The 55,492-nt window shown below is 68.3% G+C and carries 59 protein-coding genes and 1 pseudogene (1 of these 60 cut by a window edge); 21 read left to right on the forward strand and 39 right to left on the reverse strand.

The window, feature by feature from the left end; genetic code table 11:
- A pseudogene (locus NBRGI_RS30055) lies at positions 1-115 on the reverse strand (urease accessory protein UreF); the annotation flags it as partial.
- A gap of 164 nt (positions 116-279) precedes the next feature.
- Here NBRGI_RS30055 and NBRGI_RS30065 point away from each other — a divergent pair.
- Positions 280-1,149 carry an SDR family NAD(P)-dependent oxidoreductase gene (locus NBRGI_RS30065; RefSeq protein ID WP_370627867.1) on the forward strand — a complete coding sequence of 290 codons (870 nt, stop codon included), beginning with the start codon at positions 280-282 and terminating at the stop codon, positions 1,147-1,149.
- Between the two features lie 4 nt (positions 1,150-1,153).
- Here the strand turns inward: NBRGI_RS30065 and NBRGI_RS30070 are convergent, their stop codons facing one another.
- Positions 1,154-2,653, reverse strand: coding sequence for an MFS transporter (locus NBRGI_RS30070; protein ID WP_029900569.1), 1,500 nt, complete (start codon positions 2,651-2,653; stop codon positions 1,154-1,156).
- A 92-nt stretch (positions 2,654-2,745) separates the two neighbouring features.
- On the opposite strand from NBRGI_RS30070, the gene NBRGI_RS30075 reads away from it, so the two are divergent.
- The 3 genes from NBRGI_RS30075 (at position 2,746) to NBRGI_RS30085 (ending at position 5,134) form a co-directional block, all read left to right on the forward strand.
- Positions 2,746-3,426: a TetR/AcrR family transcriptional regulator gene (locus NBRGI_RS30075; RefSeq protein WP_029900570.1), complete on the forward strand. Its 681-nt coding sequence runs from the start codon at positions 2,746-2,748 to the stop codon at positions 3,424-3,426.
- Positions 3,427-3,516: 90 nt separating this feature from the next.
- A complete protein-coding gene (locus NBRGI_RS30080) occupies positions 3,517-4,512 on the forward strand; it encodes a zinc-binding dehydrogenase (protein ID WP_029900571.1) in 996 nt (331 codons plus the stop codon).
- Between the two features lie 49 nt (positions 4,513-4,561).
- A complete protein-coding gene (locus NBRGI_RS30085; RefSeq protein ID WP_029900572.1) occupies positions 4,562-5,134 on the forward strand; it encodes a 3'-5' exonuclease in 573 nt (190 codons plus the stop codon).
- A 48-nt stretch (positions 5,135-5,182) separates the two neighbouring features.
- On the opposite strand, the gene NBRGI_RS30090 is transcribed toward NBRGI_RS30085, so the two are convergent.
- The 6 genes from NBRGI_RS30090 to NBRGI_RS30115 all read right to left on the reverse strand — a co-directional run bounded on the left by NBRGI_RS30090 (position 5,183) and on the right by NBRGI_RS30115 (position 12,937).
- Complete coding sequence (locus NBRGI_RS30090) at positions 5,183-5,860, reverse strand: O-methyltransferase (protein ID WP_029900573.1); 678 nt, start codon at positions 5,858-5,860, stop codon at positions 5,183-5,185.
- A gap of 364 nt (positions 5,861-6,224) precedes the next feature.
- On the reverse strand, positions 6,225-7,925 hold the full coding sequence (locus NBRGI_RS30095; protein WP_029900574.1) for a hypothetical protein: 1,701 nt from the start codon (positions 7,923-7,925) through the stop codon (positions 6,225-6,227).
- Between the two features lie 58 nt (positions 7,926-7,983).
- On the reverse strand, positions 7,984-9,891 hold the full coding sequence (locus NBRGI_RS30100; protein ID WP_029900575.1) for a hypothetical protein: 1,908 nt from the start codon (positions 9,889-9,891) through the stop codon (positions 7,984-7,986).
- Positions 9,888-11,183: an ABC transporter substrate-binding protein gene (locus tag NBRGI_RS48270; RefSeq protein WP_029900576.1), complete on the reverse strand. Its 1,296-nt coding sequence runs from the start codon at positions 11,181-11,183 to the stop codon at positions 9,888-9,890. Before NBRGI_RS48270 ends, NBRGI_RS30100 begins: the two co-directional genes overlap by 4 nt.
- A 36-nt stretch (positions 11,184-11,219) precedes the next feature.
- Positions 11,220-12,506, reverse strand: coding sequence for an SPFH domain-containing protein (locus tag NBRGI_RS30110; RefSeq protein ID WP_029900577.1), 1,287 nt, complete (start codon positions 12,504-12,506; stop codon positions 11,220-11,222).
- On the reverse strand, positions 12,506-12,937 hold the full coding sequence (locus NBRGI_RS30115) for an NfeD family protein (protein WP_029900578.1): 432 nt from the start codon (positions 12,935-12,937) through the stop codon (positions 12,506-12,508). The genes NBRGI_RS30110 and NBRGI_RS30115 overlap by 1 nt, the downstream gene beginning before the upstream one ends.
- A gap of 143 nt (positions 12,938-13,080) precedes the next feature.
- Between NBRGI_RS30115 and NBRGI_RS30120 the strand changes: the two genes are divergently transcribed.
- The 3 genes from NBRGI_RS30120 (at position 13,081) to NBRGI_RS30130 (ending at position 15,666) form a co-directional block, all read left to right on the forward strand.
- Entirely contained in the window at positions 13,081-13,908 is an 828-nt protein-coding gene (locus NBRGI_RS30120; RefSeq protein ID WP_029900579.1) for a DUF3097 domain-containing protein, read from the forward strand.
- 90 nt (positions 13,909-13,998) lie between these two features.
- Positions 13,999-14,811, forward strand: a complete 813-nt coding sequence (locus tag NBRGI_RS30125; protein WP_029900580.1) for a hypothetical protein — start codon at positions 13,999-14,001, stop codon at positions 14,809-14,811.
- Between the two features lie 114 nt (positions 14,812-14,925).
- A complete protein-coding gene (locus NBRGI_RS30130; RefSeq protein ID WP_029900581.1) occupies positions 14,926-15,666 on the forward strand; it encodes a S1 family peptidase in 741 nt (246 codons plus the stop codon).
- 84 nt (positions 15,667-15,750) lie between these two features.
- On the opposite strand, the gene NBRGI_RS48805 is transcribed toward NBRGI_RS30130, so the two are convergent.
- From NBRGI_RS48805 to NBRGI_RS30175, 9 genes are all read right to left on the reverse strand, one after another.
- Positions 15,751-16,251, reverse strand: a complete 501-nt coding sequence (locus tag NBRGI_RS48805) for a hypothetical protein (protein WP_029900582.1) — start codon at positions 16,249-16,251, stop codon at positions 15,751-15,753.
- Between the two features lie 73 nt (positions 16,252-16,324).
- On the reverse strand, positions 16,325-17,386 hold the full coding sequence (locus tag NBRGI_RS30140; RefSeq protein WP_029900583.1) for a ferrochelatase: 1,062 nt from the start codon (positions 17,384-17,386) through the stop codon (positions 16,325-16,327).
- Between the two features lie 20 nt (positions 17,387-17,406).
- Entirely contained in the window at positions 17,407-18,243 is an 837-nt protein-coding gene (gene inhA, locus NBRGI_RS30145; RefSeq protein ID WP_029900584.1) for an NADH-dependent enoyl-ACP reductase InhA, read from the reverse strand.
- A gap of 42 nt (positions 18,244-18,285) precedes the next feature.
- On the reverse strand, positions 18,286-19,008 hold the full coding sequence (fabG1, locus tag NBRGI_RS30150; RefSeq protein ID WP_029900585.1) for a 3-oxoacyl-ACP reductase FabG1: 723 nt from the start codon (positions 19,006-19,008) through the stop codon (positions 18,286-18,288).
- 205 nt (positions 19,009-19,213) lie between these two features.
- Entirely contained in the window at positions 19,214-20,215 is a 1,002-nt protein-coding gene (locus tag NBRGI_RS30155; protein ID WP_014986315.1) for a VWA domain-containing protein, read from the reverse strand.
- Complete coding sequence (locus NBRGI_RS30160; RefSeq protein WP_235211150.1) at positions 20,212-21,198, reverse strand: DUF58 domain-containing protein; 987 nt, start codon at positions 21,196-21,198, stop codon at positions 20,212-20,214. The genes NBRGI_RS30155 and NBRGI_RS30160 overlap by 4 nt, the downstream gene beginning before the upstream one ends.
- The gene (locus tag NBRGI_RS30165) at positions 21,195-22,415 is read right to left on the reverse strand and encodes an AAA family ATPase (protein WP_029900587.1); all 1,221 of its coding nucleotides are present in this window, start codon (positions 22,413-22,415) and stop codon (positions 21,195-21,197) included. Before NBRGI_RS30165 ends, NBRGI_RS30160 begins: the two co-directional genes overlap by 4 nt.
- Positions 22,416-22,572: 157 nt before the next feature.
- A complete protein-coding gene (locus NBRGI_RS30170) occupies positions 22,573-23,988 on the reverse strand; it encodes an NlpC/P60 family protein (RefSeq protein WP_029900588.1) in 1,416 nt (471 codons plus the stop codon).
- 289 nt (positions 23,989-24,277) lie between these two features.
- A complete protein-coding gene (locus NBRGI_RS30175; RefSeq protein WP_029900589.1) occupies positions 24,278-24,856 on the reverse strand; it encodes an Rv1476 family membrane protein in 579 nt (192 codons plus the stop codon).
- Positions 24,857-25,264: 408 nt separating this feature from the next.
- Here NBRGI_RS30175 and NBRGI_RS30180 point away from each other — a divergent pair, with 408 nt between their 5' ends.
- Positions 25,265-28,099 (forward strand): aconitate hydratase, encoded by a 2,835-nt coding sequence (locus NBRGI_RS30180; protein ID WP_148310996.1) that lies wholly within the window; start codon positions 25,265-25,267, stop codon positions 28,097-28,099.
- Positions 28,100-28,186: 87 nt separating this feature from the next.
- On the forward strand, positions 28,187-28,753 hold the full coding sequence (locus NBRGI_RS30185) for a TetR/AcrR family transcriptional regulator (RefSeq protein WP_014986321.1): 567 nt from the start codon (positions 28,187-28,189) through the stop codon (positions 28,751-28,753).
- A gap of 39 nt (positions 28,754-28,792) precedes the next feature.
- Here the strand turns inward: NBRGI_RS30185 and NBRGI_RS30190 are convergent, their stop codons facing one another.
- Both NBRGI_RS30190 and NBRGI_RS49720 read right to left on the reverse strand, forming a co-directional pair.
- Positions 28,793-29,587 (reverse strand): hypothetical protein, encoded by a 795-nt coding sequence (locus NBRGI_RS30190; protein ID WP_029900591.1) that lies wholly within the window; start codon positions 29,585-29,587, stop codon positions 28,793-28,795.
- 85 nt (positions 29,588-29,672) lie between these two features.
- Positions 29,673-29,807 carry a hypothetical protein gene (locus NBRGI_RS49720; protein WP_268808443.1) on the reverse strand — a complete coding sequence of 45 codons (135 nt, stop codon included), beginning with the start codon at positions 29,805-29,807 and terminating at the stop codon, positions 29,673-29,675.
- On the opposite strand from NBRGI_RS49720, the gene NBRGI_RS30200 reads away from it, so the two are divergent.
- From NBRGI_RS30200 to NBRGI_RS30210, 3 genes are all read left to right on the forward strand, one after another.
- Positions 29,806-30,222 carry an acyl-CoA thioesterase gene (locus NBRGI_RS30200; protein ID WP_029900592.1) on the forward strand — a complete coding sequence of 139 codons (417 nt, stop codon included), beginning with the start codon at positions 29,806-29,808 and terminating at the stop codon, positions 30,220-30,222. The two genes, NBRGI_RS49720 and NBRGI_RS30200, sit on opposite strands and share 2 nt — an antisense overlap.
- Positions 30,223-30,529: 307 nt before the next feature.
- A complete protein-coding gene (locus tag NBRGI_RS30205) occupies positions 30,530-30,946 on the forward strand; it encodes a hypothetical protein (protein ID WP_235211151.1) in 417 nt (138 codons plus the stop codon).
- 44 nt (positions 30,947-30,990) lie between these two features.
- Positions 30,991-31,920, forward strand: a complete 930-nt coding sequence (locus NBRGI_RS30210; protein WP_235211152.1) for a hypothetical protein — start codon at positions 30,991-30,993, stop codon at positions 31,918-31,920.
- Here the strand turns inward: NBRGI_RS30210 and NBRGI_RS49990 are convergent.
- The 3 genes from NBRGI_RS49990 to NBRGI_RS30220 form a co-directional block, all read right to left on the reverse strand.
- On the reverse strand, positions 31,811-32,227 hold the full coding sequence (locus NBRGI_RS49990) for a dihydrofolate reductase family protein (RefSeq protein WP_158439941.1): 417 nt from the start codon (positions 32,225-32,227) through the stop codon (positions 31,811-31,813). The genes NBRGI_RS30210 and NBRGI_RS49990 overlap by 110 nt on opposite strands.
- A gap of 348 nt (positions 32,228-32,575) precedes the next feature.
- A complete protein-coding gene (locus NBRGI_RS46775; RefSeq protein ID WP_014986328.1) occupies positions 32,576-32,809 on the reverse strand; it encodes a helix-turn-helix domain-containing protein in 234 nt (77 codons plus the stop codon).
- Between the two features lie 81 nt (positions 32,810-32,890).
- Entirely contained in the window at positions 32,891-34,522 is a 1,632-nt protein-coding gene (locus NBRGI_RS30220; RefSeq protein WP_029900596.1) for an ABC-F family ATP-binding cassette domain-containing protein, read from the reverse strand.
- Between the two features lie 162 nt (positions 34,523-34,684).
- Here NBRGI_RS30220 and NBRGI_RS30225 point away from each other — a divergent pair, with 162 nt between their 5' ends.
- The 4 genes from NBRGI_RS30225 (at position 34,685) to NBRGI_RS44405 (ending at position 38,533) form a co-directional block, all read left to right on the forward strand.
- Positions 34,685-35,470, forward strand: coding sequence for an SDR family oxidoreductase (locus tag NBRGI_RS30225; RefSeq protein ID WP_029900597.1), 786 nt, complete (start codon positions 34,685-34,687; stop codon positions 35,468-35,470).
- Between the two features lie 340 nt (positions 35,471-35,810).
- Positions 35,811-36,923: a lycopene cyclase family protein gene (locus NBRGI_RS30230; RefSeq protein ID WP_029900598.1), complete on the forward strand. Its 1,113-nt coding sequence runs from the start codon at positions 35,811-35,813 to the stop codon at positions 36,921-36,923.
- A gap of 88 nt (positions 36,924-37,011) precedes the next feature.
- Positions 37,012-37,941 (forward strand): non-homologous end joining protein Ku, encoded by a 930-nt coding sequence (gene ku / locus NBRGI_RS30235; protein ID WP_029900599.1) that lies wholly within the window; start codon positions 37,012-37,014, stop codon positions 37,939-37,941.
- A gap of 34 nt (positions 37,942-37,975) precedes the next feature.
- Complete coding sequence (locus tag NBRGI_RS44405; protein ID WP_036561517.1) at positions 37,976-38,533, forward strand: GNAT family N-acetyltransferase; 558 nt, start codon at positions 37,976-37,978, stop codon at positions 38,531-38,533.
- 220 nt (positions 38,534-38,753) lie between these two features.
- Here the strand turns inward: NBRGI_RS44405 and NBRGI_RS30245 are convergent, their stop codons facing one another.
- On the reverse strand, positions 38,754-39,371 hold the full coding sequence (locus tag NBRGI_RS30245) for a hypothetical protein (RefSeq protein ID WP_235211154.1): 618 nt from the start codon (positions 39,369-39,371) through the stop codon (positions 38,754-38,756).
- Positions 39,372-39,588: 217 nt separating this feature from the next.
- On the opposite strand from NBRGI_RS30245, the gene NBRGI_RS30255 reads away from it, so the two are divergent.
- Complete coding sequence (locus NBRGI_RS30255) at positions 39,589-40,668, forward strand: isopenicillin N synthase family dioxygenase (protein WP_029900602.1); 1,080 nt, start codon at positions 39,589-39,591, stop codon at positions 40,666-40,668.
- A 7-nt stretch (positions 40,669-40,675) separates the two neighbouring features.
- On the opposite strand, the gene NBRGI_RS30260 is transcribed toward NBRGI_RS30255, so the two are convergent.
- A complete protein-coding gene (locus NBRGI_RS30260; protein WP_029900603.1) occupies positions 40,676-41,542 on the reverse strand; it encodes a MetQ/NlpA family ABC transporter substrate-binding protein in 867 nt (288 codons plus the stop codon).
- A gap of 134 nt (positions 41,543-41,676) precedes the next feature.
- Between NBRGI_RS30260 and NBRGI_RS30265 the strand changes: the two genes are divergently transcribed.
- Genes NBRGI_RS30265 through NBRGI_RS30275 form a run of 3 tightly spaced genes read left to right on the forward strand, consistent with a single transcriptional unit; the run spans position 41,677 to position 44,236 of the window.
- Positions 41,677-42,552: a MetQ/NlpA family ABC transporter substrate-binding protein gene (locus NBRGI_RS30265; protein ID WP_029900604.1), complete on the forward strand. Its 876-nt coding sequence runs from the start codon at positions 41,677-41,679 to the stop codon at positions 42,550-42,552.
- Positions 42,549-43,562, forward strand: coding sequence for a methionine ABC transporter ATP-binding protein (locus NBRGI_RS30270; protein ID WP_029900605.1), 1,014 nt, complete (start codon positions 42,549-42,551; stop codon positions 43,560-43,562). Before NBRGI_RS30265 ends, NBRGI_RS30270 begins: the two co-directional genes overlap by 4 nt.
- 11 nt (positions 43,563-43,573) lie before the next feature.
- Positions 43,574-44,236, forward strand: a complete 663-nt coding sequence (locus NBRGI_RS30275; protein ID WP_029900606.1) for a methionine ABC transporter permease — start codon at positions 43,574-43,576, stop codon at positions 44,234-44,236.
- A gap of 127 nt (positions 44,237-44,363) precedes the next feature.
- On the opposite strand, the gene NBRGI_RS30280 is transcribed toward NBRGI_RS30275, so the two are convergent.
- The 7 genes from NBRGI_RS30280 to NBRGI_RS30310 all read right to left on the reverse strand — a co-directional run bounded on the left by NBRGI_RS30280 (position 44,364) and on the right by NBRGI_RS30310 (position 50,230).
- Positions 44,364-44,789 carry a DUF4189 domain-containing protein gene (locus tag NBRGI_RS30280; protein WP_029900607.1) on the reverse strand — a complete coding sequence of 142 codons (426 nt, stop codon included), beginning with the start codon at positions 44,787-44,789 and terminating at the stop codon, positions 44,364-44,366.
- 133 nt (positions 44,790-44,922) lie between these two features.
- The gene (locus tag NBRGI_RS30285; RefSeq protein ID WP_029900608.1) at positions 44,923-45,702 is read right to left on the reverse strand and encodes an ESX secretion-associated protein EspG; all 780 of its coding nucleotides are present in this window, start codon (positions 45,700-45,702) and stop codon (positions 44,923-44,925) included.
- Complete coding sequence (locus NBRGI_RS45560; RefSeq protein WP_029900609.1) at positions 45,695-46,996, reverse strand: hypothetical protein; 1,302 nt, start codon at positions 46,994-46,996, stop codon at positions 45,695-45,697. The genes NBRGI_RS30285 and NBRGI_RS45560 overlap by 8 nt, the downstream gene beginning before the upstream one ends.
- A complete protein-coding gene (locus NBRGI_RS30295; protein WP_148310997.1) occupies positions 46,993-47,370 on the reverse strand; it encodes a hypothetical protein in 378 nt (125 codons plus the stop codon). Before NBRGI_RS30295 ends, NBRGI_RS45560 begins: the two co-directional genes overlap by 4 nt.
- Before the next feature lie 9 nt (positions 47,371-47,379).
- Complete coding sequence (locus NBRGI_RS30300; RefSeq protein WP_029900611.1) at positions 47,380-47,955, reverse strand: DUF3558 domain-containing protein; 576 nt, start codon at positions 47,953-47,955, stop codon at positions 47,380-47,382.
- An 18-nt stretch (positions 47,956-47,973) separates the two neighbouring features.
- Positions 47,974-48,468 carry an LppA family lipoprotein gene (locus NBRGI_RS30305; protein ID WP_158439944.1) on the reverse strand — a complete coding sequence of 165 codons (495 nt, stop codon included), beginning with the start codon at positions 48,466-48,468 and terminating at the stop codon, positions 47,974-47,976.
- Between the two features lie 70 nt (positions 48,469-48,538).
- Positions 48,539-50,230, reverse strand: a complete 1,692-nt coding sequence (locus NBRGI_RS30310) for an alpha/beta hydrolase (RefSeq protein WP_029900613.1) — start codon at positions 50,228-50,230, stop codon at positions 48,539-48,541.
- Positions 50,231-50,321: 91 nt separating this feature from the next.
- Here NBRGI_RS30310 and NBRGI_RS30315 point away from each other — a divergent pair, with 91 nt between their 5' ends.
- On the forward strand, positions 50,322-50,636 hold the full coding sequence (locus tag NBRGI_RS30315; protein ID WP_029900614.1) for a WXG100 family type VII secretion target: 315 nt from the start codon (positions 50,322-50,324) through the stop codon (positions 50,634-50,636).
- A 103-nt stretch (positions 50,637-50,739) separates the two neighbouring features.
- Here NBRGI_RS30315 and NBRGI_RS30320 read toward each other — a convergent pair whose 3' ends face one another.
- From NBRGI_RS30320 to sufD, 8 genes are all read right to left on the reverse strand, one after another.
- Positions 50,740-51,183: an SRPBCC family protein gene (locus NBRGI_RS30320; protein WP_029900615.1), complete on the reverse strand. Its 444-nt coding sequence runs from the start codon at positions 51,181-51,183 to the stop codon at positions 50,740-50,742.
- Positions 51,180-51,545 (reverse strand): ArsR/SmtB family transcription factor, encoded by a 366-nt coding sequence (locus tag NBRGI_RS30325; protein WP_029900616.1) that lies wholly within the window; start codon positions 51,543-51,545, stop codon positions 51,180-51,182. Before NBRGI_RS30325 ends, NBRGI_RS30320 begins: the two co-directional genes overlap by 4 nt.
- Positions 51,546-51,579: 34 nt before the next feature.
- Positions 51,580-52,167 carry a TIGR03086 family metal-binding protein gene (locus tag NBRGI_RS30330; RefSeq protein WP_029900617.1) on the reverse strand — a complete coding sequence of 196 codons (588 nt, stop codon included), beginning with the start codon at positions 52,165-52,167 and terminating at the stop codon, positions 51,580-51,582.
- A 177-nt stretch (positions 52,168-52,344) separates the two neighbouring features.
- Positions 52,345-52,710 (reverse strand): metal-sulfur cluster assembly factor, encoded by a 366-nt coding sequence (locus tag NBRGI_RS30335; protein WP_014986353.1) that lies wholly within the window; start codon positions 52,708-52,710, stop codon positions 52,345-52,347.
- On the reverse strand, positions 52,703-53,176 hold the full coding sequence (sufU, locus tag NBRGI_RS30340; protein WP_029900618.1) for a Fe-S cluster assembly sulfur transfer protein SufU: 474 nt from the start codon (positions 53,174-53,176) through the stop codon (positions 52,703-52,705). Before sufU ends, NBRGI_RS30335 begins: the two co-directional genes overlap by 8 nt.
- 3 nt (positions 53,177-53,179) lie before the next feature.
- Positions 53,180-54,433: a cysteine desulfurase gene (locus NBRGI_RS30345; protein WP_029900619.1), complete on the reverse strand. Its 1,254-nt coding sequence runs from the start codon at positions 54,431-54,433 to the stop codon at positions 53,180-53,182.
- Position 54,434: 1 nt separating this feature from the next.
- On the reverse strand, positions 54,435-55,253 hold the full coding sequence (gene sufC, locus NBRGI_RS30350; RefSeq protein WP_051728145.1) for a Fe-S cluster assembly ATPase SufC: 819 nt from the start codon (positions 55,251-55,253) through the stop codon (positions 54,435-54,437).
- 32 nt (positions 55,254-55,285) lie between these two features.
- A protein-coding gene (gene sufD / locus NBRGI_RS30355; RefSeq protein WP_029900621.1) for a Fe-S cluster assembly protein SufD crosses the window boundary here: on the reverse strand, positions 55,286-55,492 show its 3' portion. The gene runs 1,002 nt beyond the window's last position; the window shows 207 of its 1,209 coding nt (coding positions 1,003-1,209); its start codon lies off the right edge, out of view; the stop codon is at positions 55,286-55,288.

Raw genomic sequence — 55,492 nt, forward strand, 5'->3', positions numbered from 1 at the left:
CCCGCACCACGCCGGAGGCGATCGCCTCCTCCACCCCGCCCGAGTGCACGTGTCCGCCGATCGGCAACCGCGAATCCGCCAACGCGAACAGCGTCGCCAGGCTCGCCGAACCGATTTCACCCACCGAGGGATCTTATGCCCGGCGTGTCGTGCAAGCGTGTCCCGGTCACCCCGAACGCTGCCGAGTGCGGACGATCTCGCAGTTCGCGCCAGTACCGGGACCGATCGTGATCGCGATACCGAGCGACGAATTGACGCTGTGCTAATAAAGTCGGAGAGGTGACTGAGACTCCGGCCCAGAGCAACGGACGCCCGCTCGCCGAGCGAGTGGCGAGCCGGCTGTTGTATCCGACCTCACGGCCGCACGAGCAGACGTTGCGGGAGGCGGTCGCGGGCAAGGTCGTGCTGGTGACCGGGGCGTCGCACGGCATCGGCAAGGCCAGCGCGCGCAAGCTCGGCGCCGCGGGCGCGATCGTGCTGCTCGTCGCGCGCTCTGCCGACGATCTGCGCCGGGTCGCCGCCGATATCGCGGCCGAGGGCGGCACCGCGCACGTCTACCCCACCGACCTCACCGATATGGACGCCGTCGAGCTGCTGGCGCGCGGGCTGCTCGCCGAGCACGGTCACCTGGACGTGGTGATCAACAACGCGGGCAAGTCGATTCGCCGATCGATCGACGAATCCTACGACCGCTTCCACGATTTCACCCGCACCATCGACATCAACTATCTCGGCCCGGTACGGCTGCTGCTCGCGCTGCTGCCGGACATGCGCGAACGCAAGCAGGGGCATATCGTCAACATCTCCACCTGGGGCGTGCTCATGCCGCCCGCGCCGCAGTGGGCGGCGTATGGCGCGTCGAAATCCGCCTTCGACGTCTGGTTGCGCAGCGTCGCCGCCGAGGTGTCCGGCGACGGCGTCACCACCACCTCGATCTACATGCCGCTCGTGCACACCAGGATGAGCGCCCCCACCGATTTCAGCCGCGTGCCGGGCCTCACCGTCGACGAAGCCTCCGACCTGGTCTGCCACGCCGTCACGGCCAAGCCGCGCGAGATCGCGCCCTGGTGGTCCAGCCCCGTCCAGGCCTGGACCAACCTGACCCGCAACCAGGTGCAGCGCTTCTTCGAACGCGCCTTCCGCCGGTGAGCGCTCAGTGCGCCGCGCCCGCACCCGGCGGCAAACGCCGGGGCGAGGCGAAGTAGGCGATCATCGCCATGGCGACGAGGATGGTCGCGCCCACCGCGGTCGCGATATGCATACCGGAGACGAAGGATTGGCGCGCGGACTCGACGAGCGCCGCATCGCCGTTCGCCTTCTGGATGGTCTCACCGATGGTGGCCGCGTAGTCGCCGCCGGACCGGAAGATCAGCGCCGCAAGCGATCCCAGCAGCGCCAGGCCCAGCGAATTGCCGAGTTCGAAACTGGTCTCGGAGATGCCGACCGCCGAACCGGCCCGCTCGGGCGGTACCGAGGACACCGCGACATCGGACACCAGCGTGAAGGCGATGCCGTAACCGACGCCCGCGATGGTCGAGCCGACCAGGTACCACCAGAGCCCGCCGTGCACGCCGACGCCGAGCAGCATCAGATTGCCCACCGCCGCGGCGGCCAGCGCGAAGGTGAAGCTGTTGCGGACGCCGAAGCGCTGGCCGACCCGCGCGCCGCTCATCGAGAACACGAACACCGCCACCGCCATCGGGATACCGAGCAGCGCCGCGGCGAGCGGATCGCGGCCGGTGACCGACTGCAGATAGATGCTGGTGAGGTAGCTCAGCGCGGCCAGCGACATCATGCCGACGAGGCTGGAGCCGATCGCCACCGAGAATCCGGCACGGGTGAACAGCCGCAGATCCAGCAGCGGGTCGGTGAGTTTGCGCTGCCTGCGCACGAAAATGGTCAGCACCACGATGCCGATCAGCGCGATGACGATCGATTCCGCGTCGATCCCTTCCGCCGCCGCGTGTTTGATGCCGTACACCAGCGGCAGGATGCCGCCGATGGACAGCGCGACGCTGGGCAGGTCCAGCGGTCCGCGCACGCCCGCGCGGTGTTCGGGCAGCACGAAGGGGCCGAGCGCCAGCAGGATCAGCAGCACCGGGATGTTGATGAGAAATACCGAGCCCCACCAGAATTGGTGCAGCAGCACGCCGCCGATGATCGGCCCGACCGCCGAGCCGCCCGCGAAGAACGCGGTCCACACGCCGATCGCCGCCGCGCGCTCCTTGGCATCGGGGAACAGGCTCGAGATCAGCGCCAGGCTGGACGGCAGCAGGGTCGCGCCGCCGATGCCCATCAGCGCCCGGGCCACGATCAGCACCGCCGAGCTGGGCGCCAGCGCCGCGAGCACCGACGCGATGCCGAAGATGGTGGCGCCGGCCAGCAGGATGTTGCGCCGCCCGATCCGGTCGCCGAGGTTGCCCATGGTGATCAGCAGGCCCGCGATGAGGAACCCGTAGATGTCGAGGATCCACAGCTGCTGCGCGGCGGACGGGTCGAGATCCTCGGTGAGCGTCGGCATGGCCAGGAACAGCACCGAGATGTCCATCGACACCAGCAGCACCGGGAGCAGCAATACCGTCAAGCCCAGCCAGGCACGGCGCGAGCCGGCGGCCGGCGCCTGCGCGGCGCGCGCGGCCTCGACGTCTGTCATCCTGAAATTTCCTCTCCGTCTCGCGTACGCCGTACGCACAAGGTCGGGTACAGTGTACGCAACCTCTCCTGGAAGTGAAAGTGAGTCATGGGATGACTGAGGTCAAGCTCAATCGGGCCGCCATCATCGACACCGCCATCACGCTCGCCGACGAGGAGGGACTCGACGCCCTGTCGATGCGCCGGATCGCCGACACCATGGGCGTCGGCGCCATGTCGCTGTATCGGCACGTCGCGAACAAGGACGAGTTGCTCGCGGCCATGACCGACGAGGTCGCCCGCCGCAATCCGTATCCGTCGCCGGCGGGACAACAGTGGTCCTGGCGGGACCGGGTGCGGATCGCCGCCGAGGTCGATTGGGCGCTCTACCTGCAACATCCGTGGGTTCTGCTCACCTTCGCCACGCCGCGCTACAGCTTCGGCCCGCAGAGTCTGGCGTGCCTGGCGTGGATGGTCGAGGGCCTGTCCGAACTCAATGTTTCCACCCGCGAGGCGACCACGATGGCGTTCACGATCTGGAACTACATCTCCGGGGCGACGCTGCCGCACATCAGCGCCACCCTGATGGCGCGCAAAGGCATGAACCCCGAGGGCGACAACGGGCTGCGCACCATGCTGAAAGGCGAATCACAGTATCCGGTGCCGCCCGCACTCGCCGACCTGGAAGGTACGGGGGTCAGCGACCTCACCCAGGAGGAACTGCTGTACGTCGGGCTGTCGGCGCTCTGTGACGGTTTCGAGGTCAGGGCGAAGCAGCACGCCGGCTCGGCGTGACCCGCGGGTCGGCGACGACCGGTCGAGTTGACCTGAACCCAGCTTGATGTTGCACGGTGGTCGGCGTCTGCACCACGAACAGGAGCCACCGTGCACGCGATTCGCCTCCACGCCTTCGGCCCGGCCGAAAACCTGCGCTACGAAACCATTTCCGACCCACAACCCGCACCGGGGCAGGTGCGGATCGCCGTGGCCGCGGCGGGCGTCCACCTGATCGACACCGCGCTGCGCAAAGGAGCGGCCGGGCCGTACCCGGCGCCCGAACTGCCGACGGTGCCCGGGCGCGAGGTGGCCGGAACCGTCGATCTGGTCGGCGCCGATGTCGACCCGAGCTGGATCGGCAAGCATGTGGTGGCCCATCTCGGCATGGTGCCCGGTGGGTACGCCGAACTCGCCGTCACCGAAGTATCTCGGCTGCACCAGATTCCGGACAACCTCGACCCGGCCGAAGCGGTCGCGATGATCGGCACCGGCCGCACCGCGCTCGGCGTTCTGCTGTTCGCCGACCTCGGCCCGGACAGTGTCGCCATTGTCACGGCCGCCGCGGGCGGCCTCGGCACGCTGCTGGTGCAGGCCGCGAAGAACGCGGGCGCGACGGTGCTGGGCCTGGCCGGTGGCCCCGCCAAAGTCGAGCTGGTGCAACGCAATGGGGCCGACCTGGCGGTCGACTACCTGCGGCCCGATTGGCCGGACCAGGTGCGCACCTTCCTCGGCGACCGCACCGCGACGATCCTGTTCGACTCGGTCGGTGGCGAGATCACCCGCCGGGCACTTGATCTCGTCGGAAAGGGCGGGCGGCACCTGGTCTACGGCGCGTCCGGGTCCAGCCCGAAAGATGCTGCCACCCCGGCCTTTTCCGAAGACGAGCTAGACGCCCGGGGCATCACCTCGCAGCTGGTCGTCGGTCCCGCCATGCTGGGCCGGGTCGGCGGTGACCTGCGTCCACTCGAAGACGAGGCGATGGCCGCGGCCGCCGCGGGCCGCCTGCGCCCCGCCGTGCAGCGCTTTCCGCTCGCCGAGGCCGCCGCCGCGCACCGCGCGTTGGAGCAACGCGGCACCACCGGCAAGGTCGTTCTCGTCCCCTGACCCGAAAAGCGATTGAGCGCGACCCGTCGTCTCCCTACCCTCGACGAGCATGGGAGGAAAAACGGGGTTACTCAATGTCGTCGACGTGGAGGCGACGTGCTGGGCGGGCACGCCGCCGCCCGGCGCGGTCAGCGAGATCATCGAAATCGGTGTGACCGTGGTCGATTTGGGCTCCGGTGCGCGGACCGCGAAACATCGGATCCTGGTGCGGCCCGCCCGCTCCACGGTCAGCGCATTCTGCACCGAGCTGACCGGGCTCACCCAGGACGAGGTGGACACGGGTGTCGAATTCGCCGAAGCCTGCCGCCTGCTCGCCACCGACCACGCGGCGGGTATGCGCCCGTGGGCCAGTTGGGGTGACTACGACCGCAAACAGTTCCGCAACCAATGCGCCGCCACCGGCACCGCCTATCCGTTCGGCAGCAGGCACACCAACGCCAAGCTGGTGTTCAGTGAGACCTACGGATCGGCGAAGCGGCAAGGGATGGCGAGCGCGTTGCAGATCGCGGGTCTGCCGCTGGAAGGGCGGCATCACAGCGGCGCGGACGACGCCTGGAACATCGCCGCGCTGGTCCTCGATATCGCCGGCCGCGGGGCCTGGCGAGTGACGAACACCGACTGACGTCGCCGGCCGCCGCGGACGCGGACGATCCGCAGCGGCACCACGAATTCAGTCGTCCGCGTCGCCGTTGACCACGGCGTAGGCGAAACCGTCCCAGCCCTTGCCGCCGACGGTCTGCACCACGGTGGCGTCGAGGGTCGGTTCGGCGGCGAGCAGGGCGAGGACCTCGCGGCTGGCCTGGATCATCGGGTCGGCGGAGTCCGCGTCGGCCACGCCGCCCGCGCGCACGACGTTGTCGACGATGATCACCGAGCCGGGCCGGGTGAACCGCAGCGCCCACTGCACGTAATTCGAGTTGTTGACCTTGTCGGCGTCGATGAACACCAGATCGAACGGCTCGGGGTGCTCATCGGCCAGCACCGGCAGGTTGTCCAGGGCCGCGCCGACCCGGATCTCGACGCGGTCGCCGACACCGGCGCGGTCCAGGTTCTGCCGCGCCACCTCGGCATGCTTCGGCTGGTATTCGAAGGTGATCACCTGCCCTTTGGCGCCGACCGCGCGGGCCAGCCAGATCGTGCTGTACCCGCCCAGCGTGCCGATCTCCAGCACGCGCCGCGCCCGCGCGGTCTTCGCCAGCAGATAGAGGAACTTGCCCTGCGGCGGGGACACATCGATCGCAGGCAGTTCCGCCGCGGCATTGGCCGCCAAAGCCGCCGCCGTTTCCACGTCCTGCACAAGGGTGTCCACCAAGTAGTGGTCCACATCGGCCCAATCAGGTGTCGTCATACCGAAAAGTCTGCCACCGCCCCGCGATCGGCGTGTCCCGCCCGCGCGTGCCCTGCCGCACACCCACGCACCGAGACGACGGAAAAGGTCCGCTAGCGGGTCGTCGGCGACCGGCAGCGGTCGACCCGGTCAGCGCAGTAGGTACGCAGTGCGGTCGCTCCGGCGGATTCAGCCCCGGCCGCCGCCTGGGGGTCTATGGGCCGCCGACCAGCCGCGCGCGCAGCCTGCGCCGAAGCCGAAGGGGTGCGGCCAGCGCGGGTTGGTTGCGGGGTGCGGGCACTCCGGCGGATGCAGGCCCGACTGCCTGACGGTCTTTGACGTCGACCAGCGGCGCGGGCGGGTGCCGAAGGCGGAAGGGGTATGGCTAGCCTGGGTCGTCTGCGACCGCGAGGGGCCAGCGGTCGATGCGGTCCAGCGCGGTCAAGGGTGGGGTGCGGTCGAGCAGTCCGCGCAGGCCGGGGCGTCGGGTGGCGGTGAGGCGTGAATCAGCTTGGTACGCATAGTGTCCGGCGTAGCGCAGACCGCGATGCAGGCGGCGGGCTTCGGCGAGCCAGCCGGTGATCTGGCGCGTCACTTCGGGAGCGGACAAGCCGGGACCGAGCAGCGTCTCGGCGTGACCGGGCTCCTCCAGCAGGGCCGAGCCGAGATGTTGCAGGCAGCGGGCGATACCGTGCTCGTCCACCATGACGCGATATTCGCCGAGGGCCTGCTGCCAGCGATGCAAGGCCTTGGCCGAGTCACCGCGCACCCACCAGACGATGCCCATGGTTTCGTGCACGTGCGCGCGACCGTCCGGGTCACGACCGCTGCGGGTGAGCGATTCGGCCAGGTCGAGCCGGTCCTGGGCGGCGTCGAGCCGCCCCTGCCACAGGTGTGCGATGGCCAGGTTGATCAGCGCGCACACCTCGCCCGCCACGTCTTCGCGCGGCAACAACCACCACGACGCCTCCAATTGCGCGACCACCCCGGGCAGTTCGTGTGGCAGGGCCCGGTCCAGCCGGCGCAGCGCATCCCGGTGTTCCCAGCGCGCGGCCAAACTGGTGGACAGATTGCGCGGCCGGTAGCGACCGGGCCGGTCCTGGAGCCCGCCCGCCCGCATCCGCACCAGATCCCGGTGCAGCACATGGTCGTTCAGTCCTGGTATCTCGCTCATCTTGGCCGCGAGTTCGCCATGGTTCTCCCCCAGGCCGATTCGCGCATACCAGGTATCCAGCGCGTCCCCGATCCGCACCAGCTCCGGCACCACGGCCGCGGGCAGTTCCGCGCCGAGTTCCGCGCACTGCGCGACGAGCGTGTGCAGATACTCCTCCTCGGCCTCGAACCAGCGCCGCGCCCCGGCCGCGAAACGCACCGTCTCCAAGGCGATCGCCCAGCGCCCCGCGCGATCGGCGTAGTGGTGTACCAGCGCCGTCAGCGCCGCGGGCCAGCGCGCGCCCCCGCGCACCTCCGCCCGCCCCGGCAGCACCGGCACCTTGCGCAGGCAATAGCGTTGCGCACCTGCGGTTGTCACGATGTTCTCCCGGCGCAGGGTGTCCAGCAGCACCGCGGCGGTCGGGCGCGAAGCCAGCCGCTCCAGCGGTAGCCGCGCGGGCGCGTCGAGCGCCGCACCCAGGACCGCGAGCAGCGCGGCGGCCTCGAAGTCGCGCACCGGCAGTTCGCGCAGCACCGCAGCGATGATCCGGCCGTTCAACGCCGTGGTCCGGCGCGGCGGACCCGGACACCGGTGCGCCGTCGCCGGCTGCGGCGCGGGCTCGACCAGATCGGCGAGCAACGCGAGTTCCGCGGTGACGCGCACTCTTTCGCGATACCACTGCAGAAAGCGGTAGCCGACGTACGCGGCCGCCGCGACGATGACGAGCACCGACAACCAGCGCAGGGTGCCCGCGAGCACCTTGACCGCCGTGCTGTCGCCCAGCGAGTTGATCACCAGACTGCGCGCCAGCTCGAACAGCAGCGCGTACGCCACCACCGAGGCGGTACCCAGAAATCCTTGCCAGACCGTCGATCTCGGCGTACCCGGCGTCTCGGGGTCGTCGCGGCGGGCGTGCGGGTCCGGATCGCTCATGCCCGCACCACGCCGACGCCGATCTCGGCCCGCCGCACGATGTCGCGGCACCTGTCGCTCATCGCAACGTCCCCCCGGTCAATCCGGGCACCAGCCAGCGCCGCCAGGTGGCCAGCAGCAAAGCGACCGGCAGAATCGCCGAGATCAACGCCCCGGCCGCCAATTGCGCCGAGTTCTCGCCGAATTGGCGCGCCTCGCCCCACAGCAGCAGCGACCACGGCGTCGCGCCGGCGCCGCTGATCAGCAACCCGATCACGAAATCGTTCCACACCTGGATGAATTCGAGCGCGGCCACCGCGCCCAGTGCCGGACCCGCGGAGGCCAGCACGCGCCGCGCGATGGTGCCGGGTCCGGCCAGGCCGTGCAGCGCATCGGCGGCGGGACTGTCCGGCGGCGCGAGCAACGCACCGCGCAGCACCAGGATCGCGATCGGCAGACCCGCGGCGGCGTGCAGCAGGATCAACGGGATACGGGTGCCGGACAGCCCGTAAGCGTCGATGAAGGTGTTCACCGGTCCCAGATAGCTCTGCACCGGCAGCACCGAGAGCACGACCAGTGCCACCACGGCGATCGTCGCGGCCGAGCGGTTGGGCCGCAGCGCGGCGAGCCGGTACGCCACCGGCACCGCCGCGGCGACCACGACCATGGTGGCCAAACCCGCCACCCACACGGTCGTTTCGAGCGAACGCAGCAGGGCCGGGTCGCGCCACACCCGTTCGATCGCACCGGTCCCGAACCCGTCGCGATCCCGGAAACAGGCATAGATCAGCCAGCCGATCGGAACCAGGGCGAGCAGCGATACCGCGACGATCCCCAGCAGTCGCAACGGTTTCCGGCGCGGACGCGTCGCGACGGCGGGCGGCGCGGGCGGCGCGGACCAGCTCGTCCGGTGCCTGCGCACGTCGGTCTGCAACAGCCAGGCCAGGAATCCGACCAACATCGCGAGCGGCAGACCGTAGGCCGCCGTCACCCCCGCGTCGACCTCCGAGTCGGTGGCCAGCCGCCACCAGTACACGGTCGCACTGTCCAGCTCGTACTGCATCGAACCGGGCACGCCGATCAGCACCACGTCGAACACCCGTGCGGCGGCGACACCGACGGCGAGCCCGACGATGAGCACCACCGGACGCAGGAGAACGAAGAGCCGCACCGGAAAACGGCCCGCGCCGTGATGCAGGAAGCCCGCGCGGACCGAATCGTTCTCGATGGCCCAGATCCCCGCCCGGAACAGGCCGGTGACGAAACCGAACCAGGTCCACACGAAGGCCGAGCACAGCATCAGCCCGTACCAGAGCCAGTACCCCGCAACGCTGTCGATGCCGAGCAGGTCACCGAAGAACTCGAAGATCAGCCGGAAGGCGACGCCGGACACCACCGCCGAGATGCCGAACGACACGATGAGCGGCCGCCACAGCCACTGCGAATCGCGAGCCCACCAGGCCACGCCCAACGCCGCCGCCAGCATGAGCACCACGACCAGCAACCACCCGAGGGTGCGCAGGTAAGTCCACCTGCCGTCGTGGCCGAGCGCGGCCGCGAGCAGCCACAGCCCGCCGGCGGCGAGCACCAGCGCACCGGACCACAGCACCAGCCAGAACGTGTACGGCACGGCCCGAATCGTCCACCGCGGCACCGGCATCCGGCGCCGCAGCAGCCATCGCCGCCGCCGCGCGATCAGCCGGAACCCCGGAACCCGGCGCTGCCGGGCCAATTGAGTGAGCCCGACGGCGCCGAGCACGGCGCCCAGGCAGGAGATCACCAGCAGTGGCCGCGCCCGGGTCGCGCTCACCACGGTCCACACCACCGGCGCCACGATCAGCGATACGGTCAGCACCGTGGCAGGCAGCACCGCCGCCAGACCGGTCCACCGCCGCGGGTGACTGCCCGCGACCAGCGGCCCGCGCATCCGGCGCCCGCTGAGTTCGAGCAGCAGCCCGTGCTCCTGATAGTGCCGCTGTTCGGTCACCGCCGCCGCCGATCCACCGCGTCGAGAGCGGCGATCGCGCGGTCGGTCGCCTCGTCCAGCCGTTCCGTCGCCCCGTTGCCGACCGTGGTGAAGAAGTCGGTGAGGATGCGCCACAGCCCGTTGCGGCCGCCGACGGCGCCGATCCGATCGGACAGATCGAACGCGCTGCGTGTCCGCAGGGTGCGCGCCACCGGTTCCAGCAGCGCCGAATACCGGGCATCGGTACGGAGATTCGGCGCGATGAAGCCGCCGTAGCCCTCGATCCACGGCACCGGCGCCGTCGGCGCGGCAAGTGCCGCAACGAGATCCATGGCGCGATCGGTGGCCGACTCGGTCACCACCATCACATCGCCGCCGACGATCCGCGGCGCGGCCACCTCGGGCGTGACGGCCGCAAACGCGGCGACGCCGACCACGTCCGGTTCCCGCCGTCTCGACCGGCGCACCGCGGCCCGCACGATCGGCTCGGCGAAATCCGGCGCGACCACCATCACCGCACGCCGATGCTCGAACACCTCGCGCACCGCGTCGGGGAACTGCTTGGTCAAGGCCACCGCGATGCCACCGGGGAAGGCGTGCCGGTGCCCCCACAGCGAGCCCAGATGCCGGAAGGCGGCCCGCACCGCGGGACTTTCCCAGGTGCGATCGGCGCGGCCCGCGGCGACCTCGTCGTAGATGCGCGGGGATTCGGCGAGCAGCGCGTTCTCGAACACGTCGGTGAGCACCCAGCCGTCGGCCGCGCCGAGCGCGAGCAACCGCACCGGCGAGTCGGCGAGGAACTCCATCCGGTCCAGCCAGTCCGCGAGGGTCCAGCCCACCGGGTCACCGAGCCGGTAATGCTCGACCAGCTGCCGGTCGTACCAGACCATCGACTTGTCGGCGGCCTTGAACGGTACGCCATAGGGTTTTCCGTTGTGCTGCAACAGCTGTCGCCAGATATCAGGATAGGCCGGGTCCGCGCCGTCGGACCACAGCCGCTCCGACACCGGCCGCAGCTTGCGCTGCTGCGCGAGCGGGCGCACCCGGCCCGCCTGCGGCAGCATCACGATGTCGGGCGCCGAGCGTCCGCCCGCGGTGAACGCGGTCTCGATCTCGTCGCCGAGCGGCACCACGTCCACCGGATGGGGATAGCCGAGGCGGGCCAGCACCGCGCGGAACGCCGTCAGCTCGGTTCCGCTCCACGACACCCCGACGCGCACCGCGCCGGGGTTGCCGAGCAGCAGATCGGGCGCACAGGCGGCGGCGAGCGGCGCGACGAGCGCCACCTGCAAGAGTTCTCGCCTGGTTCGCATCAACCCCCCGGAGCCGCCTCGCCGCCGAGAATCGGCCTACTTCGAAAAGTTCTCCGGCGGCTGCCACGGCCTGCCGTGCGGATCCTCGGGCCGGTAGGCCGGTTGCTGCTGCGGCGGCTGCGGTTGTTGCGGCGGTTGCTGCTGCAACGCCTGCTGTTCTTCCTGGGGCGGCAGCACCGACTGATGCGGCGCAGGCTGATGCGGCGCCGCGGGCGGCGGCGACATCAAACCCTCCACCGGGGTGCGCGCGGTGGCCTCGGCCGCGCGGACCGCGCGTTCGATGGTCGGGTCCGACGCGGTGTCGAACCAGTCCGCGACGTCGGAGTCGTCCTCCACCTTGACCTGCTCGCCGTCGGAAGACGGTGGCTCGTAACGGAACACGCCGTCCTCGCCCTTGGTGGCGAAGCTGGTCGCGAAGCCTTCGAGCGCCTTGCCGAAATCGCTGGGCACCAGCCACACCTTGTTGGCGTCGCCGCGCGCGACCATCGGCAGCGTCTGCATGTACTGGTAGGCAAGCAGTTCCGGCGTCGGCTTGCCGTTCTTGATTGCGGCGAAGACCTTTTCGATGGCCTTGGCCTGACCCTGCGCCTGCAGGTAGGACGCCGCCCGCTCACCCTGGGCGCGCAGGATGCGGCTCTGCCGTTCACCTTCGGCCGCGAGGATGGCCGATTGCTTGGCGCCCTCGGCGGACAGGATCTGGGCCTGCTTGGAGCCCTCCGCGGTCTTGATCTGTGATTCGCGGGTGCCCTCCGCGGTGAGGATCATGGCGCGCTTCTCACGATCGGCCTTCATCTGCTTTTCCATCGACTCCTGGATCGACGGCGGCGGATCGATGCTCTTCAGCTCGACCCGCGCCACCCGCAGCCCCCAGCGGCCGGTGGCCTCGTCCAGCACGCCGCGCAGCTGGCCGTTGATCTGATCGCGGGAGGTCAGGGTCTGTTCCAGGGTCATGCCGCCGACCACGTTGCGCAGCGTGGTGACAGTGAGCTGCTCGACCGCGGCGATGTAGTTGCTGATCTCGTAGACCGCCGCCTGCGGACTGGTGACCTGGAAGTACACCACGGTGTCGATATGCAGGGTCAGGTTGTCCTCGGTGATCACCGGCTGCGGCGGGAAGGACACCACCCGCTCGCGCAGGTCCACCTTGGCGCGGATGCGGTCGGCGAACGGCACGAGGAACGTCAGCTGGCCGGAAACGGTGCGCGAGTACCGGCCCAGCCGCTCGATCACCGCCGCCTCGGCCTGCGGCACCAGCGCGATCGACTTGAAGACCACCACCACGACCAGCAGGACGAGTACGGCGGCAACGATCAGTACAGCCATCACGGCCCCTTCCACACGACGGCGGTCGCGCCGTCGATCCTCATCACGAACACCTTCGTACCCGGTTCGTACACCTCGGACTCGTCCATCGGCCGCGCGGTCCACACTTCCCCGCCCAGCTTCACCTGACCGGAATGCGCGCCCACCTGCTCCAGCACCAACGCCGACTTGCCTTGCAGGGCATCGACGTTCGTCGGAATAGGCGGCGGATTGCCGAAGCGGCGGCGCAGCACCGGCCGCACCCCGAGAAACAACACCAGCGTCAGCACGCCGAAGACGATGGCGTCCACCACCACCGACGTGCCCGCGACGGAGCTCACACCCGCGGTGCCCAGCGCGGCGACGCCGAGCATGAGCAAGGTCAGGTCCCCGGTGAGCATTTCCGCGGCCGCGAGCAAGATCCCCGCGACCAGCCAAACTATTGCGGCCACGCTGCCCACTCTAGTGCGCGTCGGCAACCGGATGCGCTGGTTGTCGATCATGTGTGCCTGGAATGTTGTAGACCGGCGTGTCGATCGTGCGCCCCGCGATTCGCGGAACCGAATACGGATGTCCGCCTGCTAAGTTCGGGCGGATGAGCGGGCATGACAGGTACGGCGGCGATATCTTCTCGGGGCACTCCCGGGCGAAAAAGCGGGCGGTACCGCAGGTCAGCGCCGAACGCGACCTCGTCGTCGAGGACGCGGCCAGCGGATTCTGCGGCGCCGTGGTGGGTTTCGACCGCAGCTACGACGGCGAGTTCGTCAAACTGGAGGACGCGCGCGGCGCGGTGCGGCTGTTCGCGCTGCGCGAGGCCGCCTTCCTGATCGACGGTCAGCCGGTCACACTGGTCCGGCCGACGGTCGCGGCGCCGCAGCAGCCGACGCGGTCGGCGTCCGGCTCCACCAGGGTCGAGGGGCTGCGCGCGCGGGTCGCCAGAACCAGCCGGATCTGGGTGGAGGGCGTGCACGACGCCGCGCTGGTCGAGCGGGTCTGGGGCCACGATCTGCGGGTCGAAGGCGTGGTCGTGGAGCATCTGGAGGGCCTGGACAACCTGGCCGAGCGGCTCGTGGAGTTCGAGCCCGGCCCCGGCAGGCGGGTGGGCGTACTGGTCGACCACCTGGTCACCGGCTCGAAGGAGACCCAGCTCACCACGGGGCTCGGCCCGCACGTACTGGTCACCGGCCACCCGTTCATCGACGTGTGGCAGGCGGTGCGCCCCGCCACGGTCGGCATCGACGCGTGGCCGCAGGTGCCGCGCGGCGAGGACTGGAAAACCGGCATCTGCGCCCGGCTGGGCTGGGGCACCCCGCAGGACGGCTGGCGCCGGATCTATGGCGCGGTCGAGTCCTTCCGGGACCTCGAGGCACCGCTCATCGGGGCGGTGGAACGGCTCATCGACTTCGTCACCGAGCCGGAATAGGCGCGTCCGCCGAGGTACTCGCGGCGCTGCTCAGGAATGCCCCTCGCGGGAATGCCCGTGAATAACCATCACCCTTTATGCTCGATAATTATGTGCTCTCCTAGTGCCACGCTGACGGTGTGGGCCGGCTCCTGGCTGGCCGGGTGCAGCGCGCCCGACGACGTATTGGCGGCCCTGCACGCCTGGGCGAGCCGGCACACCATCGCGGCCGGCGACCCGGTCACCGGTGGCCGCTCCGATCTGCCGTGGTCCTCGCGCGGCAACCTGCCGGGCACCGGGATGATGGCGCTGCTCAAGGTGATTCGCGAGGCGATGGCCGAGCCGGGCGCGAAGATCCGGCTGGTGCTGCCGGTGCCGGGCGACGTGCGCGGCCTGCCGGTCGGCACCGCCTTCGCCGCCGACGCGATCGAGGCGCAGGAGGGTCTGCTCCTCGGCGCGCCGGGCACGGAGGGCACCGGCCTGATCCCGCAGTGGACCGACGAGGACACCTTGCAATGGTCGGTCTACAGCACGCCGATTCCGGCGGAGCCCGGCCCCGACATGTCGCTCGGCGAGGCGGAATACGCTATGCGCGAAGCGGTCCGCGATGCCGCCGACGCGCTGATGCAGTTGCACACCACCTCGGTGGGGTCGGCCGATTCGGATCCGCGTGAACTCATCGAGGCCGAGCTCGCGGACTACTCCCGGCACGACTACCCGGACTCGATTCCGCTGCGGGCCAGGAAGATTCTGGACACCGCAGACCATGTCGCCGCGATTCTCACGGTGGCGCAACGGGAACCGGCTTCCTCGCCGACCTCGGCGACCGCGATCGGCGCCCAGGAGTCGCTGCTGCGCCCGCTGTGGGACGCGATCCGCGCGGCCAGGCTGGTCGCGGTGCACGCGGCGGCGCGCAGCGCCTGAGTGCCCGCTTCGGGACATTTGTCCCGTTGCGCCGCAATCGAATCCGCTTCCGGTCGCGCTCGGGGCGGTCCCGCAATAGTGTGCTTCGAGGAGTCGAGCAGAGGAGGTTCCGCGATGCGCTGCACTGCGATTCTCGCGGCGGCCGTCACCGCGACGGCGATCGGCCTCGGCCTGCCCGCGCCACAGGCGGGCGCGGTGGTCGGCGGGCAACCGGCCGACGCGTCCGCGTACCCGTGGCTCGTCGCGATCGGCACCCCGCTGCTGCCGCTGCGCCCCGGCGGGCAGTTCTGCGCGGGCGCGCTGATCGCCCCCGATCAGGTGGTCACCGCGGCGCACTGCGCCGTATTCACCGGGCGGGTACCCGCCGCGCTGCGCGTCACCTTCGACCGGTCGGACCTGCACACCGACGCGGGCACCTCGGTCCGGGTCACCGACGTGCGGGTACATCCGGACTTCCGGGTCACCGTATTCGGCACCGACCTGGCGTATCACAACGATCTGGCCATCCTCACGCTCGACCATCCGATCCGGCGCCCGACCGTGCGCATCGCTGCGGCGCACGGCACTTCAGGCACCATTCTGGGCTGGGGCGCGACGTCGGACGACGACTGGGCGAACCCGCTGCTGCACGCCGCCACCGTCCCGCTCGACGCCGACTGCACCGCCTACGGCGATGCCTTCGATCCCCGAGAAGCGTTGTGCGCCGGTTCGACCGAGGCCGACGCCAACCAATTCGACAGCGGCGGACCACTTCTCGTCGACGGCGACCTGGTCGCCCTCACGTCGTGGGGCAAAGGGGCCGCCGAACCCGGCTACCCCGGCGTCTACACGCGCCTATCGGCCGTGATGTTCTGATCCCCGCACCCCTTCCGTCGCGAGACACGGTGCGTCGCGCGGCGAGCCGGGGTGCGGGAAGTCAGAAAGCGTGCACGGACCCGGTCAGTGCTGCTGGTGCGGCGGGTACGGCTGGCCCTGCGGCTGATAGGGCTGCTGGTACGGCTGGCCGTACGGCTGCTGCCCCTGGTACGGCTGGCCCTGGTACGGCTGCTGCCCTTGATACGGCTGCTGGTATCCCGCCGGCTGGCCCGGATAACCCTGTTGCTGCGGATACTGTTGTCCGCCTACCTGCTGCTGCGGATACTGCTGCCCGGGATACTGCTGCCCGGCCACCTGCTGGTACGGCTGCGCGCCGTTACCGTGCTGCGGCAGCTGGTTCTGGTTCTGCCCTCTGTTTCTGCGGGAGAGCCAAATGATGACGACCATGCCGACGACGACCAGACCGAGGCAGATCAGCCCCACGACCCAGGATCCACCTTTGCCGCCCCGGCTCCCCCGCCGGCGTGCTTCCGTGGTTTCCAATGCTGCCGTCCACACGGTGTCGTCGGACCATGCCCCCAGGTCCAACAGTCCGGTAGTGGTCATCATGTCGATATATGTCATCAATTCTCACCTTGCGCCCCGCTTCGGCTTCGTCCGAAGGCGAGAGCGATGCTATCGCAGACCTATTCGTGAGTCATCGATGAACGGTGCCCCGACTTGGGAGGGCACAGCAGCCGAGGAAGCAGGGCTCGCCGTTCGGCGTGCAGCCGTAACCCGGGACCTCGCCCAGCCGTCGCGGCGGCACGTCGGCCAACTGCTCGCGGATCAATTCGACGACCATGCGCGCGAAACGGGGATCGGTGCCGGGGGTGCCCGCGCGCACGAAAACCATGCCGAGTTCGGCGGCCTTCTCCCGGGCCTCGTTGTCGAGATCCCAGATCACCTCGAGGTGATCGGAGACGAAGCCCACCGGGCAGACGATGACCGCTTCGACGTTCTTCGCGCCGAGATCCTCCAGGTGATCCACGATGTCGGGATCCAGCCACGGCACCTGCGGCGGACCCGAACGGGACTGCCAGACGACGTCGTAGTCGGTGAACCCCGTTGCGGCGGCGGCCAATCGGGCGGCCTCGGCGACCTGGCGGCTGTACAGGTGGCCGCCGTCGGCCGCCGGACCCGCGGCGGTATCGGCGACGATCGGAATGGAGTGCGCGGTGAAGACCAGCCGGGCCGCGTCGCGGCGCTGCGCCGGAAGTTCTTGCCGCGCCGCGCGAATCGCGTCGGCGAAGGCCTCGATCAGCAGCGGGTGATCGAAGTACTGGCGCAGCTTCACCAGCTCCGGCGCACCGTCACCGAAAGCCGTTCGCGCCCTGGCGATGTCCTCGTGGTACTGCAGGCACCCCGAGTAGCCGCCCCAGGCCGAGGTCGGGAACACCAGTGCGGAACGCACACCGTCGGCGGCCATCCGCGCGACGGTGTCCTCCACCATGGGCGTCCAGTTCCGGTTGCCGAAGTACACCGGCAGATCGATACCGGCCGCGGCCAATTCGGCCTCGACCGCCGCGATGATGTCCCGGTTGAGCGCGTTGATCGGCGATACCCCGCCGAAGTGCAGGTAGTGCTGCGCGACCTCGTCGAGCCGTGCGCGCGGCACGCCCCGGCCCCGGGTGACGTTCTCCAGGAACGGCATCACGTCTTCGGGGCGCTCCGGGCCGCCGAAGGACAGCAACAGCAGTGCGTCGGCGGCCCGTGCCACGATCCCTCCTCCGGGATGACTCAGTTGATCGACATGTTCTCGGGGAACCAGGTGTTGTGGCTGGCCCCGCCGTCGACGTAGATGATCGAGGCGGTGGTGCCCGGCAGCCAGTCCGAGAGCATCGCGACGATCGACTTGGCGACCACCGTCGGGTCGTCGACGTCCCAGCCGATCGGCGACGCGCCGTCCCAGTACTCGTTGAGCTGGTTGAGCTTGGCGGCGTCGTCGGTCGCGGTGCCCGCGATCGCCTTGGCCGCGAGCGTCTTGATCGGGCCGGCGGCGATCAGGTTGGAGCGAATCTTCTTGGCCGCGCCCACCTCTCGCGCGACGTACCGGTTCACCGATTCGAGCGCGGCCTTGGCCACACCCATCCAGTTGTAGAACGGCATCGCGGTGCGCGGATCGAAATCCATGCCGACGATCGAGCCGCGCTCGTTCATCACCGGCAGCACCGCGCGGGCCAGCGAGGCGTAGCTCCACGCCGAGATCTCGAAGGCCTTCGCCGCGTCGGGGCCGGGACCGTCGAGGAACGGCAGCGCCTCGGGGCCCATCAGGGTGCGCGGCGCGAACGCGATGGAGTGCAGCACGCCGTCGATGCCCTCGGGTGCCAGCTCACGCAGCTTGTCCGGCAGCTCGGCGAGGTTCTCCTCGCTGGTGACATCGAGCGGGATGGCCGGGGGGACCTCCTGCGGCAGCCGCTTGGCGATGCGGTCGATCAACCGCAGCCGCTCCGGAATGCCGGTGATGATCACCTTCGCGCCCTGCTCCTGCGCGACCGCGGCCGCGTGGAACGCGATCGACGAGTCGGTGATGATGCCGGTCACCAGAATGGTCTTGCCTTCGAGCAGTCCGCCCATGGGTCTTCGGTTCTCCTGAGAGTCGAGTGGTGTGGTGAAAGACTAGTGGCCCATGCCCAAGCCGCCGTCGACCGGGATCACGGCACCGGTGATGTAGCCCGCGTCATCGGACGCCAAGAAGCTGATCGCGGCGGCGACCTCCTCCGGCTGCCCCATTCGCTTGGCCGGAATGCCGTATTTCAGTACCAGCTCACGCATTTCCTCGGTGACCTCGTCGCGCGTCATATCGGTTTCGATGAAACCGGGCGCGACGACATTGGCGGTGATGTTGCGCGAGCCGATCTCCATCGTGATCGAACGCGCCATGCCGACCAGGCCCGCCTTCGACGCGGCGTAATTCACCTGTCCCGGACCGCCCTTGAGGCCGACCACCGAGCCGAGCAGGATGATCCGGCCGAACTTCGCCCGGAGCATGGCGCGATTCGCGCGCTTGGCACAGCGGAACGCGCCGGTCAGGTTGGCGTCGATGACCCTGCTGAACTGCTCTTCGCTCATCCGCATCAGCAGCGTGTTGTCGACGATGCCCGCGTTGGCGACCAGGACCTCGACCGGCCCCTGCTTCTCCTCGACCTCGGTGAACGCCGCGTCGACCGATTCCGAGTCCGTCACATCGCATTTCACGCCGAGCATCCCCTCCGGCGCGCCGGAACCACGGTGGGTGACGGCGACCTTGTGACCGTCGGCCACCAAGCGCTGCGCGACTGCGAGACCGATGCCACGGTTACCACCCGTGACCAGGACAGACCGGGATGTGATGTTCGACATGGGGAACAACCTACCTGGTGGCGGCCGCCACCCGGAAACCCGCCCGGCGCCGGTCCGGACGGTTCCGCGACGAGGGCGGCGCGGTTCGGACAGAACGGTCACCAGCCCCGGCGCGCGACCGTATGGTCGACGCCGCGGCAGCTCGGCACCCCGGGGTCGACGGCCCGGCGCAGGCCGAAACGTTCGTGGCGCCAGGGTGACTCGGTTACGGCAGGCGCTGGCGATAGAGCAGTCCGGTGATCACACCGGCCGAGGTGATCAACAGGCCGAGCAGCAACCACGGACGACTCGCATCGCCCCTGGTCAGCTCGAATCCGATCTGCTGTTCGAGGGTGTCGTACACCTTGCTCAGTTCCTGCAGGGTGGACGCGGTGTAGAACTCGCCGCCGGACAGCCGGGCGAGTTCGCGCATGGCGTCGTCATCGACCGGCACGGGCACGTCGTCGCGCGAACCGTCCTCACGCGGAATGCTGACCTTGCCCCACCTGGTGCCGTAGGAGATCGTCGAGATCGGCACGTTCTTGTTCTTCGCCAGTCGTGCGGCGACGAATTCGTGGCGCGGGTTGTCCACGTCCTCGAACGCGGGCACGGTCTGCTTGCCGTCCGACATCAGCACGATCCGCGCGGGCGGCGGCTCCTGCGCGCCGCCGAGCACCGACGCGAGCGTGTCGATCGCGTTGAGCGCGGTGAGGATGCCCTCGCCGGTCGCGGTCCGCTCGGCGAGCTTGGCGTTGTCGATGGCCGCCTTGACCGATTCGTGGTTGGTCGTCGGCGACACCATCACCGACGCGGTGCCCGCGAAGGTGATGAAGCCGATGTTCAAACCGTTCGGCAGGCCGTCGACGAATTCCTTACCGGCCTTCTTCGCGACCTCGATCCGGCTCGGCGGCACGTCGGTCGCCTCCATCGACAGCGACACGTCCATCACCAGCATGACCGTGGCGCGGTTGCGGGCGACCTTCTTGACCGCGGTCGGCCCGGCCGCCGCGATGGTCAGGAACACCAGGCCGACCAGCATCAGCGCGATCGGCACGTGCCGCAACGGGCTCGGCCGCGCGGGCGCGACCTTCTCCAGCAGCTCCATGTTGCTGAACTGCAGCATGTGCTTGTACTTGCCGCGCTGCACCAGGACGTAGCCCAGCGCGATCAACGCGAGGACGGCCAGGAAGCCGAGCCAGAGCGCGGCGGTGAAATGCGAAATACTCACTGACGTGGGACCCGCCCGCTCGGGGCGCCGAGGCTGTGGCGCCGGGTGGACACGAACCGGACCACGTCGGCGATCCAGTCCCTATCGGTGTGCAGGGTGAGGACCGGCGCGCCGCAGCTGCGCAGGGCCTGTTCGACTTGCTCCCGGTGCCGCTGCGCCGCCGCCGCGAAATCCGCGCGCAGCGTGGGCGTCACGCTGAACTCGCGGGTGCGCCCGGTCTCCGGATCGTGCAGCACGACATCGCCGATATCGGGCAACGCCAGATCGCGCGGGTCGATGATCTCGACCGCGAGCAGGTCGTGCCGGGCCGAGATGGCGCGCAGCGAACGCTGCCAATCGATATCGCCGAGAAAATCGCTGATGATCACCACCAGACCGCGTTTGCGTTGCGGGCGGCGCAGCGACTCGATGCCGCCGCGCAGGTCCCCGCGCACCCCGTCGCGCGCGTGCGGCGTGGTCGCGATGCTGCGCAGCAGCGACTGCGCGTGCACCCGGCCGCTGCGCGCGGGCACCCGGACCAATCGTTCGCCGGTGGCCACGACCGCGCCGATCCGGTTGCCGCCGCCGCTGGTGAGGTGGGTGATGGCGGCCGCGGCGGCGATCGCCAGATCCCGCTTCTGGCACAGCGCGGTGCCGAAGTCCAGACTCGCCGAGAGATCGACGACCATCCACGTCTCCAGCTCGCGGTCGGCGATCATCTGCCGCACGTGCGGGTGGGTGGTTCGGGCGGTGACCGACCAATCCATCTGGCGCACATCGTCACCCGGCTGATAGGTGCGCGCCTCCCCGGGTTCCGAACCGGGCCCGGGGATGAGGCCGAGGTGGTCGCCGTGCAGCACGCCGTCGAGCCTGCGGCGCACCGTCAGCTCCAGCGTTTTCAGCGCCGCGGTCAGCCGCGGGTCGGTCAGTTCGCCGGCCTGGAACGACGGCGGCGCATGCGGAGAGGCGGCCACGCGGTACGGCGGTTCCGGCGCCGCGGTCACTTGTTCTGGACGTTGCCGGCGGGCTGGGACTGCTGCCCGTTCGGCGGCTGCGGCACCGGCTGCGGGGCGCCCTGCTGCTGTTGCGGCGGCTGCGGGATGCCCTGCGGCGAACCCGGCTGCTGCTGCGGAAGCTGTTGCGGCGCGGCAGAACCGGCGGAGGAGCCCGGCGCGACGGCCTGCGGCGCGACCTGAGGCAGACCGACGGTCTGCAGCACCCGCTTGATCACGTCCTCCGGACTGATCTCGTCGGCGAGCGCGTCGTAGGACAGCACCAGGCGGTGGCGCAGCACGTCCGGGATCACCTCGACCACGTCCTGGGGCACCACGTAGTCGCGGCCGCGGATCAGCGCGACGGCGCGGGCCGCGGCGATGATGCCGAGGCTGGCGCGCGGCGAGGCGCCGTAGGAGATCCAGCTCGCCACGTCCTGCATGCCGAAGTCGGCGGGCCTGCGGGTCGCCGCGATCACCCGGACCACGTAGTCGACCAGCGCGTGGTGCACGAAGACATTGGCCGCCACCTTCTGCAGCCGCACGATCTCCTCGGGTTCCAGGATGCGCGTCGCCTCCGGCGGGGTGACACCCATCCGGTAGATGATCTCGCGCTCCTCCTCCACCGAGGGGTAGTCGACGACGACCTTGAACAGGAAGCGGTCGCGCTGCGCCTCGGGCAGCGGGTACACGCCCTCGCTCTCGATCGGGTTCTGCGTCGCCATCACCAGGAACGGGTTCGGCATCGGGTAGGTCTTGCCGCCGATCGACACGTGCCGCTCGGCCATCACCTCGAGCAGCGCGGACTGCACCTTGGCCGGCGCGCGGTTGATCTCGTCGGCGAGCACGAAGTTCGCCACGACCGGGCCGAGCTCGGTATCGAATTCCTCGCGGCCCTGCCGGAAGATGCGGGTACCGATGAGGTCGGTGGGCACCAGGTCGGGGGTGAACTGCACGCGGGAGAACGAGCCGCCGACCACCTTGGCGAAGGTCTCCACGGCCAGGGTCTTGGCGATGCCGGGCACGCCTTCGAGCAGGACGTGACCGCGCGCGAGCACGCCGACGAGCAATCGCTCGACCAGCCGGTCCTGACCGACGATCACCCGCTTGACCTCGTAGATCGCCTTCTCCAGGGTCTGGACGTCTCGCTCCAGGGTGTTCGACGTGGACGCAGGCGCATCTTTCGCCAATTTCGCCCCGCTGACACCGTCTGTCGAAGTCACCAACATCCCCGCTTTCGCCTTGGTCCTGTGCGTGCTGCCACAACTATTCCAGGTAATGGCCGTATGTGCCGCAACCGGACCCGACATGAAGAGAATTCGAAGCTTCGACTCCTCCGCTGCGGCGAATCCGTCGCTGCCGCGTATGCGCAGTCATCGAACCAGTTCAGCTGACGATCCGCACCGCGTACGGCATGATGCCGCCCTCACGCACCGGCGAAACCCGGACCACCTCGCCCGATTGCGGCGCCTCGACCATCTGCCCGTCACCCAGGTACAGCGCGACGTGCTCGCTGCCGTTCGGTCCCCAGAACAGCATGTCGCCGCGAGCGCGCTCGGCCACCGGCACCCGGGTGCCGGCGTTGTACTGATACCCGCTGTAGTGCGGCAGCGAAACCCCGATCCCCGCAAAGGCATAGATCATCAGGCCGGAACAATCGAAGCCGACTTTGTTGTAATCGCCGAAGCTGTCCGCGACACCGCCGTCGCGGATGCCGAGCGTCGGGCCGTTCGCGTCCCCGCCGCCCCAGGAATAGATGACCCCCAATTGCGACATGGCGCGGTCGACGACCGTCTCCACCGCGGCCGAGCCGGTGACCGACGGGTACGACGGGCGCGGCGTCGACCGTTTCGGCGCTGGCGCGTCGCCCAACTGCGTATGCGGGCGCTGCTCGGTGTTGAGCTGACCGGCGCGAGCCTGTGCGTCCTTGTCGGCGGCGGCCCGGGCCGCCGCCGCGGCGGCCGCGGCGCGCACGGCGGCCTCCTCGGCCTTGCGTTGCTGATCCCAGGCCAGATACGCGTCCCGCTGGCCCTGTAGTCCGGCCACGTTCTGTCGCGCGAAATCCAAGCGGCCCTGCGCATCCTGGCGTTGCCGGAGCAGGTCGTCGCGCCGGACCGTCTGTTGATCGAGCTCGTTCTTGGCGGCGGCGACGGCGTGCTCGGCGTCGATCTTCTTCTGCTCGGCGATCGCGGCCGCGGCGTCGGCCGCCGATTTCGCCTGGCGCGCACTGGAGTTCTTGTTGCCCTGATCGATCTGGGCGCGGCGTAGTCGGTCCAGCACCTGCTGCTGGTTCTTCGACACCAGCGATAACAACTGGGCTTGGTCGAGCGCGGTGGCCGGGGTGGACGCGGCCAGGTAGACGACCATCGAGTCCGCGGCCGGGCGGGTGTAGGCCTGGGAGGCGAACTGGTCGAAATTGCGCCGGGCCTGCCCGACCTGCGTTCCGGCATCGGCCAATTGGCGTTGCGTGTCGACCACGACGGCGGCGGCCGCGTCCGCGGCGTCGCGCGCGTCCTGCAGGTCGACCAGTGCCTTGTTGACCTCTTCGCGTTTGCGCGCGACCTCGCCGTCGAGCTGCTGTAACTGCTGGTCGACCGTGGCGACCTGATTGATCAGCGCGCCGACCTCGGTAACGCTCGCGTCGACTTGCGCTCCGGCGTCGGCGATTTGGCCGTCGCTCGGATTGGGCGGTGCGGGCGGCACGGCGACGGCGGGTCCGGCCAGCACCACGGCGACCGACACCAGCAACCCCAGAGCGATCCCCAGCGGCCGCCGATAGGCGACTTCGCCGTTGTTGCGCATCGCACCTCCCAAAGGACCCGACTCCGGCAAACACCCCATGGGCATCACCGGAACCATCAAGCCCAGTGGTCGGCAGACACCCCTGACAACACTCTTTTCCCGCAAGCAAGCACTCGAACCGTACGACACTTCTGTCCCCAAAGGAACTTCAGCAACAGAATGACAAGCGCGTAATTTGTCCGTTGCCGGTTATTAGCCGGATGGGCGCAAGGTTTCCGACCGGAAAAACGTACCGGTCGTCAGGAAAAGTAGCTGGATAGAAACCAGCCATGCAGGGGCGGGCCGAAGCCTATGCGGAAGGGGTCTTCTCGCCGTCCACGCCTGCGGCGACCACCGGCGTTTCGGGCTCGGCACGCCGACGAGACTTCACGAAGTAGAGGCCGACGATGACCACCGCGGTACCGGCCAGCAACACACTGGAAATCGCGGTCCAGGAGATCGGTTCCGGCCGCTGCAGCTGATCGACGAACGCCTGGGCGGCCTCGGTGGAATGGGCACTGCCCTTGAACTTGGCCTTGTCCTCGGCCCACTCCAACCGGACCCGGCTGATCGAATCGCTGTAGGTGCCGGCGAAGTCGTCGCTCAGCACCACGACGGTGCCGTGCTGGGTCTTGCCGAGTTCGGTGGCCAGGTCGCGCAGGCTCGAATCGCGGCCGGGGTTGCCCGGCACCACCACGATGCTGAGCGGGATGCCGTTCGCTCTCGCCTCGGCGGCGACGGCCGCCAACCCCGACTGATCCTTGCCGTCCACGGTGGCGACGTGGTTGTCGGCCAGGTCGGCGTTGATGGTGGTGACGGTGTCCTCGGTGACGTTGGGCGGCAGTTCGGCGGCCATGGGCGAAAAAACCGAGGTGTGCGAGACGGTCATCTTCCATCCGGTCTGTCGAGCCGCATCGGCATCCGAGGCGACATGCATCCAACACTGCGGGTCGAGCGCAACACCCCCGGGCTGGCTCCGAAAGCACAGTACGCGACCGAGTGTCGCAGCACCCGCAGACGCCACGCGACGCGCCCCGCGCTTGCCCAACCGCCCGCGCGCACTCGCGGTCGGCGCACCCTGGCATGGTTCGCAGGCGGGTGGGCACACCTCTGCGTAGGCAGGCCCACACGAACCGGACCCGTGCGGTTCACAGGACAAGCGTACTGTTAAGGTCATAGCGCAGAGGAACCCGGCGCTGCGGCGCTGGAATACCTGCAATGACACCGGAGCGACTGCTTGCAGGTCGCTCGAAAGGCCAGCCGCCGACACAGCCCCGTCGGCGGCCAACCCTCACAGATGAGTGGAGCTGACGTGACGACAAGTATCGATACTTTCGGCGCCAAGGGCACCCTCGAGGTCGGAAGCAACTCCTACGAGATCTTCCGTCTCTCGGCCGTGCCGGGCACCGAGAAACTCCCCTACGCACTCAAGGTCCTCGCGGAGAACCTGCTCCGTACCGAGGACGGCGCCAACATCACCGCCGATCACATTCGCGCCATTGCGAATTGGGATCCCAACGCCCAGCCCGACACCGAGATCCAGTTCACGCCCGCCCGCGTGATCATGCAGGACTTCACCGGTGTGCCCTGCATCGTCGACCTCGCCACCATGCGTGAGGCCGTCACCGCCCTCGGCGGCGATCCGAGCAAGGTCAACCCGCTCTCGCCCGCCGACATGGTCATCGACCACTCGGTCATCCTCGACGTCTTCGGCCGCGCCGACGCGCTCGAGCGCAACGTCGACCTGGAATACCAGCGCAACGGCGAGCGCTACCAGTTCCTGCGCTGGGGCCAGGGCGCCTTCGACGACTTCAAGGTCGTCCCGCCGGGCGTCGGCATCGTGCACCAGGTGAACATCGAATACCTGGCGCCCACGGTCATGGTCCGCAACGGCCAGGCCTACCCCGACACCTGTGTCGGCACCGACTCGCACACCACCATGGTCAACGGCCTCGGCGTACTGGGCTGGGGCGTGGGCGGTATCGAGGCCGAGGCGGCCATGCTGGGCCAGCCGGTCTCCATGCTGATCCCGCGCGTCGTCGGCTTCAAGCTGACCGGTGAGATCCAGCCCGGCGTCACCGCCACCGACGTGGTGCTCACCGTCACCGACATGCTGCGCAAGCACGGCGTCGTCGGCAAGTTCGTCGAGTTCTACGGCAAGGGCGTCGCGGAGGTGCCGCTCGCGAACCGCGCCACCCTCGGCAACATGAGCCCCGAATTCGGTTCCACCGCAGCGATCTTCCCGATCGACGAGGAGACCATCAACTACCTGCGCCTCACCGGCCGCACCGACGAGCAGCTCGCGCTCGTCGAGGCGTACGCCAAGGAGCAGGGCCTGTGGCACGACGCGGACAACGAGCCCGGCTACTCGGAGTACCTGGAGCTGGACCTGAGCACCGTGGTGCCCTCGATCGCCGGCCCGAAGCGTCCGCAGGACCGAATCCTGCTGTCGGACTCCAAGACCGCGTTCCGCAAGGACATCCACAACTACACCAACGACGCGGAGTCCGGCCCCGCCGCGACCACCCCGCACACCCACCTGGACGAGGCCATCGAGGAGTCGTTCCCGGCGTCGGACCCGGCCGTGCTGTCCTTCGCCGACGACGACGCGGTGCTGATCCCCTCCGCCGCCAACGGCAACATCGGCCGCCCGTCCAAGCCGATCAAGGTGTCCGACCCCGAGCGCGGCGATTTCGTGCTCGATCACGGCGCGGTCGTGGTCGCGGGTATCACCTCCTGCACCAACACCTCCAACCCGTCGGTCATGATCGGCGCGGCCCTGCTGGCCCGCAACGCGGTCGAGAAGGGCCTCGCGTCCAAGCCGTGGGTCAAGACCAACATGGCGCCGGGCTCGCAGGTCGTCTCCGACTACTACGAGAAGGCGGGCCTGTGGCCGTACCTGGAGAAGCTCGGCTTCTTCGTGGGCGGTTACGGCTGCACCACCTGCATCGGCAACACCGGCCCGCTGCCGGACGAGATCTCCAAGGCGATCAACGACAACGACCTCTCGGTCACCGCGGTGCTCTCGGGCAACCGTAACTTCGAGGGTCGCATCTCCCCCGACGTGAAGATGAACTACCTGGCCTCGCCGCCGCTGGTCATCGCCTACGCGCTCGCGGGAACGATGGACTTCGACTTCGAGACCGACCCGCTCGGCAAGGACACCGACGGCAACGACGTGTTCCTGAAGGACATCTGGCCGTCCCCGCAGGAGATCGACGACACCATCAAGTCGGCGATCAGCCGGGACATGTTCACCAAGTCATACGCCACCGTCTTCGAGGGCGACGAGCGCTGGAAGGGCCTGAGCACCCCCGAGGGCGACACCTTCGCCTGGGATGAGAGCTCGACCTACGTCCGCAAGGCGCCGTACTTCGACGGCATGCAGATGGAGCCGAGCCCGGTCGAGGACATCAAGGGCGCCCGCGTGCTCGCGCTGCTCGGCGACTCGGTCACCACCGACCACATCTCCCCGGCCGGCCCGATCAAGCCGGGCACCCCGGCGGCGCAGTACCTCGACTCGCACGGCGTGCAGCGCAAGGACTACAACTCGCTGGGCTCGCGGCGCGGTAACCACGAGGTGATGATCCGCGGCACCTTCGCCAACATCCGGCTGCGCAACCAGCTGCTCGACGACGTCTCGGGTGGTTACACCCGCGACTTCACCCAGGACGGCGGCCCGCAGGCGTTCATCTACGACGCCTCGCAGAACTACCAGGCCGCGGGCATCCCGCTGGTCGTGCTGGGCGGCAAGGAGTACGGCTCGGGTTCCTCGCGTGACTGGGCCGCCAAGGGCACCTCGCTGCTCGGCGTGAAGGCCGTGATCACCGAGTCCTTCGAGCGCATCCACCGCTCCAACCTGATCGGCATGGGCGTCATCCCGCTGCAGTTCCCGGCCGGCGAGTCCGCCGCGTCGCTGAAGCTGGACGGCACCGAGACCTTCGATATCGAGGGCATCACCAAGCTGAACGAGGGTGTGACTCCGAAGACCTTGAAGGTGACCGCCACCAAGGAGAACGGCGAGAAGGTGAGCTTCGACGCGGTGGTCCGGATCGACACCCCCGGTGAGGCCGACTACTACCGCAACGGCGGCATCCTGCAGTACGTGCTGCGCAACATGATTCGCGGCTGATCTCGCATCTGCCGTACGTCGAGGATCCGCGCACCGCGTTTTCGCGGTGCGCGGACTTCTCACATCTCCTGGAGGAGCACGCCCGATATGCCCAAAGTCAGTGAAGACCATCTCGCCGCCCGGCGGAGTCAGATTCTCGACGGGGCGCGGCGCTGCTTTGCCGAATACGGGTACGAGGGCGCCACGGTGCGCCGCCTCGAGGAGGAGATCGGACTGTCCCGGGGCGCCATCTTCCATCACTTCCGGGACAAGGACGCGCTGTTCCTCGCGCTCGCGCAGGAGGACGCCGAACGGATGGCCGACGTCGCGGCCAACCAGGGCATCGTCCAGGTGATGCGCGACATGCTCACCCACCCGGAGCAATTCAACTGGCTCGGCACCCGGCTGGAGATCGCCCGGCGGCTGCGCACCGACCCGGAGTTCCGCGCGGGCTGGACCCAGCGCTCGGCCGAGCTCACCGCCGCCACCCTCGCTCGCCTGGAACGCCGCAAGGCGGCGGGCGCGCTGCGCGACGACGTCCCCACCGACGTGCTGCTCGGCTACCTCGACCTCGTGCTCGACGGCCTGATCGCGCGCATCGCCTCCGGCCACACCAACGAAAACCTCACCGCCGTACTGGATCTCGTCGAAGCCTCGGTGCGCCGCCGGGACTAGGCCCGGTCTCGAGGTCCGGATGGGACTTCGAGACAGGGCCTAGAAGTTGTCGTTGATGTACTCGGCGGCGTGCGTCGTCCACAGCACATCGGTGCCGGGCATCTCGTGGCTCGAGTACAGCACGTGCTGCCCCTCCGGCCACGGCGTCAGATAACCGATCACGCCGTTCACCGCCGTGACGTAGCGATTCAGGTTCGTCACCGGATCGTTCAGCAACCAGGCCAGCAGTTCCGCGAAGATCAACGGTCCGAAGTTGCCGATCCGCGCGCCCTCCAGGAACGAGAACGGCGAGATGCCGACGTCGATGATGCGCAACGGCGAATCCGCGGGCGCGGCGGTGATGATGTCACCGGGATTGGCGTACTCGCGGATCGCCACGCCCGCCGGCCAGAGGCCGCGTTGACCGTGCAGGCCGAAGGTGTTCGGCGGGCACAGATTCCCCACCGATTCGCCCGCCTTGCGCACCGGGTTGGAGATGTTCACCGCGAACGCGATCTCCAGCGGCGAACCGTCGGTGTTCTTGTACTTGCCCGAGCGCACCCCTTCCAGGATGCGGGCGGCACAGATCCCGCCGAGCGAATAACTCAGCAGGCCACACACATTCGGCGAATCCTGGATCGCCTTGACGCCCGCCGCGGTGCCGAGCCGCACCGAGGTGTCCAGCGACGGGCCCCATAGATCCGGTGACGGACCGACCGAAGCGGGCCAGTCCGGCTCGAAGGCCGAGAAACGCGCCGTGTCCAACAGCGCGGTGACGGCGTGCAGCATGCCCGCCGGCGTTCCGTCCGGATTGCGCGGCTCACCGGTGCCGCGCAGGGTGATGATGTCGATCATCAGTGATCTCCTTGCGCACGCGCCGCGTCGTCCGGCGCATAACCCCACGGTATGCCCGCTACGGAGCCGAAGGGCGAGTACCGGACTACCCGATTCGCTGAGTGAACCCGGACCGCGCGACGACCCGGCCACCGCCGAGCGGACCACCGACCGCCGGTGTGACGAAGGCATCGGTCCGGTTCGGGAACAAGACCATCCGGTACGGCGCTGCTCCAGACATGACCTTCACCGTCCCGATCGTTGTGCGCGGCTACGAGCTCGATACGCAAGGCCACCTGAACCAAGCGGTCTACCTGCAGTACACAGAGCACGCGCGGTGGGAGATGTTGCGCGCCGCGGGCTTGCCGCAGGACAAGCTGATCGCGACCGGCGTGGGCCCGGTCGTGCTGGAATCCACCATCAAGTACCTGCGGGAGCTGCGCGGTGGCGACGAAGTCACCGTCGACACCGATATCGAATACTCCGGCGGCAAGACCTTCACCTTCCGGCACGAGATCCGCAAACTCGACGGCACCGTCGCGGCCGAGGCGCGGGTGGTCGGCGGACTGCTCGATTTACGCGAACGCAAGCTGGTGTCCGGACCTGCCGAACGTTTCCGGGACCTCGCCGAGCGTCCCGACCTGCTCGGTCTGTGAAATCGCACGTGCGAATGCACAGCCGCCAATCCGGGGCTATGCGATAGACACATTGCCATTCGGAAATAGCTCGTCGATTGCGCCGGAACTATTGGTGCCCTGCCGAAAAACTTTCGGCGCTAGCGCATCCGGGATCGTAATCCGGTTTGCCACCGGGGGTTAAATCTGTCGATCCGGACCGGTACCGGCCCTTCGCACGTTATGATCGGGCTCACGCTCGGGGGTCGTGGCAAATCGCGAGCAGATCGGAGAAATGGCTATGACCGACGCACTCCGCCTCCACGGAACCGCGCCGAAGAGTGATCGTGTGCCTCCGCTGCACGGGCTGTTGGTCGCGGAGTCGGAGCGCGATATCAGCGTGCGCGTCGCCGAGGGAACGTGGACCTTCCGTCGGTCCGACGTGCTGCGCGTGCTCGATTCGGCGGTGCCCGAGGGGGTCCGCGCCGAGCACGGCGCCCGGCCGGTGCTGGTCGACATCCGGGTCGGCGCCACCGCGGATTTCACCCGTCGCCTGCGCATCGACGTGGTCGACCGCCCGATGACCATGCAGCAGGCCCCGTCCGCCGCGCTGGGCGACGAGCAGCTGCGCGAGCTCACCGAATCCTGGGCCGATCGCCTCAATCTGGTGGATCTGCCCGGCACCAACGGCGCCACCTTCACCTACTGCCAGACCAAGTCGCTCGCCACCAGTGACGACGGTATCAACTGCGACAGTCTCGACTGAGCGGCGCATTCATGGCGGGACGCCGGACGGGTTCAGTCCTCATCGTGTCCGAATCCGACGATCTGCACGCTACCGCCATGGCGGCGACGCTGCGAGAATTCCACGGGCTCAGCGCGATTCAGCTCGACCTGCGCGACTTTCCGCGTGAGTCGGGCAGTTTCCGGCTGGACCGCTACGGTACCGCCCGTTCGGTCTCCCACCTGATCGGCCTGGACGACGTCCGCTCGGTCTGGTGGCGCCGTCCGCATCCGACCCAGCCGCCCGCCGGAGTCCGCGTCTCCGACAACGACTTCCGGCAGGCCGAATGCGACGGTTTCATCCAGGGTCTGCTCTGGTCCATCCCGGCGCACTGGGTCAACGATCCGGGGGCCGACCGCACCGCCGCCCGCAAGATCGTCCAATTGGAGACCGCGCTGCGGGCCGGCTTCGCGGTGCCGGAGACGCTGATCACCAACGATCCGGACGAGGCCCGCAGCTTCGCCGAATCCCGGCCCGGCCCCGTCGTTTACAAGCGCACCGGGACCAGCCGCGCCGAGTTCGCGGAGACCAGGATCATCACCGAGGACGACTACGACAGACTGGTCGGCATCCGCGCGGCGCCGACCACCTTCCAGGACTACGTCGACGCCGAATGCGATCTGCGGGTGGTCTGGGTGGACGGCGTCGAGTGGACGGTGCGCATCGACTCCCAGGCGGGCGTCGGGCGCGTCGACTCCCGCCTGGACACCTCGGTCGATTTCGTGCCCGAGCATCTGCCCGCCTCGGTCAGCAAATCACTCGCCACCCTGATGGGCGCGCTGGGATTGTCGTTCGGCGTCTTGGACATTCGGCTCGGCCTCGACGGCGAGTACTACTTCCTCGAGGTCAACCCCCAGGGACAATTCGCATACCTGGAGATAAAGACCGGCCTGCCGATCTTCCGCAGCCTGGCCAATCTGCTCGTCGACGGGGACGGCGCCGTCGAGGGCTACTGACGCCCACAGCCCGCGGCATCGCGAAACGATGCGATGAGGGGCGGCACCGCCGGAGGTCACCGCCGCCGAGAACTTGCGGCATCGCGAGGCGATTCGATGCGGGGCGGCGGTCGGGTGGCGGTCGGGCCTGCGGCAGCACACCGGATTTCGGGAACGGTTCGGCATCGATCGAATGCAGTCGCCGCGCGAGGACTCCGCCGAACAGCCGCCGACCCGCGCCGAGCGACACCGGAAACACCAGCAGCCGAAGCTCATCCACCGCATCCAGGCGCAGGAACTCCTGCGCAGTGCGCACGCCGGCGAACACGATGATCGGCTTGTCACCCTCGTGCTTCGGCTCGTCGATCTCGGCGGCGAGATTCCCGCCGATCCGGCGCGCGGGCTACCAGGGCTGCGCGACCTGCGGTCCGACGACAGCACGGGTTTCGGCAGCCCGTTCACCAGCGGGGCCGGTATCGCGTCACCGGGAGTCGCCGGATTCTGTTGCGCGCCCGGTCGATACCGTGCCAGCAGCTCGTAGGACGCGCGTGCCCGTAGAGTCGAAGCTCCTTGTCGTGCGAGTTTTGCTTCGACAGTGCAGACGGCGGGCCGCGCGGAGACTCACCGGTTCAGGCGAAATCCGTTCCGCCGAAACCGGTTCGAGCCGGATGCGGTGCTACTGACTCTTGCGGCGGTTCGCGCCGCCACGGCTGCGGAGTTGCACATGCGACTCCACCAGTACGTTGTGGATGAAGCCGTAGGAGCGACCGGTTGCTCGCGCCAGCGAGCGAATGCTCGCACCTGCCTCGTACTGCTTCTTCAACTGGGTCTGTAGGCGGTCACGGGACTTCCCCGTGACGCGGGTTCCCTTACCCAGGGTGGCTTTGACTTGTGCGGGCCTGTCGCTCATGGCTTCCTCCGAGTCGCCGAGCAGCGTCTTTCCAGGCTAAGCACTCGAGGGGCCGTGATCAACGGGTTCTTGTGATGAAACTCACGCGAGCTGAATCAATTCCAGATAATCCGCGGACCAGTGGTCCTCCGTACCGTCCGGAAGCAAGATCACCCGCTCCGGCGAGAGCGCCTCAGCGGCCCCCGGATCGTGCGTGACGAGCACGACCGCGCCGGCGTAAGTACGCAGCGCATCCAGCACTTGTTCGCGCGAGACCGGGTCGAGGTTGTTGGTCGGCTCGTCGAGCAGCAACACATTGGCAGCCGAGGACACCAGTCCGGCGAGCGCCAACCGCGTCTTCTCACCACCGGACAGGGTGCCCGCGGGCTGGTCCAACTGGGGACCGGTGAACATGAACGCGCCGAGCAGGCCGCGCAGGTCCTGCTCCCCCGCGTCCGGCGCGGCATGCCGGATGTTCTCCCAGACCGTCGCGTTGTCGTCGAGGGTGTCGTGCTCCTGCGCGAAATACCCGACCTTCATGCCGTGGCCCGGCACCAGACTGCCCGCGGTGGGCTGTTCCACCCCGGCGAGCAGCCGCAGCAGCGTGGTCTTGCCCGCGCCGTTGAGTCCGAGCACCACCACCCGGCTGCCGCGATCGATCGCGAGATCCACACCCGCGAAGATCTCCAGCGAGCCGTACATCTTGGTCAGGTTCTCCGCCATCAGCGGTGTCTTGCCGCAGGGCGCGGGCTCGGGGAACTTGATCCTGGCCACCTTGTCGGCGACGCGCACGTCGTCGAGTTCGGCCATCAACCGGTCGGCCCGCTTGGCCATGTTCTGTGCCGCAGTGGCTTTCGTGGCCTTGGCGCCGAGTTTGGCGGCCTGCACCCGCAGCGCGCTCGCCTTCTTCTCGGCATTGGCGCGTTCGCGCCTGCGGCGCTGTTCGTCGGTGGCGCGCGCGTCCAGGTACTTCTGCCAGCCCATGTTGTAGACGTCGGCCTCGCCGCGCACGGCGTCGAGGAACCACACCTTGTTCACCACATCGCCGAGCAGTTCCACGTCGTGGCTGATCACGATGAGACCACCGTCGTGGTTCTGCAGGAAGCCGCGCAGCCAGGTGATCGAGTCGGCGTCGAGGTGGTTGGTCGGCTCGTCCAGCAGCAGGATGGTGTCGGAGCGGCCGCCGCTGCCGTCGGACGCGGCGAACAGGATGCGCGCCAACTCGATTCGGCGGCGCTGACCACCCGAGAGCGTGCGCAGGGCCTGGCCGAGCACCCGGTCGGGCAGGCCGAGGCTGTGGCAGATGCGGGCCGCGTCGCTCTCGGCGACGTAGCCGCCCAGCGCCGAGAAGCGATCCTCGAGCCTGCCGTACTTGCGTACCGCCTTCTCGCGCTCGTTCTCGTCGGCCACCTCGGCCATCAGCGCCTGCTGCTTCTCCATATCGCGGATCAGCGTGTCCAGTCCGCGCGCGGACAGCACGCGATCCCGCGCGAGCACATCCAGGTTGCCCTCGCGCGGATCCTGCGGCAGATAGCCGATATCGCTGGAGCGCAAGATCTTTCCGGCATACGGCTCGCCCTCGCCGGCCAGGATGCGCAACGTGGTGGTCTTGCCCGCACCGTTGCGCCCGACCAGTCCGATCCGGTCGCCGGACTGCACCCGCAATGCCGGTCCAGGGGCCGACAGCAGCGTGCGGACTCCGGCCCGGACCTCCAGGTCGGTCGCGGTGATCACAGGTTTCTCCTCCGGATCGGTTCAGTGCTGGGCGGTTGCTACTCGATTGTGCGACGCGTTACACACAAGAACCACCGATTTTACCCGTGATCGGAGCAGCCCTTCACACCCCGCGATCGGTATGTGACGGCCGTAACTGAACGACGAGTAACCTGCGGTGGCATGAGTGAGCGAAACAACGGCACCGCGGCCGATCTAGTGGGCAAGAGCGCTTTGGTCACCGGGGCCAGCCGGGGCATCGGCAAGGCGGTGGCGGCGGAGCTGCTCAGCCGGGGCGCGAACGTGTTGATCAGCGCCCGCAAGAAGGATCCGCTGGAGGAGGCCGCGGCGGACCTGCGCGTGCTCGGCCATCAGGGCGAGGTCGTGGCGCTGGCCGGGAACTCCGGTCACGCCGAGGATCGCGCAGCCTCGATCGACCGGATTATGGCTGAGTTCGGGTCGGTGGACATCCTGATCAACAACACCGGCATCAATCCCGTGTTCGGCTCGCTGATGGAGGCCGATCTCGACGCGGTCCGCAAGATCTTCGACGTGAACGTCGTGGCCGCGCTCGGCTATGTGCAGCTGGCGTACAAGGCGTGGATGGGTGCGCACGGCGGAGCGGTGGTGAATGTGGCCAGCGTCGCGGGCCTGCGCTCGTCCGGGGTGATCGCCGCCTATGGCGCGTCCAAGGCCGCGCTCATCCGGCTCACCGACGAACTGGCCTGGCAGCTCGGCCCGAAGATCCGGGTGAACGCCGTCGCGCCCGGCGTGATCAAGACGAAGTTCGCCGACGCGCTGTACTCCGCCGACGAGGAGCGCGCGGCGAGCGTCTATCCGCTGAAGCGCCTCGGCACCCCCGAAGACGTGGCCCGCCTGATCGGCTTCCTGGTCTCCGACGAGGCCGCGTGGATCACCGGCGAAACGGTCCGTGTGGACGGCGGCCTGCTCTCCACCGGCGGTCTCTGATTCCAGCGAAAACCACGGTGGACGAACGGTTTTCACCACACCGCGACCCGAACCACACCCCGGCGTCCGGCGATCGCGCACCGAGGAGAGCCGGACCGCCATACGGGACGACAGGAGGCCCGAAGCCGAAGATGCAGGCACAGCGAGCATCGACCTGCACGGCATCGGAATCCCGTGGCGCAGCGGACCGTATCTCGGTGCCCGGTGAGAGCACACCGCGGCGAGCCGGATTGCGGTGCCCGCCGATGCGAGGCCCGAGGCCGGTGCGCTCTCGGTGGGCTACGCGTGCGGGGTCGGATAGTCGCCGGGCTGGTGTCGGTTCGCGGGGGCGGGTGGCGGCGTGACGGTCGATGTCGTGATCTGCGGGTTCGGGCCGGCGGGGCGCGCGCTCGCGCATCGCTGTCTGGTCCACGGTCTGACGGTGATCGTGGTGGATCCCGCACCCGAACGACGCTGGCACGCCACCTACGCGGCGTGGGCCGACGAACTCCCGGATTGGCTCGCGGCAGATGCGGTGGCCGCGACCGTCGCGCAGCCGCTCGCCTGGGGTACCCGCGCGCACCGGATCGATCGGCCCTACGCAGTGCTCGACACGGCACGACTACAGGATTCGCTGGACGTGACGGGGGCGCGGATCATCGCCGATCGCGCGGTCGAATGCGGGCCCGGCAGCGCGGTGCTGGCTTCCGGCACCGTGCTGCGCGGTCGGCGGGTGATCGATGCCCGCGGTATCGGCCGGTCCCCCGCACTGGCCGAGCAGACGGCGTACGGGCTGATGCTCGACCGGGATCGCTGCGCGGGCATCGAGCCGATGTTCATGGACTGGCGGCCGGACAACGCAGCGGCGGCCGACGCACCGCGCTCGTTTCTCTACGCGGTCCCGCTCGGCGGCGACACGATGCTGCTCGAGGAGACCTGCCTGGTCGGACGGCCCGCCCTCGACAGCCACGAGTTGCGCGACCGGCTGCTGCACCGATTGCGTTCGCGCGGGATCGAAGTCAGCGGTGACGAACAGGTCGAGCGAGTCCGTTTCCCGGTCGAAGGCGGCAGACCGGGCCGGTACACCTTCGGCGCGGCGGGCGGTTTCGCGCACCCGGCCACCGGCTACAGCGTGGCCGCCGCGCTCGACGCGGCCGATACCGTCGCGCTCGACGCCGCGGCATGGCCGGTTTCGGCGCGCGCGGTGTATCGCCTGCGGGCCGCCGGGTTGCGGGCGCTGCTCGGCTTACCCACAACCGACCTCCCGGTTTTTTTCGATGCGTTTTTCCTGCTCTCGCCGACCGCGCAGCGCGCCTATCTGTCGGGCCGTACCGACTTGAATGGCACCGTCAGAGCCATGCTCGGTCTGTTCGGCACCCTGCCACCGCCCGTCCGTCGGCGCGTCGCCGCCGCGACACTCGGGACGCCCATTCGCTCGCGTATTCGAATACCGTCCGCCATCATGGAGGAATGAGTGGGCCTTACCGTCCAGCACTCATCCGTCCCGAACCGGTGGATCGCCGGGTTCGCGGACGCGGTACCCGCGTCGAGGGGATGCAGCAGTGAGGTCGATCTGGAAAGGCTCGATCGCATTCGGGCTGGTGAACGTCCCGGTCAAGGTGTACACCGCCACCGAGGACCACGACATCCGCTTCCACCAGGTACACGCCAAGGACGGCGGCCGGATCAAATACGACCGGGTCTGCACGGTCTGCGGTAAATCCGTGCAGTACGCCGACATCGACAAGGCCTACGAATCCCCCGACGGCGACAAGGTCATCCTGACCGACGAGGACTTCGCCAAACTGCCCGCCGCCGAGAAGCACGAGATCCCGGTGTTGCAGTTCGTGCCGTCCGAGCAGATCGATCCAATCCTGTACGAGAAGAGCTACTACCTCGAGCCCGACTCCAGCACGCCCAAGGCCTACGTGCTGCTGGCCACCACGCTGGAACGGATCGACCGCACCGCGCTGGTGCATTTCACGCTGCGCCAGAAGACCAGGCTCGCCGCGCTGCGCGTGCACGAGGGCGTGCTGGTGCTGCAGACCCTGCTGTGGCCCGACGAGGTCCGCGAGGTGGAATTCGAATCCCTCGACGGCGTGGCCGAACCGAAACCGCAAGAGATCAAGATGGCCGAGACGCTGGTCGAGACCATGTCCGACGATTTCGATCCGGACCAGTTCACCGACGAGTACCAGATCGAACTGAAGCGGCTGCTGGACGAGGCGATCGCCAGCGGCACCGGCAAGGTACCCGAGCAGCCCGAGTCCGTGCCCGCGGACATGGACGCCGAAGTGGTCGACCTGGTCGCCGCGCTGCAGCGCAGCCTGGAAGCCAGCGGGCGGCGCAGTACCGCCGAGGACAACGGCAAGGCCGCGCCCGCGAAGAAGACCGCCAAGAAAGCCGCCGCGAAAAAAGCTCCGGCCAAGAAAGCCGCGAAGAAGACGGCCGACAAGCCTGCGAAGAAGACCGCCGCGCGCAAGGGCGCGTGAGGGCCGAGGCGCGTCCTGCTGGCAAACTGTCGGCATGGATTCTGCCGTAGTGATCGTCCCGATGGGTCTCGGCCACCTGCGCCAGGTCCTCGATCTCGGTCACGAAGTCTTCGACATCACCACCAAGCCGTACACCTCGTGGTCGCTCACCTCGGTCGCGGAGCACCTCGACAGCCCCGACAACGCCTGCTGGGTCGCCCTCGATTCCGACCGTGTGGTCGGTTTCGTGCTCGGGTCGATGGAATTCGAGAATCGCGACGACTGGGCCTATCTCGAATGGATCGCCGTCGCACCGGATATGCAGGGGCACGGCATCGCCCGGCGCCTGGTCGACGTCTGCTCCGAGGCGTTGTTCGCCCGCGGCGCGCGCCGCATCGTCACCGACGTCGAAGACCGCAACGCCGCCTCCACCGCGTTGATGACCCGCAGCGGCTTCACCCCCGCCGCCACGGTCACCCTGTTCGTCCGCCCGAACCCCGATGACCCCGACCCGGATTCGCAACTCGACGCGGCCGCCATCGCCCCCGGCACCAAGCGCGCCCTGATCCGCCGCGGCCGCCTGGCCGGCGACAACCACCGCGCCGCCCGGTAGCGCTGGGCCGCCCGTTCCCGAATCCGCTTCGCCTCCGGCACCGGCCGTCCCCGCGCGCCGGCGCTCGACGATCGTGTCGGCCTTCGCGCACGGGCGGCTACGCACGCCAGTGGTGGTTCTGACCGTCGCCGCACCCGTTCTGCCTTCGCGCACCCGTTGCGGCCTGGCAGAGGGGGGTGCGCAAAGGCAGAAGGGGTGCGGCGACGCAGGAAGGATGCGCCTAGCTCGCCGCCGCGGCGCGGCCTTCCTCGAAGAACGCCAGGAGGCCGGACGCCGAGTCGAATTCGGTGCTGGGGCGCAACGCGCCGAAGGGGGCGTTCCAGAACTCGCCCGTGCGCGGGGTCCACGGACCCACGTAGGCGTACGGGCCGGGATGCGCCGAATCCCCCGGCGACACACCGTAATTCACCTCGCCCACCGCGCTGGACAGGTCGAAGTGCTCGGGCCAGAGCACCGGCGTACTGTCCGGGGCCAAACAGCGCAAAGCCTTGTCCCCCAGGGCGAACCAGTCGCTGATCTGCTGCGCCGCGACCGGATCGATGTCCATCGCGCTGTCCAGTTCCACGCCGGTGGTGTCCTTGTACAACCCGTCCGGCGCCCCCGGTGCGATGTTCGCGAGCTTCCCGAGTTCGCGATAGGTCCCCGCCAGCGCCGCACGCCCCTCCGGCCAGACCAGTTCGGCGCCGACCACCGAAACCGGCCACTGCACGCCGCCGAACCCCTGGTGCACCACCCGTAGCCGGATGGTCTCGTACTGCCGATACTGCGGCCCCGCGATCAACAATTCCGCCACCGCGTGCAACCCACGCCGCGATCGCTCGTACATCTGTTCGTCCACACCGGCATCATTGCCGGTGCGGACCCGACCCGCAGCCGTTTCAGCTCACGGCTGCCCCTCGACCTCCGGCAGGGCGGCACCATCCTGTTCACGGTCCGATCCGCACCCTGATTCGGGTCCGTTCTGGAACCCTCGAACAGGTCTCGAGTGGAACCGCAGCACGACGGATTTACCCGAATGTGACTTGAACGTGGGTTCGGCGCAGCGGGTACGGACCATGCTGGGGAGCGGTGCATCGAAGACGGAAGGACGGCGCGTCGTGGAGTTCCACGTTCCTATCATCGATATCTCGCCCTACGTCGAGGGCGCGGACGCCGCGGCGCGGGCCGCGGTCGCCCGGCAGGTGGACGCGGCGGCGAGCACGGTCGGGTTCATGCAGATCCGCGGGCACGGGATCGCCCGCCCGGTGCTCGACGAGTTCGCGGCCGCGCTGGACGAATTCTTCGCGCTCGCGCCCGCCGCCAAGCAGAGTTACCGAACCGCGATCGAATTCAATCGGGGCTATTCGCCGCCCAAGAGCGAAAGCCTGAGTCTGAGCCTCGGCGTGGCATCGGCGACGCGGATGAACGACTTCTTCGAAGCGTTCAATATCGGCACCACCACCGCCGACTACCCGGGACTCGACCTCCCCGCGCAGGCCGGCTACGCCGACAATGTCTGGCCCGCAGAGCTTCCCGACTTCCAGCCGCGGGTACAGCGGTACTACGCCGAAGCCGCGCGGGTGGCGGGCACGCTCACCACCGTCTTCGCCGACGCGCTCGACCTACCGGCCGGCTATTTCGAAAGTTTCACCGACCACTCGCTGAACGTGTTGCGCATGAACAACTATGCGCTGCCGCCGGGCAGCGTGGACCTCGACGGCGACCTCAAAGGAATGGGCGAGCACACCGATTACGGCATCGTCACCGTCCTGTGGGCCGACCAGGTGCCCGGCTTGCAGGTGCTGGGCGCGGACGGCCGCTGGCACGACGTGCAACCCGCCGACGAGGCGCTGCTGGTGAATCTCGGTGACGTGATGGCCCGCTGGACCAACGAGCGGTGGCTCTCGACGCTGCACCGGGTGATGCCCCCGATCGTCGACGGCACCATCGAACGCCGGCGCAGCGCCGCGTTCTTCCACGACGGCAATTTCGACGCGGTGATCGAGACACTGCCCTCCTGCGTCGGCGCGGGCAGCAAGTATCCGCCGATCACCGTGTCCGAGCACGTGCAGGCCAAGCTGGCCGGTTCCCGTGCGCTGCAACCGAATACGAACGCACACCGGGAAGCCGCCCGGGTGCTCTCGGCCCGCGACTGACCCGAGACTACTTGCGGAACTTCGCTTCCAGCTCGGTCGCCGTGGCTTGCAGGTCGGCGGGGGTGTTCGTCTTGAAGATGCCCTCGTAACCGGTCTCGGCCCGCACCGCGGCCTCCACCTCCGGATCGTGGTACAGCGCAGCCAGTTTCAGCAGCGTCGGGTTGTCCTTGTCGGCGGCCCGTGCGGCGAAGATGTTGATGTACTGCTTCAATTCCGGGCGCTCCGGGTCGTCGGTGTAGATGGTGTCGTTCTTGGTCAGGCCCGCTGGACGTGCGAAGGTGTCGTCGACGAACGCGGCGTCGACACTGGACAGCGACTGCGCGGTGAGAGTCGGATCGATGGGCGTCAGCTTCACCTTGGAAGCCGCAGTGTCCACGTCTTCGAGCTTGGAGTCCCAGCTCGCACCGCCCTTCAGCACGACCAATCCTGCCGCGGCCAGGCTGAGCAACGGCCGCACTTGATTGGCGGGGTTGTTGCTCAACGTGATCTGGCCGCCCTGCGGGATCTCGGCGACGGACTTGTGCTTGCGCGAGTACAGGGTCAGCGGGAAGATCTCGGTCGCGCCGACCGGCACCAGAGTGTCGTTGTTGCGGGCGTTGTAGTTGGCCAGGTACCGCACGTGCTGGAACTTGTTGAGATCGATACGCCGTTGGGCCAGTGCGGGATTGGGCTGGTTGTAGTCGGTGAAGTTGATGAACTCCACCCGGATGCCCTGGTCGGCGGCCTTCTTCTTGTATACGTCCCAATGCGGCTCTGCGAGATCGTTCACACCGATGCGGATCACTCCGTCGTCGTGCTTCGCGCCACAGGAAATCGTGGTCACGGCCAGGGCGGAAAGGATCGGAATCATCAGCAGACGGTGCATCAAGCGCATTGCGAGCAAACTAGACGGTCGTCCAAGAATTGGGAAGGGTTTCGCTCACCACAATCCCAACCGTTGTCCCGCCCGTCGGCGGACCGCTTGGATTACCGGGTTCATATTGCAACGAGCTTTTCGGGAGCAACGAAGTGAAATTCCATCGGGTACTGGCGATCCCGGTCCTGGTAGCAACCGCGGCCCTCACCGTCACGGCGTGCGGTTCCGACGACAAGTCCGCCTCCGACACGGTAGTGCGGATCGGCACCACCGACAAGGACAAAGCCTGGGACGTCTTCGAACAGCGGGCCAAGGACAAGGGCATCACGCTGAAGATCACCAACTTCTCCGACTACAAACAGCCGAATCTGGCGCTGTCGCAGAAGCAGATCGATGTGAATCTCTTTCAGCACCTTCAGTTCCTGGGCGCCTACAACGTCGCCAACAAGGACACGCTGACCCCGATCGGCTCCACCTACATCGTGCCGCTCGGCCTGTACTCGAAGAAGCACAAGGCGCTCGCGGACCTGCCCCAGGGCGCGGAGATCGCGATCCCGAACGACCCGACCAACCAGGCGCGTGCCCTGTTCGTCCTGCAGGCAGCCGGTCTGCTGAAGCTGTCCGGCAGCTCGAGCGCGCCCACCGCGGCCGATGTCGACAAGGGCGCGTCCAAGGTCAAGGTGACCACGGTCGACGCCGCACAGACCGCGCTCTCGCTCGCGTCCGTGGATGGCGCGGTGATCAACAACACCTTCCTCGACCGCTCCGGCATCGACCCCAATTCGGCGCTGTACAAGGATGATCCGAAGAACCCGTCGGCCGAGCCGTACATCAACGCGCTGGTGACCAGGGCCGAGGACAAGAACAACCCGAAGCTGCTGCAGCTGGTCGAACTCTGGCACGACCCCGAGGTGCAGCGCGCGCACGCCGAGGTCACCAAGAACACGGCAGTCGAGGTGCGCCGCACCGGGCCCGAATTGGAGCAGATTCTCCAGCGGGTGCAGCAGACCATTCGTGACGGCAAGTGAGCGATAACCCGCCCGCCGTCGAATTCCGCTCGGTCACCAAAGTTTTCGGCAAGGGTGCGGATGCCCATGTCGCGCTGGACGGTATCGATCTACGGATCGAACAGGGCGAGATCTTCGGCGTGATCGGCTATTCCGGTGCGGGCAAGAGCACCCTGGTCCGCCTGATCAACGCCCTGGAGCGGCCGACCAGTGGCAGCATCGAGGTGGCGGGCACCCCCATCACCGGGGTGCGCGAGGCCGAGGTGCGCCGCCTGCGCCGCGATATCGGGATGGTGTTCCAGCAGTTCAATCTGTTCCGATCCCGCACCGCCGCAGGCAATATCGAGTATCCGCTCAAGGTGGCGGGTTGGCGGCGGGCCGCGCGCAAGGCGCGGGTCGCGGAGTTGCTCGAGTTCGTCGGACTCTCCGACAAGGCCCGCAGTTACCCCGACCAGCTCTCCGGCGGCCAGAAGCAACGGGTCGGCATCGCTCGCGCGCTGGCGACCTCACCGTCGCTGCTGCTCGCGGACGAATCGACCTCGGCGCTGGACCCGGAGACCACCGCGGAGGTGCTGCGCCTGCTGAAGAAGGTCAATCGGGAGCTCGGCGTCACCATCGTGGTGATCACCCACGAGATGGATGTGATCCGTGCCGTCGCCGACCGGGTCGCCGTGCTCGCCGAGGGCCGGATCGTCGAACTCGCCAGCACCTTCGAGGTTTTCGCGACGCCGCAGGCCGCACCGACGCGATCGTTCGTGGCGACGGTGCTGCACAACCGGCCGTCCGAGGACGAAGTGCGCAGGCTCGGTGAGCTGCACGGCGGCCGGCTCGTCACGGTGGACGTCGACGACGAGCACGGCATCGGCGCCGCGTTGACCGTCGCGGCGCACGCCGATGTCCGCTTCGAGGTGGTCTACGGCGGGGTCGGCACGTTGCAGAACAAGACCTTCGGCAGCGTCACCCTGGCGTTGCACGGAGCCGACGACGCCGTCGACAAGGTGATCGCCGAACTCGGCCCGCGCACGGCCTGAAAGGAGTACCGATGCAAGCGGATTGGGACAAACTCCGGCCGTTGCTGACCGAGGCGATCGGCACCACCATCTATCTGGTGCTGATCACCTTCGTGATCGGCGGCCTGATCGGACTGTTCCTGGGCACCGTGCTCTACACCACCCGCAAGGGCGGGCTGCTCGCGAACGCCCCGATCAACCTGCTGCTCAACGTGATCGTGAACGTGGTGCGGCCGATCCCGTTCATCATCCTGCTCGCGGCGCTGGGGCCGGTGACGCTGGAAGTCGTCGGCACCACCATCGGCCGCGACGCCGCGGCGTTCGTCATGATCGTGGCGGCGTCGTTCGGCATCGCCCGGATCGTGGAGCAGAATCTGGTGACGGTCGACCCCGGCGTGATCGAGGCGGCGCGCGCGGTCGGCGCGGGACCGCTGCGAATCATCTTGACGCTGTTGATTCCCGAGGCACTCGGCCCGCTGATCCTCGGCTACACGTTCGTGGTGATCTCGATCGTCGACATCTCCGCCATGGCGGGCACCGTCGGCGGCGGCGGCCTGGGCGATTTCGCGCTGGTCCATGGGTATCAGCAGTTCAACTGGCAGGTCACCTTCGTGGCCACGCTGATCATCGTGGCGGGCGTACAGGGCATCCAGTTCTTCGGCAACTGGCTGGCCCGAAAAGTATTGCGCCGCTGACTCACCTGGTGCCCGGGACAGCTCCCGGGCACCAGGCGACGGCGTCATTCCACGTTGCTGGTGCAGAGCGTGGCGCCGACGATGCGCGGCGCGCTCGGCGCCGCCGATACAGCGACCACCGGTTCGTTCAGCTCGCGTTCTTGGTGCACGCGGACAGCACGACGCGCGCCGGCTGCGGCACGGCACTGCCGAGGTCCGGGAACGGTGGCGCGCTCTCGCCGAGCTTGGCGACCGCCAGCCGCTCCGCCTCCTCCCGCGTCGCCGCCCAATCGGCCGCGAACGCACCGTCGGCGCCGCGCACGGCCGCCGCACAGCCGTTGGAGAAGCGCACGAGAATCTTGCAGTCGTACACGCCGCAGTCCCGAATGGCCACCGCATCCGCGGCCACCCAGGATGGTTGATCGACCGAGCCGACCACTTTGCCGGTGCTGGGCGAAAAGGCCAGCGTCCCATGATAATCAGGCGCCGCGCCGGCGAAGCCCGCGCCGACGACGGTCAATGCCGCGGTGGATGCCAGGACCGCACCGAACGCGGCCCTCCCCAGATTGGACAACAGAAACTCCCGTTCAAAGAAGATGAAGCGAGCTGATCATCACCCACACCACCTACCCTGTCCAGCACCGGAAAATCTGCCGCCGGCACTCGGGGTATCCGCTCGATTCGGCAGCGCTGCTTCGGATTCGGCCCTAGCGACGCGTGCGCAGATACTCGTCGTGCTCGCGATCCTCACGGTAGTACCGCTGCGTGAGTGCGGTCAGCCTGCGGATCTCGGCGGCCATCGCGGCCGCGTCCATCGGCTTGGCGACGACGGGATCACCGGTCCGCACGTAGTAGCGGCCATCGGGATAGTCCATCCACCAGAAGCCACGGCCGAACGTGGGGCGCGCGTCGACCGCCGGGCCGGGCAGCACCGTGATCTCACCGAGCGCACGGCGCTCCCGTTTGAACAGCCGGTCGAACCGCTGCGCGAGGCCCATCGCGTACGCTTCGCGCACCGGCCGCTCCCGATCGGCGGTGATCTCGGCCCGCCGTGCCTCCAGGGGTGGATGGGTGCCCGGCGGCGAATCCGGCAGCGCGCCGACCGCATCGGCAGCGACCTGGGCGGCGGTCCCGTAGCGCAGCGTCACGTCTGCGCCGGTGTCCGCGGCGACGCCCGGAAGCTGTACCAAAGACGCGGCCGCCGCGTCGCGCACCGCGCCGTGGAAACGGAAGATCCGGGTCAGCTCCGGCGCGCCGAACCCCTTGAGTTCGATCCGGACCTCCGGCTCCAGCAGGATCTGCAACGCCCGTTCCAGCTCGATCGAATGCCGGTCGAGCAGTGCGGCCGCCGCAGCTTCCCGCTGCGCTACCAGATCGGCGAAATCGACGGCCTGCGGGCGGAATTGCAGCGGATACGGCAGCCGGTCCCGGCCGTAGGCGTGCCAGAGCAGCTGGAACTCCAGTCCGGTGAAACGCACCTCAATCATGGTCGCCGATCACCGGCGGCACCGTCTTCGGCAGCGCGTCCAAACCGGTGAGTTCCTCGCCGTGCTCCTGCGTGATCAGATAATCCTTTGTGCCGGTGGTTTTTTCGTCGTCGCTGCGCCGACCGGCCGCACCCGGAGCCATGCCGGGCATGCCGCTCGTACCCGCCCGGCCGGCGGCCGGGCCCGTCGCGGCCCGCGCGGCAGCGGCCGGAACCACGCCCGGCTGCTGCGGATTTCCGGGCACGCTGCGGCCGGGGCCGGGCTGCTTGCCGGGCTCGCCGGGAGTAGTGCCCGGGCCGGAACGGGAAAGGGGCGAAACAGGGTTCGAGCGCGACGGCGTGCCCGGACCGGGCGTGCCCGCCGGTGACGGCGTCGTGGCGACCGGCGTCGTACTGGTCGGCGTACCAGTGTTCGTGGAAGTGGTAGGCGCGGTGGCCGATTGGTTCGCGGTCGCCGAAGTCGTCGCCGGAGAGCCGGTACTGGCCGCCTGCGTGTTCGTCGCCGGATTGCCTTCGGGCGCTGCGCTGTTCGGTTGATCAGCCGGATTCGTCTCCGCACCCGCCTTACCGTCGATTCCGGATGACGTGGCAGAACTCGGATTCGACGTGCCCGGACCGGCCGAGGGCACCACCGGCGTCGACGAATCGCGCACCACGGTCGGCGCGGGCGGGATGATCGGCACCCCGGTGTCGGTCTGGTTCGCCACCTGCCAATACACCGTCTGGAGAACGCGTTTCGCTTCCTCCCGCGCCTCGTCCGCGGTGTAGTCGCCGGACTTCATGGCACCGTCGGCAGGCAGAGTTTTGCCCTTCAGATCCACCGGGGCGGTGAGACCGGGCATCAACGCCTGGGTCTGGTTGAGGCCGGTGTACATCTCCGTGAGCTTGGCGTACAGCAGGTGTGCCGACGTCGTCAGCTGCCCCGCACCGTCACTGTAGGTACGCACCGCCTCCGCCGCCTTGCCCGCCGCCTGACCGGACCACCCGTTCGCGATCGTGCGCTGCACGCTCGCATTGAACGTCTCCGTCGTCTCCCGGAACGCGGTGCCGATCTTGAACCACGCCTCCGCGGCCTGCAGCACCGTGCCCGGCTGCATCGCCGCCACCCGCTGCACCAGATCCGCCAGCGGCAAGGTCTCGAACAGCGCCAGATCCTCGTTCGTGATCCGCGGCGGTTCGTAACCGCCCTGGAACTGATCAGTGCCGACGTTCGTGACGGCGTAGATGTTCGCACGATCCCTGTTCCACTGCTCCTGCGCCGCGATGATGCGGGCCCGGTACTCGTCGTAGGTCATGCCGGCGCGTCGATTCCGGTGAGCTGGTCGGCCCGGGACTGATCGACGGAGCGGTAGTTGGCCATGGCCTTGGCGAAGACTTCCTTCATGAGGGTGATCTCGTCGATGTGCTCTCGGATGCGGTTCTGGATCGAATCCGCGCCGGTAGAACCCTTCGCAGTGAACTTGTCTTCAAGGACCTGTCCCGAAGGGAAACCGCCGAATCCAGCAACGGTGGAAACGTTTCGAGACAGTTGCAGGATGTCCCGAAGGTTTTCGATATTGCGATCGCAGTCCTGAGCGAGACCAGCTCCGACGCTCTCATCCAGAGTCAGCTCCCCTGCGTTGGCAGCGTCGAGCAACTCTCGCCAAGTCGACAGACTTTCACCAACCATCAGATTCCCCTAGCTCGACGGCAGATACTTCGCCAAATCGTTCGTGTGCTTGTTCGCCAGGGGGCATGGCTGTCCCTCTTGCGGCATACCGTAGCGGCCGAGCATGTCGAAGATGACCGTACCGCCTGGAACTTCAACAGCCACAGCACATCCCAGATGATCATTACGGTCACTGGCCATCGTGAACTGAAGCGCGCGGCGGTTGCCGACCGTCGTCGGCTGCATCTCAATGAAATCCCGGCGCTCCTGCACGGCCGTCAGCGTCGGAGTTCCCGCCAGAATGCTGAGGTCGTACCAGCGCGCCTGCGCGCGCCACGCGCACGACTTCCAGCCATCGAACTCGACACCGGCGAGAGCCGACTTCTTACTGTCCGGGTCAAGTCCCGTAGCCCGCACGGCATCGACAGGAAGCGAGCACGGATCCCACGGCGCCTGATCCTTCACCGGCGTCCCCGACGCCGACGCACTCGCGCTCGGCGCACTGCTGGTCGCCGGGGTCCCGGACGTGTCGTTGCAACCGGCGAAAAGCAGCGCGGCGCCGACGGTGAGCGCGAGAGTGCGGACGGTGTTCCCCCTGCTCGGCATGACGTCCCCTTCTGCTGGTCAGTTTCCCGGCTGCTGCCGCAGATCCTCTTCACGGTACCGGCAGCCGGTGAGGCCGGTCAGGAGGGCGGCTTTGTTTGTGCCGAGGGTGATCTCGTTGCCGTGGTCGGGCGCGTGCAGGGTGATGTCGTGGCGGCCGGGGGTGTCGGCGCGCACGGTCAGGGCGGTGATGCCGGTTTCGGCGGCGAGGTCGCGGGCGGCCTGGAGTACGCGGGGCCACTCGTCGTCGGTGATCGGCACCGCCGAGGTGAGCGAGTCGGTCGTCATGGAGACGCCGGCGGTTTCGAGGTAGGGCGAGGGGCAGCCGAGTTTGCCTTGGCCGCGGTCGCGCAGGGTTCGCCATTCGAGTTCGGGCGCAACGGTTTTCGCGGCGTCGGCGATCCGCTGGAGCAGGACCGCCAGTTGCCGCTCGGTGTCTTCGACCGACGGTAGCTGTCGCAGCTCGGCCTCGGCGTGCGCGATGTCTTCCTTGGACGGGCGGTCGGGATCGTTCATCCTGTCTCCACATCCGGTCAGGACCGTCGCGCAGACGATCGCCGCGAGTATTCGGGTCACGGCCGTCATGTCAGCGCACCACCAGTTCCGGCAGTCCGGCGATGACGACGGCCATGTTGTATCCGGCGGTGCGCAGTTCGCCGTTGCCGCTCGGCCGCGGGTATTCGCTGTGCCCGTTCGAGTCTTCGCGGCGCACGTGGTCGGTGGTCGTGGCCTCGCCTACGGAGAGTTGCTCCAGTTTCGTGGTGACCGGGTCGGGACCGAACCGGCCGAAGCCGTCGACCAGTGAGATCGGGTCGTCGGGCGCACGCATCACATAGCCGTGGCCCTGTGCCAGTCCCAGGTCCGGTTCGTCGTTCGCGTTGATTCCGGGCGAGCCGTAGAAGACCGCGTCGTCGATCGGCTGGGTGCGGCCGTGGTCCTGCAGCGCGAGCGCGGTCGTGTAGGACCCATAGGAGTGGCCGAGCGCCGTGAGGTGCGGGTCCGGCCGGGTCGACGCCACGTCCAAGCCTTCGAAGAATTGCGCCAGTTCGGGTGCACCGTCCTCGGCCCGCGCCGAGCGTGCGGCCTCCAGCCCGAGGTCCAGCGGCGGTTCGTAGCCGAGCCAGGCGATCGAGGCGACCCGCTCGTCCGGGCGTCCGGCCAGCCGCAACTGTTTCTCGGCCTCCCGCTGCACCGCTTCGGCCTCGCGGGTCATCCCGTCGAGCGATTGCACGGTGGTCGAGACGCCGGGCACGGTGACCGAGACGTGGTCGGCGTTGTCGGGGTCGCCGACGGCCACCGCCGCCATCCCCTTGTCTCCCGACTGCACGTCGAGCAGCATCAGCCGCGCACCCTTGTCGGGGTTGGCGGGGTCGAGCGGATGCTCTTTCAGGATCTTCTCGATCGAGTCGAGGTCGGTCAGCTTCGCCTCGACCTCGGCCAGTTTCGTCTTCTCGGCGGCGTAGGGGTCGGGGGCATTCGGATACCGCGCGCCGTCCGGCGCGTCCTTCAGCTGGTCTTTCAGCGCGTCACGGTCCTGAGTCAGCCGGGCGCGTTCGTCGTCGATCCGATTGACGTTGGCTTCGTGGCGGGCCATGGACGGGATGCCGTCCCGGTTTCCGATCCATTCGGGATGCCGGTCGATGACTTCGCGGCGCTGCCGCTCGTCCATCGCGTCCCAGTACTCCTTGTTCTGTTGCGGCGTCCCGTTTTCCGGCGGCGCGGGGGCGGTCAGTCCACCCTGGGTCGCGCCCGCGGCGGAGGCGGCCGCGACGTCGGTGGCGCCGCGGTCGTCGATCTTGCCGTCGGCGGCCTGGTTCAGCACCGCGGCCGCGTCCGCGTCGATATCGTCGGCCTGTTTCATCACCGCGTGCACGGCGTCCTGCAGTTCCAGCCGCAGCGACTCCACCTGCGCGGGGTCCGGCGCGCCGGGCCGATCGGCGATGGTCACGTGGCCGGCGTCCCAGATCTCGAGCCCGTTCGCCGTCGCGGTCTGTTCGATGGCGGCCAGCGTTTCCTTGAGGTGGGTGACCGCTTCCCTGGTCTGCTTCGTCAGCTCGCGGACCGCGCCGAGGGTGGCGGCCTCGTCGATCAGCTGATCGGTGGTGACGGTGAAGCTGCGGCGCGCGGCCACCGCGGAATCACCCTGCCAACCGGGCAGCGTGCCGATATCGGCGAGTTGGCCGACCACGTCCTGCACGGTGGTGATGCGCCGAGACAGCGACGTCTCGAGCATTTCCAGCGCCAGCACATTCCACCAGCGAATGTCCGGTAGCAACATCGTCCAGGATCCCCCCACGGAAGTCAGGATTGCTTGCGACGATAGGTATGGTATCCGGGAATTACCGTGAATTTTGGATCAGGGGGCGTAAATGGGTGATTCCGTTTCGGTCGATCCGGAACTGCTGCGCGGCGCGGCCGCTCGGCTGGACACGCTGTACGACAATGCGGGTACCGCGTTGCGCGAGACCGATCAGGCGATCGCCGACAGCCGCGCGGGCTGGCATGACACCGCGGCCACGGCGTTCACCAGGTTCAACGCGTACCTGGACGGTCGCCGCACGCTGCTCCAGCAGCACGTGGCCGAGCTCTCCGAATCGCTGAACACGACGGCAGGCGCCCTGCACGCGCAGGACCAATCGCGGGCCGCCGAGACGAACCAGCTGCAATCCAGCCTGGACCTTTGAGTCCAGCAAGCGCATTCCGCAATAGTCTGCGCCGCTGTTATTTTCGCTGCCGCGCCATCAGAAAACCGGGCGCGGCAATTCTTTTCAATCGCATTCGTGCGATTTATCGCGCGTCGAGCAGACCCGCCAGACGATGGTGCAAACCGGGCCAGCCACCGCTCATTCTGGTGCGGGACAACTGAGAAATCGGATTGTCCGGATCGAAACCACTGTGCGTGAACAACATCCGCGTTCCTTTACCCTCCGGATGCAGCTGCCAGCTGAGCACCCAGCCGCTGTCCTCCGCGACCGCGGCATCGTTCCAGGTGATACGCAACAACTTCGGCTCGTCCACCTCGAGCACCTCGCCACGGATCTGCCCGGAAAAGTTGACCTCCGGGATCGGGCGCGCCTGCATCCGGAAGCGGTTGCCCGAAACCGGTTCGAAGCCAGTGGGTTCCATCAACCACCGAGACAGCAGGTCGGGGGTGGTGAGCGCGCGCCAGACCTTGGCCGGCGGGTGCGGGTAGAACTGGTCCACCTCGATGATGGTCGGGTCATCGGTCATCGGGTCACGCCCTTCTCGTCGTCGGGTTCGTCGGGCAGCGCGTCCAGCACGTCACCCAGGTCGCGCATCCGGGCTCGCCAGTACCGCTCGAACGGCGCCAGCCAGGACTGCAAGTCGTGCAGGGGTTGCGGTTCCACCCGGTAATAGCGGAACCGGCCGCGTTTCTCCTCCCCCACCAGCCCGACCTCGCGCAGCACCTTCAGATGCTCGGACACACTGGGCCGGGCCATATCGAACCGTTCGGCGATGGACTGCACCGATTGTTCGCCGTCCAGGAGCAGGTCGAGGATGTCGCGGCGGGTGGGATTGGCCAGCGCGCCGAACAGCAGGTCGGCGTCACTGGATTTCGTGCGGTACGGCATCGCGGCCTTCGTTCTGGATCCGGTGGTTTTCGCGCTACGGGCGTCGTCCGACGAAACACAGGAACTCGGTCTGCGGGTCCGCGTCCGCCGGTGCAGTCACCTTAGGTCCGAACGCCCATGGCTGCCGCAACGCCTCGTCCATCGGCAGCAGGTGCTCATGCACGAACGCGACCACACCGGCGTCGAGCCGCTCGTCGCCGCCGATGCCGCGGGCCACGTCCCAGGTATGGATCAGCACGTCCTCGGGCAGGATGTCGACGATCTCCCGAAAAGGCCTGGGCCCCTGGAACGTCGGGATCTCGGCGGACAAGCAGGCGGGATCGTCGATGGCCGCGGCCAGCCCGTCCCCGATGTGTTTCCACGCAGCGGCCGGGTCGGCATCCGGCGCGATCTCGGGCAGCGCGCCCATCTCGGCGACCCCGATTCCGTGCAGCGGCGCGGGCTCGGTCCCGCGCACCTGCGCCAACGTCCGGCGCTGTTCGTTGATCACGTGCCCGACCACATCCCGCACGGTCCACCGCGGGCACGGCGTCGCGTTGTCCCACTGATCCGCGCGCACCGCCATGATCCGGGCCAGAAATCCCTCGCTGGTCACCCGGAACCGCTCAGCAGCCTCCGACATCTTCTACTCCGTTCGCATCAAGTAGGAAGTTTCCTACTGTTTATAGGTAGAAAATAACCTACCTATTGCTCCTGGACCAAGTCCTGGTGACGAGTGGCACACGCAGCCGCAGGCGCTGCGCAAACATCGACGGCCGCTGCCTTGCAGGCAGCGGCCGTCGATGTGCGATGCGAGAGATCAGACAGTGAAGCCGAGGGCGCGCAGCTGTTCGCGGCCGTCCTCGGTGATCTTGTCCGGGCCCCACGGGGGCATCCAGACCCAGTTGATCTTGAGGTCCTCGACCAAGCCGCTGCGGACCAGGGCGTTACGCGACTGGTCCTCGATGACATCGGTCAGCGGGCAGGCCGCGGACGTCAGCGTCATATCGAGGATCGCGACCTCGTCCTGCACGGCCAAGCCATAGACCAGGCCGAGATCGACGACGTTGATGCCGAGCTCGGGGTCGACGACGTCACGCATCGCCTCCTCGAGATCCTCCAGCCGCTTGATGTCCTCGTCGGACAGCTGCTCGGCGGCGGTTTCCGATGCGGGTGTTTCAGTCATTGCCGGCCCCATTCGTGGACGTGGTTTGCTCGGGCGCGATCCGGATCACCGCGTCCTTGAACGCCATCCAGCCGAGCAGCGCGCACTTCACCCGGGCCGGGTACTTCGACACACCGACCAGTGCGATGCCGTCGCCGATGACATCCTCGTCACCCTCGATGGTGCCACGGCTGGAGATCATCTCGCTGTAGGAGTCGACGACCTTCAACGCCTGCTGCACGGGCAGGCCGATGACCTGATCGGTGAGGATCGAGGTGGCGGCCTGACTGATCGAGCAGCCCTGCCCGTCGTAGGAGACGTCGGCGACGTCACCGTTGTCATCGAGCTGGACGCGCAGGGTCACCTCGTCGCCGCAGGTCGGGTTCACGTGGTGCACCTCGGCACCGTACGGCTCCCGCAGCCCGCGGTGATGCGGGTGCTTGTAGTGGTCCAGGATCACTTCCTGGTACATCTGCTCCATGCGCATGTTCTATGCAACTCCAAAGAACTGCTGAGCCTTCCGCACGGCGGCAACCAGTGCGTCGACCTCATCGAGTGTGTTGTACGCGGCGAACGAGGCCCGCGCCGTGGCGGGAACCCCGAGGCGACGCAGCAACGGCCACGCGCAGTGGTGACCGACCCGCACCGCGACACCTTCGTCGTCGAGGATCTGGCCCACGTCGTGCGGGTGAATGCCGTCCACCACGAACGAGACCGCGCCGCCGCGAGCGACCGTGTCGGTAGGGCCGATGATGCGCACACCCTCGATCGCGCCGAGCCCGGCCAGCGCTGCCTCGACCAGCGCATGCTCGTGCGCCGCAACGGCTTCCATACCGAGCGATTCGAGATACCGCACGGCCGCACCCAATCCGACGACCTGCGAGGTCATCGGCACACCTGCCTCGAACCGCTGCGGCGGCGCGGCGAAGGTGGTGGCCTCCATGGTGACGGTTTCGATCATCGATCCGCCGGTGATGAACGGCGGCGTCTCCGCGAGCAGCGCGCGACGGCCGTACAGCACGCCGACACCGGACGGACCGAACATCTTGTGCCCGGAGAACGCGGCGAAATCGACGCCGAGCGCTCGGAAATCGACGGGCATGTGCGGCACCGACTGGCACGCGTCGAGCACGGTCAGCGCGCCGACCGCCGTTGCGCGCCGGACGATTTCGGCGACATCGCTGATCGCACCGGTCACATTCGACTGGTGCGTGAACGCGACCACCTTGGTGCTGGGCGACAATTCGAGCGAATCGAGGTCGATCCGGCCGTCGTCGGTCACGCCGTACCACTTCAGCGTCGCGCCGGTGCGGCGCGCGAGCTCTTGCCACGGAACGAGATTCGCGTGGTGCTCGAGCTCGGTGATGACGATCTCGTCGCCGGGGCCGACGTGGTACGGGAACCGGTCGTCGGCGAACGAGTAGGTCACCAGGTTCAGCGATTCGGTCGCGTTCTTGGTGAACACGATCTCGTCGGCGTCGACGCCGACGAACCGGCCGATGGCGGCGCGGGCGTCCTCGTAGGCGTCGGTCGCCTCCTCGGCGAGCTGATGCGCGCCGCGGTGCACCGCGGCGTTGCGCGTGGTCAGGAAATCGCGTTCCGCGTCGAGCACGGCGAGCGGCCGCTGCGAGGTCGCGCCGGAGTCCAGGTACACCAACGGCTTCCCGTCCCGGACCGTACGGCTCAGGATCGGGAAGTCGGCCCGGACGCGGGCCACGTCGAGTGCGGGGACCGTGGCGGTCATATCAGGCTCCTGCGGTGGCACTCTGGGGGATGGCAGTCGGCGAAGCCGACGGGGCGGGTGCGTTCTGCGTGAAACGGACGTAGCCGTTGGCGTCGAGTTCGTCGGCCAGTTCCGAACCGCCCTCGGCGACGATGCGGCCGCCGACGAAGACGTGCACGAACTCCGGCTGGATGTAGCGCAGGATGCGGGTGTAGTGGGTGATCAGCAGCACGCCGCCGTTCTCGCGCTCCTTGTAGCGGTTCACGCCCTCGGAGACGATGCGCAGCGCGTCGACATCGAGGCCGGAATCGGTCTCGTCCAGGATGGCGATCTTCGGCTTGAGCAGGCTGAGCTGCAGGATCTCGTGGCGCTTCTTCTCACCACCGGAGAAGCCCTCGTTCACGTTGCGCTCGGCGAAGGCCGGATCGATCTCCAGCTCGGCCATCGACTCCTTGACTTCCTTGACCCAGTGCCGCAGCTTGGGCGCCTCGCCGCGCACGGCGGTGGCGGCGGTACGCAGGAAGTTCGACGTGGAGACGCCGGGCACCTCGACCGGGTACTGCATGGCCAGGAACAGGCCGGCCCGGGCGCGCTCGTCGACCGACATGGCCAGCACGTCTTCCCCGTCGAGGGTGATCGAGCCGGAGGTCACCGTGTACTTGGGGTGACCGGCGATCGCGTACGACAGCGTCGACTTACCCGAGCCGTTGGGGCCCATGATGGCGTGCGTCTCACCGGATTTGATGGTGAGGTCGACGCCCTTCAGGATCTTGATGGGCTCGCCGGACTCGTCCGGGTTGGCGACCTCGACGTGCAGGTCCTTGATTTCCAGGGTGGTCATCGAATTCGAGTTCCTTTGTGGGAGTGAGTGGTTCAGGCGCCGATCGCGGCGAGCTCGGCCTCGATGGCCGACTCGAGCCGCTCCCGGATCTCGGGGACCGCGATCTTCTGGATGATCTCCTGGAAGAAGCCGCGCACCACCAGGCGCCGTGCCGCGTCTTCCGGGATGCCACGGGCACGCAGGTAGAACAGCTGCTCATCGTCGAAACGGCCGGTCGCCGAGGCGTGCCCGGCGCCGGC

The sequence above is a fragment of the Nocardia brasiliensis IFM 10847 genome (genome assembly GCF_000710915.1).
Taxonomy (GTDB): Bacteria; Actinomycetota; Actinomycetes; order Mycobacteriales; family Mycobacteriaceae; genus Nocardia; species Nocardia brasiliensis_A.

Bases quoted from the DNA above. Each gene is read 5' to 3' on its own strand.
- NBRGI_RS30070 (WP_029900569.1), bottom strand. From the start codon at position 2,653: ATGACAGACGTCGAGGCCGCGCGCGCCGCGCAGGCGCCGGCCGCCGGC.
- NBRGI_RS30075 (WP_029900570.1), top strand. From the start codon at position 2,746: ATGACTGAGGTCAAGCTCAATCGGGCCGCCATCATCGACACCGCCATC.
- NBRGI_RS30085 (WP_029900572.1), top strand. From the start codon at position 4,562: ATGGGAGGAAAAACGGGGTTACTCAATGTCGTCGACGTGGAGGCGACG.
- NBRGI_RS30090 (WP_029900573.1), bottom strand. From the start codon at position 5,860: ATGACGACACCTGATTGGGCCGATGTGGACCACTACTTGGTGGACACC.
- NBRGI_RS30095 (WP_029900574.1), bottom strand. From the start codon at position 7,925: ATGAGCGATCCGGACCCGCACGCCCGCCGCGACGACCCCGAGACGCCG.
- NBRGI_RS48270 (WP_029900576.1), bottom strand. From the start codon at position 11,183: ATGCGAACCAGGCGAGAACTCTTGCAGGTGGCGCTCGTCGCGCCGCTC.
- NBRGI_RS30110 (WP_029900577.1), bottom strand. From the start codon at position 12,506: ATGGCTGTACTGATCGTTGCCGCCGTACTCGTCCTGCTGGTCGTGGTG.
- NBRGI_RS30120 (WP_029900579.1), top strand. From the start codon at position 13,081: ATGAGCGGGCATGACAGGTACGGCGGCGATATCTTCTCGGGGCACTCC.
- NBRGI_RS30125 (WP_029900580.1), top strand. From the start codon at position 13,999: ATGTGCTCTCCTAGTGCCACGCTGACGGTGTGGGCCGGCTCCTGGCTG.
- NBRGI_RS30130 (WP_029900581.1), top strand. From the start codon at position 14,926: ATGCGCTGCACTGCGATTCTCGCGGCGGCCGTCACCGCGACGGCGATC.
- NBRGI_RS48805 (WP_029900582.1), bottom strand. From the start codon at position 16,251: ATGACATATATCGACATGATGACCACTACCGGACTGTTGGACCTGGGG.
- inhA (WP_029900584.1), bottom strand. From the start codon at position 18,243: ATGGGCGGACTGCTCGAAGGCAAGACCATTCTGGTGACCGGCATCATC.
- fabG1 (WP_029900585.1), bottom strand. From the start codon at position 19,008: ATGTCGAACATCACATCCCGGTCTGTCCTGGTCACGGGTGGTAACCGT.
- NBRGI_RS30165 (WP_029900587.1), bottom strand. From the start codon at position 22,415: ATGTTGGTGACTTCGACAGACGGTGTCAGCGGGGCGAAATTGGCGAAA.
- NBRGI_RS30170 (WP_029900588.1), bottom strand. From the start codon at position 23,988: ATGCGCAACAACGGCGAAGTCGCCTATCGGCGGCCGCTGGGGATCGCT.
- NBRGI_RS30175 (WP_029900589.1), bottom strand. From the start codon at position 24,856: ATGACCGTCTCGCACACCTCGGTTTTTTCGCCCATGGCCGCCGAACTG.
- NBRGI_RS30180 (WP_148310996.1), top strand. From the start codon at position 25,265: ATGAGTGGAGCTGACGTGACGACAAGTATCGATACTTTCGGCGCCAAG.
- NBRGI_RS30185 (WP_014986321.1), top strand. From the start codon at position 28,187: ATGCCCAAAGTCAGTGAAGACCATCTCGCCGCCCGGCGGAGTCAGATT.
- NBRGI_RS30190 (WP_029900591.1), bottom strand. From the start codon at position 29,587: ATGATCGACATCATCACCCTGCGCGGCACCGGTGAGCCGCGCAATCCG.
- NBRGI_RS30200 (WP_029900592.1), top strand. From the start codon at position 29,806: ATGACCTTCACCGTCCCGATCGTTGTGCGCGGCTACGAGCTCGATACG.
- NBRGI_RS49720 (WP_268808443.1), bottom strand. From the start codon at position 29,807: ATGTCTGGAGCAGCGCCGTACCGGATGGTCTTGTTCCCGAACCGGACC.
- NBRGI_RS46775 (WP_014986328.1), bottom strand. From the start codon at position 32,809: ATGAGCGACAGGCCCGCACAAGTCAAAGCCACCCTGGGTAAGGGAACC.
- NBRGI_RS30225 (WP_029900597.1), top strand. From the start codon at position 34,685: ATGAGTGAGCGAAACAACGGCACCGCGGCCGATCTAGTGGGCAAGAGC.
- NBRGI_RS44405 (WP_036561517.1), top strand. From the start codon at position 37,976: ATGGATTCTGCCGTAGTGATCGTCCCGATGGGTCTCGGCCACCTGCGC.
- NBRGI_RS30255 (WP_029900602.1), top strand. From the start codon at position 39,589: ATGCTGGGGAGCGGTGCATCGAAGACGGAAGGACGGCGCGTCGTGGAG.
- NBRGI_RS30260 (WP_029900603.1), bottom strand. From the start codon at position 41,542: ATGCGCTTGATGCACCGTCTGCTGATGATTCCGATCCTTTCCGCCCTG.
- NBRGI_RS30275 (WP_029900606.1), top strand. From the start codon at position 43,574: ATGCAAGCGGATTGGGACAAACTCCGGCCGTTGCTGACCGAGGCGATC.
- NBRGI_RS30285 (WP_029900608.1), bottom strand. From the start codon at position 45,702: ATGATTGAGGTGCGTTTCACCGGACTGGAGTTCCAGCTGCTCTGGCAC.
- NBRGI_RS45560 (WP_029900609.1), bottom strand. From the start codon at position 46,996: ATGACCTACGACGAGTACCGGGCCCGCATCATCGCGGCGCAGGAGCAG.
- NBRGI_RS30295 (WP_148310997.1), bottom strand. From the start codon at position 47,370: ATGGTTGGTGAAAGTCTGTCGACTTGGCGAGAGTTGCTCGACGCTGCC.
- NBRGI_RS30300 (WP_029900611.1), bottom strand. From the start codon at position 47,955: ATGCCGAGCAGGGGGAACACCGTCCGCACTCTCGCGCTCACCGTCGGC.
- NBRGI_RS30305 (WP_158439944.1), bottom strand. From the start codon at position 48,468: ATGAACGATCCCGACCGCCCGTCCAAGGAAGACATCGCGCACGCCGAG.
- NBRGI_RS30310 (WP_029900613.1), bottom strand. From the start codon at position 50,230: ATGTTGCTACCGGACATTCGCTGGTGGAATGTGCTGGCGCTGGAAATG.
- NBRGI_RS30315 (WP_029900614.1), top strand. From the start codon at position 50,322: ATGGGTGATTCCGTTTCGGTCGATCCGGAACTGCTGCGCGGCGCGGCC.
- NBRGI_RS30320 (WP_029900615.1), bottom strand. From the start codon at position 51,183: ATGACCGATGACCCGACCATCATCGAGGTGGACCAGTTCTACCCGCAC.
- NBRGI_RS30325 (WP_029900616.1), bottom strand. From the start codon at position 51,545: ATGCCGTACCGCACGAAATCCAGTGACGCCGACCTGCTGTTCGGCGCG.
- NBRGI_RS30330 (WP_029900617.1), bottom strand. From the start codon at position 52,167: ATGTCGGAGGCTGCTGAGCGGTTCCGGGTGACCAGCGAGGGATTTCTG.
- NBRGI_RS30335 (WP_014986353.1), bottom strand. From the start codon at position 52,710: ATGACTGAAACACCCGCATCGGAAACCGCCGCCGAGCAGCTGTCCGAC.
- sufU (WP_029900618.1), bottom strand. From the start codon at position 53,176: ATGCGCATGGAGCAGATGTACCAGGAAGTGATCCTGGACCACTACAAG.
- NBRGI_RS30345 (WP_029900619.1), bottom strand. From the start codon at position 54,433: ATGACCGCCACGGTCCCCGCACTCGACGTGGCCCGCGTCCGGGCCGAC.
- sufC (WP_051728145.1), bottom strand. From the start codon at position 55,253: ATGACCACCCTGGAAATCAAGGACCTGCACGTCGAGGTCGCCAACCCG.